At 46.8% G+C, this 42,197-nt stretch carries 41 protein-coding genes, 1 tRNA gene and 1 pseudogene (1 of these 43 only partly in view); 27 read left to right on the top strand and 16 right to left on the bottom strand.

From position 1 onward, the window contains the following. Positions 1-156: 156 nt before the first annotated feature. Positions 157-1,275 (bottom strand): site-specific integrase, encoded by a 1,119-nt coding sequence (locus M1B78_RS07945; RefSeq protein ID WP_257940360.1) that lies wholly within the window; start codon positions 1,273-1,275, stop codon positions 157-159. Between the two features lie 177 nt (positions 1,276-1,452). Beyond that, a tRNA-Gln gene (locus tag M1B78_RS07940) sits at positions 1,453-1,526 on the bottom strand. 217 nt (positions 1,527-1,743) lie between these two features. Here M1B78_RS07940 and rsfS point away from each other — a divergent pair. From rsfS to M1B78_RS07925, 3 genes are read left to right on the top strand one after another with little or no spacing between them, the layout of a single operon-like run. After that, positions 1,744-2,103 carry a ribosome silencing factor gene (gene rsfS, locus M1B78_RS07935; RefSeq protein WP_257940359.1) on the top strand — a complete coding sequence of 120 codons (360 nt, stop codon included), beginning with the start codon at positions 1,744-1,746 and terminating at the stop codon, positions 2,101-2,103. A 9-nt stretch (positions 2,104-2,112) separates the two neighbouring features. Continuing rightward, entirely contained in the window at positions 2,113-4,125 is a 2,013-nt protein-coding gene (gene ftsH, locus M1B78_RS07930) for an ATP-dependent zinc metalloprotease FtsH (RefSeq protein WP_257940358.1), read from the top strand. Further along, entirely contained in the window at positions 4,115-4,957 is an 843-nt protein-coding gene (locus M1B78_RS07925) for a phosphatidate cytidylyltransferase (protein WP_257932033.1), read from the top strand. The genes ftsH and M1B78_RS07925 overlap by 11 nt, the downstream gene beginning before the upstream one ends. 114 nt (positions 4,958-5,071) lie before the next feature. Here the strand turns inward: M1B78_RS07925 and M1B78_RS07920 are convergent, their stop codons facing one another. The 3 genes from M1B78_RS07920 to surE form a co-directional block, all read right to left on the bottom strand. Then, positions 5,072-5,821: a NigD-like protein gene (locus M1B78_RS07920; protein ID WP_257940357.1), complete on the bottom strand. Its 750-nt coding sequence runs from the start codon at positions 5,819-5,821 to the stop codon at positions 5,072-5,074. A gap of 104 nt (positions 5,822-5,925) precedes the next feature. Further along, positions 5,926-7,068, bottom strand: coding sequence for a lipid-A-disaccharide synthase (lpxB, locus tag M1B78_RS07915; protein WP_257940356.1), 1,143 nt, complete (start codon positions 7,066-7,068; stop codon positions 5,926-5,928). A 24-nt stretch (positions 7,069-7,092) separates the two neighbouring features. Next, positions 7,093-7,857, bottom strand: coding sequence for a 5'/3'-nucleotidase SurE (surE, locus tag M1B78_RS07910; RefSeq protein WP_257940355.1), 765 nt, complete (start codon positions 7,855-7,857; stop codon positions 7,093-7,095). Between the two features lie 156 nt (positions 7,858-8,013). On the opposite strand from surE, the gene M1B78_RS07905 reads away from it, so the two are divergent. Together M1B78_RS07905 and M1B78_RS07900 are read left to right on the top strand one after the other, a co-directional pair. After that, positions 8,014-9,450 carry a DUF1080 domain-containing protein gene (locus M1B78_RS07905; RefSeq protein ID WP_257940354.1) on the top strand — a complete coding sequence of 479 codons (1,437 nt, stop codon included), beginning with the start codon at positions 8,014-8,016 and terminating at the stop codon, positions 9,448-9,450. A 45-nt stretch (positions 9,451-9,495) separates the two neighbouring features. Continuing rightward, a complete protein-coding gene (locus M1B78_RS07900) occupies positions 9,496-9,969 on the top strand; it encodes a DUF456 domain-containing protein (RefSeq protein ID WP_257940353.1) in 474 nt (157 codons plus the stop codon). 25 nt (positions 9,970-9,994) lie between these two features. On the opposite strand, the gene M1B78_RS07895 is transcribed toward M1B78_RS07900, so the two are convergent. Both M1B78_RS07895 and M1B78_RS07890 read right to left on the bottom strand, forming a co-directional pair. Continuing rightward, positions 9,995-10,672 carry a hypothetical protein gene (locus M1B78_RS07895; protein WP_257940352.1) on the bottom strand — a complete coding sequence of 226 codons (678 nt, stop codon included), beginning with the start codon at positions 10,670-10,672 and terminating at the stop codon, positions 9,995-9,997. Next, complete coding sequence (locus M1B78_RS07890) at positions 10,669-11,196, bottom strand: hypothetical protein (RefSeq protein WP_257940351.1); 528 nt, start codon at positions 11,194-11,196, stop codon at positions 10,669-10,671. Before M1B78_RS07890 ends, M1B78_RS07895 begins: the two co-directional genes overlap by 4 nt. A gap of 250 nt (positions 11,197-11,446) precedes the next feature. Here M1B78_RS07890 and M1B78_RS07885 point away from each other — a divergent pair, with 250 nt between their 5' ends. The 10 genes from M1B78_RS07885 to M1B78_RS07845 all read left to right on the top strand — a co-directional run bounded on the left by M1B78_RS07885 (position 11,447) and on the right by M1B78_RS07845 (position 20,148). Then, on the top strand, positions 11,447-11,569 hold the full coding sequence (locus tag M1B78_RS07885; RefSeq protein WP_257940363.1) for a hypothetical protein: 123 nt from the start codon (positions 11,447-11,449) through the stop codon (positions 11,567-11,569). An 11-nt stretch (positions 11,570-11,580) separates the two neighbouring features. Continuing rightward, complete coding sequence (locus M1B78_RS07880) at positions 11,581-12,045, top strand: HU family DNA-binding protein (RefSeq protein ID WP_257932048.1); 465 nt, start codon at positions 11,581-11,583, stop codon at positions 12,043-12,045. A 335-nt stretch (positions 12,046-12,380) separates the two neighbouring features. After that, positions 12,381-13,154 (top strand): ParA family protein, encoded by a 774-nt coding sequence (locus M1B78_RS07875; RefSeq protein WP_136011387.1) that lies wholly within the window; start codon positions 12,381-12,383, stop codon positions 13,152-13,154. Positions 13,155-13,284: 130 nt separating this feature from the next. Next, positions 13,285-14,169 (top strand): ParB/RepB/Spo0J family partition protein, encoded by an 885-nt coding sequence (locus tag M1B78_RS07870; RefSeq protein WP_257940350.1) that lies wholly within the window; start codon positions 13,285-13,287, stop codon positions 14,167-14,169. Continuing rightward, entirely contained in the window at positions 14,170-15,006 is an 837-nt protein-coding gene (locus M1B78_RS07865) for a DUF5683 domain-containing protein (protein WP_136011389.1), read from the top strand. It abuts the gene before it with no gap. Positions 15,007-15,033: 27 nt separating this feature from the next. Next, positions 15,034-16,350 carry a lytic transglycosylase domain-containing protein gene (locus M1B78_RS07860; RefSeq protein ID WP_257940349.1) on the top strand — a complete coding sequence of 439 codons (1,317 nt, stop codon included), beginning with the start codon at positions 15,034-15,036 and terminating at the stop codon, positions 16,348-16,350. A 76-nt stretch (positions 16,351-16,426) separates the two neighbouring features. Then, positions 16,427-18,685: a RelA/SpoT family protein gene (locus tag M1B78_RS07855; RefSeq protein ID WP_257940348.1), complete on the top strand. Its 2,259-nt coding sequence runs from the start codon at positions 16,427-16,429 to the stop codon at positions 18,683-18,685. Positions 18,686-18,938: 253 nt separating this feature from the next. Further along, positions 18,939-19,217, top strand: coding sequence for a hypothetical protein (locus M1B78_RS07850; RefSeq protein WP_257940347.1), 279 nt, complete (start codon positions 18,939-18,941; stop codon positions 19,215-19,217). Next, on the top strand, positions 19,214-19,372 hold the full coding sequence (locus M1B78_RS18865) for a DUF1573 domain-containing protein (RefSeq protein ID WP_168354393.1): 159 nt from the start codon (positions 19,214-19,216) through the stop codon (positions 19,370-19,372). Before M1B78_RS07850 ends, M1B78_RS18865 begins: the two co-directional genes overlap by 4 nt. 71 nt (positions 19,373-19,443) lie before the next feature. Then, positions 19,444-20,148 carry a bacteriocin fulvocin C-related protein gene (locus tag M1B78_RS07845; protein ID WP_257940346.1) on the top strand — a complete coding sequence of 235 codons (705 nt, stop codon included), beginning with the start codon at positions 19,444-19,446 and terminating at the stop codon, positions 20,146-20,148. 413 nt (positions 20,149-20,561) lie between these two features. Here M1B78_RS07845 and M1B78_RS07840 read toward each other — a convergent pair whose 3' ends face one another. Beyond that, on the bottom strand, positions 20,562-20,951 hold the full coding sequence (locus tag M1B78_RS07840; protein ID WP_257940345.1) for a MerR family transcriptional regulator: 390 nt from the start codon (positions 20,949-20,951) through the stop codon (positions 20,562-20,564). Positions 20,952-21,121: 170 nt separating this feature from the next. On the opposite strand from M1B78_RS07840, the gene M1B78_RS07835 reads away from it, so the two are divergent. From M1B78_RS07835 to M1B78_RS07815, 5 genes are all read left to right on the top strand, one after another. After that, complete coding sequence (locus M1B78_RS07835) at positions 21,122-22,033, top strand: helix-turn-helix transcriptional regulator (protein ID WP_257940344.1); 912 nt, start codon at positions 21,122-21,124, stop codon at positions 22,031-22,033. Between the two features lie 145 nt (positions 22,034-22,178). After that, complete coding sequence (locus M1B78_RS07830; protein ID WP_257932045.1) at positions 22,179-22,481, top strand: hypothetical protein; 303 nt, start codon at positions 22,179-22,181, stop codon at positions 22,479-22,481. 356 nt (positions 22,482-22,837) lie between these two features. Further along, positions 22,838-24,265 carry a leucine-rich repeat protein gene (locus tag M1B78_RS07825; RefSeq protein WP_257940343.1) on the top strand — a complete coding sequence of 476 codons (1,428 nt, stop codon included), beginning with the start codon at positions 22,838-22,840 and terminating at the stop codon, positions 24,263-24,265. Between the two features lie 20 nt (positions 24,266-24,285). Further along, a complete protein-coding gene (locus M1B78_RS07820; RefSeq protein ID WP_136009582.1) occupies positions 24,286-24,774 on the top strand; it encodes a DNA-deoxyinosine glycosylase in 489 nt (162 codons plus the stop codon). A 16-nt stretch (positions 24,775-24,790) separates the two neighbouring features. Further along, entirely contained in the window at positions 24,791-25,021 is a 231-nt protein-coding gene (locus M1B78_RS07815) for a hypothetical protein (RefSeq protein ID WP_136009581.1), read from the top strand. A gap of 264 nt (positions 25,022-25,285) precedes the next feature. Here M1B78_RS07815 and M1B78_RS07810 read toward each other — a convergent pair whose 3' ends face one another. After that, the gene (locus M1B78_RS07810) at positions 25,286-25,495 is read right to left on the bottom strand and encodes a hypothetical protein (RefSeq protein WP_168354287.1); all 210 of its coding nucleotides are present in this window, start codon (positions 25,493-25,495) and stop codon (positions 25,286-25,288) included. A gap of 43 nt (positions 25,496-25,538) precedes the next feature. Between M1B78_RS07810 and M1B78_RS07805 the strand changes: the two are divergent. Further along, positions 25,539-26,495 (top strand): annotated as a pseudogene (locus M1B78_RS07805) (AAA family ATPase); the annotation flags it as partial. On the opposite strand, the gene M1B78_RS07800 reads toward M1B78_RS07805, so the two are convergent. Beyond that, entirely contained in the window at positions 26,492-27,460 is a 969-nt protein-coding gene (locus M1B78_RS07800; protein WP_176469607.1) for a M23 family metallopeptidase, read from the bottom strand. The pseudogene M1B78_RS07805 and the gene M1B78_RS07800 sit on opposite strands and share 4 nt — an antisense overlap. A 213-nt stretch (positions 27,461-27,673) precedes the next feature. Between M1B78_RS07800 and alaS the strand changes: the two genes are divergently transcribed. Beyond that, positions 27,674-30,292, top strand: a complete 2,619-nt coding sequence (gene alaS, locus M1B78_RS07795) for an alanine--tRNA ligase (protein ID WP_136009579.1) — start codon at positions 27,674-27,676, stop codon at positions 30,290-30,292. 452 nt (positions 30,293-30,744) lie between these two features. Here the strand turns inward: alaS and M1B78_RS07790 are convergent, their stop codons facing one another. After that, a complete protein-coding gene (locus M1B78_RS07790) occupies positions 30,745-31,554 on the bottom strand; it encodes a hypothetical protein (RefSeq protein WP_136009578.1) in 810 nt (269 codons plus the stop codon). Positions 31,555-31,634: 80 nt separating this feature from the next. After that, the gene (locus tag M1B78_RS07785; protein ID WP_257940342.1) at positions 31,635-33,053 is read right to left on the bottom strand and encodes an ATP-dependent DNA helicase; all 1,419 of its coding nucleotides are present in this window, start codon (positions 33,051-33,053) and stop codon (positions 31,635-31,637) included. 95 nt (positions 33,054-33,148) lie between these two features. Here M1B78_RS07785 and M1B78_RS07780 point away from each other — a divergent pair, with 95 nt between their 5' ends. Genes M1B78_RS07780 through rsmD form a run of 3 tightly spaced genes read left to right on the top strand, consistent with a single transcriptional unit; the run spans position 33,149 to position 35,157 of the window. Beyond that, the gene (locus M1B78_RS07780) at positions 33,149-33,835 is read left to right on the top strand and encodes a hypothetical protein (RefSeq protein WP_136009576.1); all 687 of its coding nucleotides are present in this window, start codon (positions 33,149-33,151) and stop codon (positions 33,833-33,835) included. An 18-nt stretch (positions 33,836-33,853) separates the two neighbouring features. Beyond that, complete coding sequence (locus M1B78_RS07775) at positions 33,854-34,633, top strand: DUF3822 family protein (protein ID WP_257931566.1); 780 nt, start codon at positions 33,854-33,856, stop codon at positions 34,631-34,633. After that, positions 34,624-35,157 carry a 16S rRNA (guanine(966)-N(2))-methyltransferase RsmD gene (gene rsmD, locus M1B78_RS07770; protein ID WP_176468804.1) on the top strand — a complete coding sequence of 178 codons (534 nt, stop codon included), beginning with the start codon at positions 34,624-34,626 and terminating at the stop codon, positions 35,155-35,157. Before M1B78_RS07775 ends, rsmD begins: the two co-directional genes overlap by 10 nt. Before the next feature lie 63 nt (positions 35,158-35,220). Here rsmD and cls read toward each other — a convergent pair whose 3' ends face one another. Further along, on the bottom strand, positions 35,221-36,660 hold the full coding sequence (gene cls / locus M1B78_RS07765; RefSeq protein ID WP_176468802.1) for a cardiolipin synthase: 1,440 nt from the start codon (positions 36,658-36,660) through the stop codon (positions 35,221-35,223). Positions 36,661-36,721: 61 nt separating this feature from the next. Here cls and M1B78_RS07760 point away from each other — a divergent pair, with 61 nt between their 5' ends. After that, positions 36,722-37,084 (top strand): hypothetical protein, encoded by a 363-nt coding sequence (locus M1B78_RS07760; protein WP_257940341.1) that lies wholly within the window; start codon positions 36,722-36,724, stop codon positions 37,082-37,084. A gap of 131 nt (positions 37,085-37,215) precedes the next feature. On the opposite strand, the gene M1B78_RS07755 is transcribed toward M1B78_RS07760, so the two are convergent. Together M1B78_RS07755 and M1B78_RS07750 are read right to left on the bottom strand one after the other, a co-directional pair. After that, the gene (locus tag M1B78_RS07755; protein WP_257940340.1) at positions 37,216-40,143 is read right to left on the bottom strand and encodes a TonB-dependent receptor; all 2,928 of its coding nucleotides are present in this window, start codon (positions 40,141-40,143) and stop codon (positions 37,216-37,218) included. Positions 40,144-40,252: 109 nt separating this feature from the next. Next, entirely contained in the window at positions 40,253-40,666 is a 414-nt protein-coding gene (locus M1B78_RS07750; RefSeq protein WP_136009571.1) for a hypothetical protein, read from the bottom strand. A gap of 199 nt (positions 40,667-40,865) precedes the next feature. On the opposite strand from M1B78_RS07750, the gene aroB reads away from it, so the two are divergent. Further along, positions 40,866-41,927: a 3-dehydroquinate synthase gene (aroB, locus tag M1B78_RS07745; protein WP_257940339.1), complete on the top strand. Its 1,062-nt coding sequence runs from the start codon at positions 40,866-40,868 to the stop codon at positions 41,925-41,927. Here aroB and M1B78_RS07740 read toward each other — a convergent pair. Next, positions 41,903-42,197, bottom strand: partial view of an MmcQ/YjbR family DNA-binding protein gene (locus M1B78_RS07740; protein WP_257940338.1) — the 3' portion only. 89 nt of this gene lie beyond the right edge of the window; the window shows 295 of its 384 coding nt (coding positions 90-384); the start codon falls outside the window, past its right edge; it ends in the stop codon at positions 41,903-41,905. The two genes, aroB and M1B78_RS07740, sit on opposite strands and share 25 nt — an antisense overlap.

Genomic DNA, 42,197 nt, shown 5'->3' with positions numbered 1-42,197 from the left:
ATGAAGCAGAGTTTCAGGGTTGGCCTCGGTTTTTATTGTGCCGGTGTAGAAAAACTCGATTTTTCTATATAATTTTGTAGTCAAGATAAGCGTTCTTGAGGATTATGCAGAATAAGACAAAATAGAGAACTTCGCTCGTTTCTAAATCGTTACCCATCAAGAAACGAATCTTTGCAAACTATTCAATTTCAGCGATAAAGACAATTCGTAATGTCTTGCAACGTGAAAAGTGATGTTCTTCTTCACGCCCGCCACCCTGGCAATATCTTTCAGGTAGCGGTTCGTGGCCTGGTTGGTAAGCATGGGGAATATTTTCCGGTTTTCCTCCCCTTCCGGTCTGTAGCATTCGAAGCCGTCCAGTATCTCCTCCGCCGGAGGCAGTAGGGGCAACGACACGCGCAGCCCGGTTTTCTGCCGGTTGAAGTGAATCCACCTCGTGCGGTCTATACCGATTGTGATGTTTTCCGGTGTCATGTTCACCATATCAACATAGGATATCCCCGTATAGACGGCAAACAGGAACATATCCCGCAGCACGGCATGCGAGGGCGGCAGCACGGCTTTCCTTATCTTCTCCACCTCTTCCTGCTCAAGGTAGCCCCGTTCCACCTTGTTGCGCTTCACGTGCAGCGTGCAGACCGGGTTTGATGCTATCCAGTCGTTCTGCAGGGCGAGGTTCATCACCCGCTTCAACCGCTGCATGTGCTTCATGGCACCGTTCACGGTGCACACACGGCCTTTCCCTTCCCTCCTGAAGCCTTGCAGGAAGGCATAGAACTCCATGACGAATGCCTTGTCGATGGCATCCACCATATAGTCCGACAGCCTGTAACGGGTTTTGACGAAGCGCAGCAGCAGGCGTTCGGTCACATCATAGAGCAGGTTTGTGGAAGGTTCAAGATTTTTTCCGTCTATAATCCGGTGATACTCAAAGAGAGCCGAGACGGTTGAATAGTCGTTCTTACCGTCTTCGAAGGCAAGCCTGAAGTTTTTCAGATTGATTTCCGCCTCCTTCTTGCGCAGTTTGTTCAGCGTATCTTCGATTTTGATACGCATGTCGTTCATGACGCGGTTCGCGTTCTTTTCCTCTGCGGAACGTCCCGTGAAACGTTGTGCCTTGGCATCCCACCCTTTGAGCGGTGCGCAGAAATTCGCATTAATTTCGTATCTTTGTCCGCAGATTGTAACCCTGCAAAATAAAGGTGATACGTTTCCTTGTGTTCTCGTGCGACGCATCCAAAACCTCACCGAGAACGTTTTCTTTTTCTCATTCATCGTCTTTAAGTTTATTTAACTGCAAGACAATTGAAAAAGGAGATTTTACAAGGGAACTTGCCACCGATTCGACCACCGAATACCTGCACTGAAAAAATCGTACATGGTCGAAAAGCAACAAAAAAACCTCCTAAAACTTGCGATTTTAGGAGGTTTTTGACTCAAATTGGCTGTTTGTGGTTGGGCTACCTGGATTCGAACCAGGAATGACAGGACCAGAATCTGTAGTGTTACCATTACACCATAGCCCAATGGTTGTTATTTCCGTTTTGCGGTTGCAAAGATACAAAGATTTCTATAAATCAAAACAAAAACGAGCATTTTTTTTGCAAAAAACTGATAAGATACCGTAACCCAAAGGATTATATAACTAAAAAAAAACAAAAATTGAAAGAGTTTTCCTCTTTTGCGTGTTTGATATGAGAAATCAACGTATATTTGTCAACTGTTTTAATATAATAATGTATAATGAACGAAACGAAGAAACTGATTCAACAGATAACAGAAGGTATTCAAGATAAAAAAGGAAAAAAAATCGTCATCGCAAATCTGACAAAAATCGACGATACAATATGCAATTATTTCGTCATCTGCCAAGGAAACTCTCCCAGCCAAGTGACAGCCATTGTAGAATCCATAAGGGACTTCACACGCAAGGGTGCCGATACCAAGCCCTTTGCCGTAGACGGGCTGCGCAATGCTGAATGGGTAGCTATGGACTACTCGGACATATTAGTGCATGTCTTCCTGCCTGAAACAAGGGAATTCTACAATCTGGAACACCTCTGGGCAGATGCCAAATTAACTCAAATTCCTGACCTCGATTAATCAAAACGTATGGATAATAATACCAACAAGAAACCCAATAAAGTAAATATGCCCAAGTTCAACCTGAACTGGCTGTATATGATTATAGCAATGATGCTGTTAGGGCTGTACCTGACCAACGAAAGCGGTACGGCAACCAAAAATATCTCTTATGATGAATTCCAGCAATATGTACGAAACGGTTATATAAGCAAAGTAATCGGTTACGATGACAACTCCGTCGAAGCTTACGTCAAACCGCAGCACATAGGGAACGTATTTCGTCAGGACTCCAGCCGAGTAGGCAAGAATCCGCTTATTACGACCGAGGCCCCTTCACGCGAGAGCTTGGGGAATTTCCTGCAAAAGGAAAGAGACGACGCCCACTTTGACGGCTCCATCAACTACGAAAAGAAGCGAAACTACTTCGGTGCCATTCTGTGGCAGATTCTCCCTTTTGCATTCCTTATCGGTTTCTGGATTTTCATGTCCCGACGCATGAACGGAGGTGGAGGCATGAGCGGAGGTGGAGGCATCTTCAGCGTAGGAAAGTCCAAGGCCCAATTATTTGAAAAAGGTTCCCCCATCAAGATTACATTCAAGGATGTGGCAGGACTTGCCGAAGCCAAGCAAGAGGTAGAAGAAATTGTCGAGTTCTTGAAAGAACCTCAAAAATATACCGATTTGGGAGGTAAGATACCCAAGGGTGCCTTGTTGGTAGGTCCTCCGGGAACCGGAAAGACCCTGCTTGCAAAGGCCGTGGCCGGAGAAGCCAACGTACCTTTCTTCTCTTTGGCAGGTTCCGACTTTGTGGAAATGTTTGTCGGCGTGGGAGCTTCCCGTGTTCGCGATTTGTTCCGCCAAGCAAAGGAAAAAGCACCTTGTATCGTGTTCATCGACGAGATTGACGCTGTAGGCCGTGCACGTGCCAAAGCAGCCGCCATGGGTGGCAACGACGAGCGCGAGAACACATTGAACCAGTTGCTGACTGAAATGGACGGCTTCGGCTCCAACAGCGGCGTTATCATCTTGGCCGCTACCAACCGTGTGGACGTCTTGGACAAAGCATTGCTGCGAGCCGGACGTTTTGACCGCCAGATACATGTAGACCTACCCGACCTTAATGAGCGTAAGGAAGTATTCGGCGTACACCTGCGCCCCATCAAGATAGACAATAGTGTGGATGTAGACCTTCTGGCACGCCAGACTCCCGGATTCTCGGGAGCGGACATAGCCAATGTATGTAACGAAGCAGCCCTGATAGCCGCCCGCCACGGCAAGAAGTTCGTCGGAAAGCAAGACTTCCTGGATGCCGTAGACCGTATTGTGGGTGGATTGGAAAAGAAAACCAAAATCACTACCGAGGCCGAACGCCGTTCCATTGCCATACACGAAGCCGGCCATGCCAGCATCTCTTGGTTGCTAGAATACGCCAATCCGCTGATTAAAGTAACTATTGTACCCCGCGGACGCGCTTTGGGCGCAGCCTGGTATCTGCCGGAGGAACGGCAAATCACCACCAAGGAACAGATGCTCGATGAGATGTGCGCCACCTTGGGAGGACGTGCCGCCGAGGACCTATTCTTGGGTAGAATATCCACCGGAGCCATGAATGACTTAGAACGTGTGACAAAGCAGGCATACGGTATGATTGCCTATTTGGGTATGAGCGAAAAACTCCCCAACCTCTGTTATTATAATAATGAGGAATATTCTTTCAACCGCCCGTATAGCGAAAAGACTGCGGAACTGATTGACGAAGAAGTGAAGCAGATGGTCAACGAACAGTACGAACGTGCCAAGAAAATACTATCCGAAAACCAAGAAGGACACAACCGGCTGGCACAACTGCTGATTGATCAGGAAGTAATCTTTGCCGAAGACGTTGAACACATCTTTGGAAAACGTCCATGGGCTTCCCGTTCGGAGGAAATCAGTGCAAACAAGACTGCTGCCGAGGTGAAAAAAGCAGAGCAAGAAGAACAACAAAAAGCCATAGAAGCAGAAAAGGAAGTCAAGAAAGAAGAAAAGCATGAAAAATAACTTTATCCAACGTGCCGTTACCGGTGTATTATTCGTCATAGTATTGGTGGGCTGTATTCTTTACAGCCCCCTTTCGTTCGGTATACTGTTCACCATTATCAGTGCACTGAGCGTACATGAGTTTGCCCAATTAGTCAACCGGAGCGGCGAAGTAAGCATAAACAAGACCATCACTGCATTGGGGGGAGCTTACCTTTTCCTTGCATTAATGAGTTTCTGTACCCAGCAGTCTGTAGGAGCACGGATATTCCTTCCTTATTTGGGACTGTTGCTCTACATGATGATTACGGAACTTTACCTCAAGAAAAAGAACCCGACGGGTAACTGGGCCTACTCCATGCTGAGCCAATTGTACGTGGCACTCCCCTTCGCCCTACTGAATGTACTTGCTTTTCAATATTCCACGGAAACGAGCAGTGTGACCTACAACCCCATCCTGCCGCTTTCCATCTTCGTATTCATCTGGTTGAGTGATACGGGTGCCTACTGTACTGGTTCATTGATAGGCAAACACCGTCTGTTTGAGCGCATTTCCCCAAAGAAATCTTGGGAAGGCAGTATCGGCGGCGGAATTTTCTCCATCGCTTCATCTTTTGTCTTTGCGTACTTTTTCTCTTTCATGCTGTGGTGGCAATGGGTAGGTCTGGCAATCGTCGTAGTCATTTTCGGTACATGGGGCGACTTGACCGAATCACTCATGAAACGCCAATTGGGAATTAAGGATTCGGGCAACATTCTGCCGGGCCATGGAGGGATGCTCGACCGTTTCGACAGTGCCCTGATGGCAATTCCCGCAGCAGTCGTTTATCTGTATGCATTGACGATGTTCTAACAACGGTTCACACGAACAAACCTGCATAAAACATATAAAAAGAGCACCCGGGCAGATGGATGACATCAAAATCCCGGGTGCTCTTTCTTACTATATACTATCACAACCCTTTTCTTACTTCAACTGCATATTGGACAGATCCACATTAGTAGTCAGCTTTTCATTACTTCCCACTGTTTTCAAATCAAAGGTTACTTCCACCTCTCCATTCTTTTCCGAATTGAGTTTCAGTTTGATGCCTTTGGTTTCTGAGGAAATCTCCAGGCTGTTCAGATTATAGGAGACAGCACCAAGACCGCGACGTCCCGACAGGTCATCATAATCATTATAACGGAGTTCCAAGTAGATATATCCGTCTTCGCCATACAAGGCATCATCCTTTTGCGGACGCACCAGGCTGATGCGGTGTTTTTGTTCTGTTGAGAATGGCAGGTTCTGCATGAAAAAGATGTTCATATAACCACCACTGATGCTGATGTCACCTTTATTTATAAACACGGGGTCGTTACCGAAATCTTCTTCAGTTTCGGGAGTCAGCGTTTCCACCTCTTTCGTCAGAATGTTTTGCAAGCGCAACAGTTTCACGGCATGGTCATATCCTGCATAGTTGTCCTGCAAAGGATTGAATACGGTTATCACCCGTTGTCCATCCACGGCATCATACCATCCTATGTCCGTATTCACCGGCCAAAGCGTCCCCCAGACATCGCAGTTCAAGTAAAAGGCATTCCCCGTAACACGCACAGTAGCCCACAAAGGCGGAGTAAAATCACCCAAAGAATATCCATCGCCATCATCACATGATTGCAAGACGGGCATCACTGCCAAACATATTGCCATAAATAACCCATACAGCTTTTTCATAATCAAAGTTCTTTTCATTTGTTTTTGTATAGAGAATACAAAAGCCGGGCATTTACTGCACCGGCTTCTTCCATTTTAACAATTTCTTAGAAACTATCCTGATTTTATTTCAGCTTCCTTAACAACGCCACCATCTTGCGGGCAGCATGTCCGGGTGCTCCGGCCTCTCCCAAGCGGGATGCCATGCACTCATATCCCTCGAGCATCCGGCAGCGATATTCCTTGTCGTACAAGATACGGTTCAGCTCCGAGCGTACCTGCTCTACTGTCATGGTATCGGCAACCAGCTCTTTCACCACCTCCCGGTTGGCAATGAGGTTGACCAAGGAAATGTACTTCACCTTCAGTATATGCCGTTTCAGGAAAGCGATAACCTTCCCTATCGGAGTATGGTAGCATACCGCTTGCGGCACACGGAACAGGGCCGCTTCCAGCGTTGCCGTCCCCGAAGTGACCAGTGCAGCCTCTGCCTGCCTCAACAAGGAGAATGTCTTGTTGAAGATAATCTTCACGTCCGCCCCGCCTACATAACATTTGTAATACTCGGGAGAAATGCCCGGAGCACCGGCCAGTACGAGCTGATAATCGGGAAAAGAAGCTGCCGCACGAAGCATGTCGGGCAGATTGTCCTTGATTTCCTGCTTGCGGCTACCGGCCAGCAAGACAATGATGGGTTTGGACGAAAGTCCGTTTGCCCGGACAAAGTCGTCAAATGTCTCTGAGCCGGAAGCAAGAAAAGCCGTCACCTCATCCACTGTCGGATTGCCGACGTAGTGTATCGGATAGTGATGTTTTTTTTCGAAGAACTCCACCTCGAACGGTAGGATGGAGAACAGTTCATCCACATCCCGTTTAATATTCTTGATGCGGTATTCCTTCCATGCCCAAATCTTGGGAGAGATATAGTAAAAGACAGGAATCCTTGTGTTGGCATGGACAAACTTGGCTATATCCAGATTAAAGCCCGGATAGTCCACCAAAATCAGCACATCCGGCTGCCATGCAACAATATCCTCCTTGCAGCGCTTCATATTGGCAAAGATGGTGCGCAGATGCAGCAATACGGGAATGAACCCCATATACGCCAGCTCTTTGTAGTGCTTCACCATCACACCGCCCACTGCAGCCATGAGGTCGCCTCCGAAGAAACGGAACTCCGCTTGCGAGTCCTCCTCCTTCAATGCAGCCATCAGATGGGAGGCATGCAGGTCGCCGGAAGCTTCACCGACAATCAAGTAATACTTCATATCAATTGATAATTGTCAATTAATTCAGAACCATGCTTTCAGTTCATCAATCAAGCCGTATGCCGTTGCATCCACCGTGGTCGGGGTGATTGCCACATAACCGTTATCAAGCGCCCAATGGTCATTCTTCTCATTTTCGGCATCGTTGTTCTCAAACTCGCCGGTCAGCCAATAGTAACGGGCATCCCCTCTATGAGCAAAGTTCTCCCATTCGTTCATCCATTGTCCCTTGGTCTGTTCGCAAATCTTCACGCCTTTCAGCTCTTTGGTATCGGGGAAGTTGACATTGAGGCACGTCAACGGAGGCAACCCCTTCTCCAATACCAGCCGGGCTATCTCGCGGATGTAAGGACCTGCCGGCTCAAAATCGGCGTTCGGCTCATGGTTGCAAAGAGAGAATCCGATGGAAGGCACTCCTTTGAGGCATCCTTCTATCACGACGCCCATCGTACCGGAATAGTGCAGGTTTACAGAAGAATTGTCGCCGTGGTTGATGCCGCCCACCACCAGGTCGGGCTTGCGGTCGAGCACCGTATGAAAGGCCAGCTTCACACAGTCGGTCGGCGTACCGGAACACTTGTATACCGTCAGCCCGACATCCTTACGGACCAGTTGGTAGCGGATAGGCTCTGTTACAGTCAGCGCACACGCACTTCCGGAACGGGGCGCATCCGGCGCCATTACCACAATCTCGCCCAGCGGACGAAGGAATTTGATTAACTCGCCAATACCTTTCGCAATGATACCGTCATCATTGGAAATCAATATCAAAGGTCTCTGATTTTTCATAATCTTCTTTTTATTGTCGCACAAAAGTAGCTAAAAAGGCTTTAAACTGCATGCTACAAGAATAATAATTCTTTTGTATCCGAAGATATTCTCAGAAAAGGCTAACTTTGCACCGCCAACAATTGAAATACAAACATTCATAAAATCCATTCCATAATGAACACTTTTTGCCATCCTACCATTGCCGTACGCATCGAGGCTGCAACCGCTGCAATCATTCTGTTTCTGGCAGTCCTGACAAGTTGCGGCAGAAACAATTCCCCCGAGCCACTTGACCAATGGGATGACGGGGCATCTACGCTTCGCACGGCAGACCCGGTCATTACAGAAGGCCGGAAACTCTTCAACGACAAAGAATATCAGAATTTCCGGCTCACCGGCGAAGCCTTCACAAAACCCGGTTCCGAAGCACGCCTCCTCTTTCATACGGACGGTGAGTCCGGTTATGAGGTGATATTCCGTAACGGAGACATCGACGGTACACGCAAGAGCGGCTCGCTCGCCTCCGTGCGCAACCTCTACCGCTCACTCGCAAAAGATGGAGAATGGTTTGACTTCGAGATAACCGTACGCGGACAAAACATCATGGTCTGCATTGGCGGAACCGAAGTCGTCTGCTATACCGAACCCGAACATCCATACCGTACAGAAGAGCACGCCCGGCAACTGCTAAGCCAAGGTTCCATTGCCTTGCAAGGCATACACGGCGAAGTGTCGTTCCGGAATCTCGCCATCGAACGACTTGCCAAGGAAGCACGCAACGAAGCCGACACGCTTGCTCCGGTAGACGAACGCACGGACGGAATAATCAGGCTACAGCAACGCGATTTTCCGGTCATAGACTACCACGTTCACCTGAAAGGAGGGCTGACGAAGGAAATGGCACACGCCATGTCCATGAATTACGGCATCAACTATGGTGTTGCCCCCAATGCCGGCGAGGGTGGTGTAGGACGTATGCTGGCCGATGACAAAGAAGTATACGACTATTTTAATGAAGTAAAAGGCTTGCCATTCCTATGCGGGGTGCAAGGTGAAGGGCGTAAGTGGACAACTACTTTCTCGCAGGAATCACTGGGGATTTTCGATTACCTGTTTACCGACGCCATGACCATCATAGACCACAAGGGACGCAATTCGCGTATCTACCGGGCCGAAGAAGCACTCTTCGACGACATTACGCTTGAGCAGTATATGAACCACCTTGTCGACCAAACAGTCCTGATTCTGACCAACGAGCCTGCCGACATTTATGCCAACCCTACCTTCCTGCCCGACACAATGGCGCATGATTACGACAAGTACTGGACTGACGAACGAATTGAACGCGTATTGGATGTATTGCAACAACATGGAATCGCTTTGGAAATCAATGCACGCTACCGGATTCCCAGTTTCGAGATTATCCGTCGCGCCAAGGCACGTGGGATCAAATTCACATTCGGCACAAACAATGTCGATGCCGACTTCGGACGACTGGAATATTGCGCCGAAGCCATCAAGCAATGCGGCCTCACAGCCGACGATATATGGTTCCCGTCGATGAGCACACGCCGCTCCCGCCCCATTGTCATATACAACCGATTCGAGTAGCAGGGAACCACCGCTGTCATCTTCACCAACAGAAACAATACACCTATGGACATTCTTCTCATCATCTTGGGCATCCTCTGCCTGATTGCCGGACTGGCAGGCTGCATCCTGCCTATGATTCCGGGACCGCCCGTAGCCTATACGGGCTTGTTGCTCCTACACCTCACGGACAAGGCGCAGTTTTCCACCATGCAGTTGCTTTTATGGCTGGCGGCAGTCGTCCTTGTACAGATACTGGATTATTTCGTCCCGATGCTGGGCAGCAAATACAGCGGAGGCAGCCGATGGGGCACACGCGGCTGTCTCATAGGCAGCATCATAGGGCTGTTCTTCATGCCTTGGGGCATCATCCTCGGCCCCTTTCTCGGAGCCTTCATCGGTGAGCTGATGGGAGGCAGCAACGCAAACCGGGCCTTGAAATCGGGACTGGGCTCGCTACTTGGATTCCTGCTGGGCACAGTAGCGAAATGCGTGATATGTGCTTACTTCTGCTGGAAGTTCGCAGAAACACTGTTATAAATTGCAGCGAAAGCACGTCCATCGTTTACAGATGACAAGACAGGCCTATCTGTGTGGTCAGCAAGAATAGGCCAAACTTTCCTCTCGGCTTGAAAGGAATCGGCTCCCTTCCGCCTTTCCCCAACTTGACAGGCGAGTAAAGCGCATCCACCTCCAAGCTAATGCCCCAATGGCGTGCAAAAGTATATTCAAAACCTATAAAGCCATTGACTCCCGCACTGGAAGCGGAAACCTTTATGTCATCAGGATGGCCCGAAAGAGCCGTCTTGCTCCGGTAGTGCAAATACCCCACTCCTCCTCCCATAGTGCCGAAACATGACGGGAACATGGTGGCACGTTTCAAGTAAGAGACCTGCGGTGCCACATAGATGAGATTCACCCGTTCTTTCACTCCTTCTGCCTGAAAACGTTGCGAATGCGTATTGCCATAGAGAAGCCCTCCATAGCCCACTTCAGAGGAAGAAGAGTAGCACATAGCTTTGAGCAGGTTGGCCACGCCTCCATCTTTGCCATCTACGTCCCAAGCCGAAATGCCATGAGACGAAGCATATCCCGTGATTCCCCAGCCATAGGTCAGCACAAATGTTTTTTCACCTGTTTCCGTGTCAGTGGCATATATTTTCTGGGCTTTAAGCGGAAACGAGCCAAAACCCAGCAGTGCGAACAGCACAACCACCATTCTTACAACAACCTGCCTGTTCATTTTTCTTCAATTATCCAAAGAGAATAACTATTTTCTGCTATCGCCATCATTGCTTTCAAGTCTAATGTTCTTTCCGAGCTAAGCCCTGCATTGTCAATATTCCTGCACATTTCATCCGTAAAAAGCCTAATTTGAGATTTATCTCCAATTTCCACAATATTAGATACATATTCTTTTAAGAAATCCAAATCATCACAATAATGCACATTAGGGAAAAGAGATTTTGCCTTTTCATTTGCAGCATCCAAATCTTGCACCAGACTCATCATTTGAGCGAAATCAAATTCTTGTTTTACAGCTATGGCATAATCCATACCTTCAGGATCAAATGAATCAAGTTCATTACTCCTTCTCTGGTTTACCGGAAAGACAAATGTGGCAAATGCGGCATTATTCAAATCCGTAACAAGTTCTTGAGAAGTTTCGAGGCTATCCGCATCTTCTTGAACAACAGTTTCTTCATGCCCACATGCACTTAACGCTATAGACGAAACAAAAATTAAAAAGATGAAATAATTCCTCATAGCCAACCCTATTTTTGATTAAAGATTCCGCGTTCGAATATACCAAAAAACATTTGCATTTCAAAACATTAGCAATAAAATATTTATCCCCTTCTACGAATCTTTCATTTTAACTCCCGATAACTCCATTAAATGAAAGAGTCATACTCTCACGGAAGACACCCTTGCCTTACTTCTTCGGAAAACACTTGCATATCTGCCGAAACACACTTACCTTTGCCGCACAAGATGCCAACTTGAACAACACAACATGCCGACTTACGACACACAAGATGCCATCTTGTGCATCATTTCCGGCAATGCGCTGCCTGCCGGAAAGAGATGGGGCATACGCCAGGCAGGCATGCGCAACCCAACGGATATACAACCATAACAAGAAAGGATATAGACATGATTTATCTGGTAAGAAAGAAACTCTTCCGCACCAAGGAAGGAATGAAGCAACTATACTATGCCGTGCAACGAACCTTGCAAATGCGCGGAGGAGTGACAACAGAGATATTGGCCCGCCGCATGGCCCGCCGCAAAGGCATGAGCGAGGGCGACGTGCAGAGTGTATTGGTGGACTTGCCCAAGTACATCGAAGAGGCACTCTGCGAAGGCGAGTCGGTCACCATCAAGGGTCTAGGGTCCTTCAACCTGTCCATCACGAGCGAGGGCTTTGAGCACCCCGACGATGTGACCCCAGGCAAAGTACGGGTGTCACGCATCTACTTCAAGCCCGACCGCACGCTTGTAAACAGGTTGCGGCAAAACATGAACTTCTACCGTTACCCGTTGAGCAAATATTTCCCTAAAGAAATGCTGCGGCCCGAGACACTGGAACGGGAAAGGGCTTCGATAGACTAATATGCCAATCGGCCTATTAATACACATTCTTTTTCAGTATAAAGAACAGTGAAAATAAGCTATTTACAAAACAAGCAAAAGACATGAAAGCATAAAACAAATCTTAATCTTCTGCAAGCGAGGCAAAAAAGCCTCCCTGTTTCAAGATAAATATGTATATTTGCCTGCTAATTAGAGGGAAATAACGACCGAACCGCCGAATACGGAGAGACACACCGCCTTGTGGAGTTATTAACAAAACAGGCGACTTATCAACCGTTTTGGCAATCTTCCTCTTTTTTAGTAGGCACTATCCGGAATTATCACTTATTTCGCTGCCAATAAATATTGAGATTATGGGAAAAATAATTGCTATGGCTAACCAAAAGGGTGGTGTAGGCAAGACTACGACGACAATCAACCTCGCAGCCTCGCTTGCCACGCTTGAAAAGAAAGTGCTTGTTGTAGATGCCGACCCGCAGGCCAACGCCTCCTCCGGATTGGGTGTGGACATCAAGCAGTCGGAATGTACTATCTACGAGTGCATTATCGACCGTGCAGACGTATGCGAGGCCCTTCATGACACGGAGATAGACACTCTGAAGGTCATCTCCTCCCACATCAATCTGGTAGGTGCCGAAATAGAAATGCTCAATCTGAAAAACCGCGAAAAGATACTGAAAGAAGTACTCGCTCCGCTGAAGAATGAGTTTGACTATATCTTGATAGACTGTTCCCCGTCTCTGGGTCTGATTACGGTCAACGCACTGACTGCCGCCGATTCGGTAATCATCCCCGTACAAGCGGAATATTTCGCACTGGAAGGCATCAGCAAACTACTGAACACCATTAAAATCATCAAGTCGAAGCTGAACCCCGCCCTCGAAATCGAAGGCTTCCTGCTGACAATGTACGACTCGCGTCTGCGCCAGGCCAACCAGATTTACGATGAAGTGAAACGCCACTTCCAGGAACTGGTATTCAACACCGTCATCCAGCGTAATGTAAAACTGAGCGAAGCTCCCAGCTACGGCCTGCCCACCATTCTCTATGACGCAGACTCAACCGGAGCCAAGAACCACATGGCACTTGCCAAGGAGCTGATAAGCAGAAACGCAAGAAGGGATTAGTGGTTAAGGATAAGCGGTTAGTGATTAATGATTAGGGGTTAGTGATAAATACCATATTTACAATACACAACAAAATCACCCCGCATGGCTAAATAGTAAATTGTAAATCGTCAATATAGTAAATAAACAGATGGCACAAAGAAATGCATTAGGACGCGGGCTGGACGCCCTGTTCTCCATAGATGAAGTGCAGACCGAAGGTTCCTCCTCCATCAATGAAATAGAGTTGTCGAAGATTACGGTCAATCCCAACCAGCCCCGTCATGAATTCGACCCGGTTGCGTTGCAGGAGTTAGCTGATTCCATCTCCGAAATCGGCATCATACAGCCCATCACCCTGCGCAAGCTTAGCGACGACGAATACCAGATTATCGCCGGCGAGCGTCGTTTCCGCGCTTCGCAGCTTGCCGGACTGACCAGCATCCCCGCCTATATCCGCACTGCAGATGACGAGAACGTCATGGAAATGGCGCTCATCGAAAACATACAGCGCGAAGACTTGAACTCCGTAGAAATAGCCCTCGCTTACCAGCATCTGTTGGAGCAATACGGGCTGACGCAAGAGCGCCTCAGCGAACGCGTAGGCAAGAAGCGTACCACCATTGCCAACTACCTGCGCCTGCTCAAACTGCCCGCTCCCGTCCAGATAGGACTGCAGAACAAGCAGATAGACATGGGACATGCCCGCGCGTTGGTGACGCTGGGCGACCCCAAACTGCAGGTGAAGATCTTCGAGGAAATCCTTGAGCATGGCTATTCCGTGCGCAAAGTGGAAGAAATAGTAAAGTCGCTGAGCGAAGGCGAAACCGTGAAGAGCGGCGGTCGCAAGATTGCCCCCAAACGCGCCAAACTGCCCGAAGAATTCAATATGCTGAAACAACAGCTCTCGAGCTTTTTCAGTACCAAAGTGCAGCTCACTTGCTCGGAGAAAGGAAAAGGCAAAATCAGTATCCCGTTCAATAACGAAGAAGAATTAGAACGTATCATCGGCATTCTTGATACGCTGAAGAAATAAATGAGGAAAAAAGGAAGAATACATCAGTTAGCCATTGCCCTGCTGCTCTGTTTTTTACAGATGGCAGGGATTGCTATGTATGGTCAGGACCGTCCGCGCGCCGCTTCAAAGCGTGCACAGCGGCATCAGACCGATACTCTCGACACCGTGCGCCCGCAAGCCGACAGTCTGAACCGGACGACAGACCGAATACGACGACGGCCCACCATGGGAAAAGACAGCCTTGCCGTGGCCGACAGTCTTGCAGCCGAAAACAAACGGAAGATGCTGGAAATGACCGCCAGCCCCGACCTGAAGGAACAGCCCGTGCCTACAGACAGCCTGCAAAAGGCCATCGACCCCAAAAGATGGGTGCCCAATCCTACGAAAGCCACCTGGCTTGCTCTCGTCATTCCCGGAGGCGGACAAATCTACAACCGCAAATATTGGAAACTGCCCATCTTCTACGGCGGATTTGCCGGTTGTGCCTACGCCCTCACGTGGAACGGCAAGATGTACAAGGACTATTCGGCAGCCTACAAGGATGCCGTAAACGAAAACTGGACTTCCAGCAGCATCACCGACCTGCTTCCGCCCAACCATAATTACAGCAACAGCCAGCTGACGGAAATACTGCGGAAGCGCAAGGACACTTTCCGGCGATACCGCGACTTGAGCATCTTCGCCTTTATCGGCGTATACCTGCTGTCTGTTGTCGACGCATACGTAGACGCAGAATTGTCCAACTTCGACATCACCCCCGACCTCAGTATGAAAGTGGAGCCTGCCATAATCAACAGCCAGATGACCGGCTCCTCTAAAAGAAACGTCGGCGTACAATGCAGTTTCCGATTCTAAAAACGAAAATTAAAGCATAATACCTATATGATACATAAGTCCATCCATACCAGAAGAATTATCCTCGGAGCCTCGATTCTGCTTTGCACCCTCTTCGCCGCTCCGGCCACGCATGCGCAGGAAAGCGTGGAAGTGCTTATCCGCGAAAACGGTACAGAACGCCAAGAATCCATCGAACTGCCCAAAAGCATGACCTATCCGCTGGACAGCCTGCTCAATGACTGGAAAGCCAAGAACTACATAGACTTGGGAAAAGACTGCAGCACCTCTACCGTGAACCCGATGTTCAGCGACTCCGTATACATAGACCGGTTGTCGCGCATGCCGACCGTCATGGAAATGCCCTACAACGAAATTGTACGCAAGTTCATCGACATGTATGCCGGACGCCTGCGCAATCAAGTTGCCTTCATGCTGAGCGCCTGCAATTTCTATATGCCCATCTTCGAAGAAGCACTGGATGCCTACGGCCTGCCGCTCGAACTGAAATACCTGCCCGTCATAGAGTCTGCCCTCAACCCTTCTGCCGTCTCCCGTGCGGGAGCCTGCGGACTATGGCAATTCATGCTCGCCACCGGAAAGATATACGGACTGGAAAGCAACAGCCTCGTAGACGAACGCCGCGACCCGATAAAAGCGACCTGGGCCGCAGCACACTATCTGAAGGACATGTACGACATCTACAAAGATTGGAACTTGGTGATTGCCGCCTACAACTGCGGTCCGGGCACCATCAACAAAGCCATCCGCCGCTCGGGAGGGAAAACGGATTATTGGGAAATCTACAACTACCTGCCCAAAGAAACACGCGGTTACGTACCGGCCTTCATTGCCGCCAACTACGTAATGACCTATTACTGCAAACACAACATCTGCCCCATGGAAACCGACATTCCGGAGGCAACAGATACGGTGCAGATAAGCCGTAACCTTCATTTCGAGCAGATTGCCGATATATGCGGCATCAGCCTGGACCAAATAAAGAGCCTGAACCCCCAGTTCAAGAAAAGCATCATCCCCGGAGAGAGCAAGCCGCAGACACTACGCCTCCCCATCAACCACATCAGTACCTTTATTGACAAACAAGATACCATCTATGCCCACCGCAGCAACGAGTTGTTCAAGAACCGCAGAGTAGTAGCCGTTTCCGATACACGCTCGACGGCACGCAACAGCAAAGGCAGTACCGCTACGGGGAATGTCACCTACCACAAGATACGCAGTGGCGAGAACCTTGGCAGCATTGCACGGAAATACGGCGTCACTGTCAATCAGTTAAAAAGTTGGAATGGATTGCGCAGTACCAGAATCTCCGCAGGAAAGCGCTTGAAGATTTATAAATAAAGACATAAACGCTTGTCCCGTGTTGAAAATTGCTTATTTTTGCAAAAAGTGAAGTGAAGAAAGGAGAAAGCAGTATATGGAAGAAAACATAAGTCAGAAGGAAAAGGAAAAAGCCGAAGAGGAAATGATCGAACAGGCATTCCAAGAACTGTTGAACGACTATCTGGGCACCAAGCACCGCAAGCGCGTCGAAATAATAACCAAAGCATTCAATTTTGCCAACCAGGCGCATAAGGGCATCAAGCGTCGTTCCGGCGAGCCCTACATCATGCACCCCATTGCCGTGGCAAAGATTATCTGTAATGAGATAGGACTGGGGTCTACTTCCATATGCTCGGCATTGCTGCACGATGTGGTGGAGGACACCGACTACACCGTAGAGGATATCGAAAACATCTTCGGCCCCAAAATCGCCCAGATTGTAGACGGGCTGACAAAGATTTCCGGCGGCATCTTCGGCGACCGTGCCTCGGCGCAGGCGGAGAACTTCAAGAAGCTGCTCCTCACCATGTCCGACGACATCCGTGTCATCCTTATCAAGATAGCCGATCGCCTGCACAACATGCGCACGCTTGGCTCCATGCTGCCCAACAAGCAGTTCAAGATAGCCGGTGAGACCCTTTACATCTATGCCCCGCTTGCCAACCGGCTGGGCTTATACAAGATAAAGACCGAGCTTGAGAACCTGAGTTTCAAATACGAACATCCCGAAGAATACCGCGAAATAGAAAAGAAGCTGGAAGCCACCTCCGTTGAGCGTGACAAGGTATTCAAAGACTTCACTACCCCTATACGTGCCCAATTGGATAAGATGGGCCTGAAATACCGTATCCTCGCCCGGGTAAAATCCATCTATTCCATCTGGAACAAGATGCAGACCAAGCATGTACCTTTCGAGGAAATCTATGACCTGCTTGCCGTACGCATCATCTTCGAACCGCGCAATATGGAAGAGGAACTGAACGACTGCTTCGACATCTATGTCTCCATCTCCAAGATATACAAGCCCCACCCCGACCGCCTGCGCGACTGGGTCAGCCATCCCAAAGCCAACGGCTACCAAGCCCTGCACGTCACCCTGATGGGCAACCACGGGCAGTGGATTGAGGTGCAAATCCGCAGTGAGCGTATGAATGACGTTGCCGAACAAGGCTTTGCCGCCCACTGGAAATACAAAGAAGGCGGAGGCAGCGAAGATGAAGGCGAACTGGAGAAATGGTTGCGTACCATCAAGGAAATTCTGGACGACCCGCAACCGGACGCCATCGATTTTCTCGATACCATCAAACTGAACCTGTTTGCATCAGAGATTTTCGTCTTCACCCCGAAAGGCGACCTCAAGACCATGCCGCAGAACTCCACAGCACTGGACTTTGCCTTCTCCCTGCACACCGACATAGGCAGCCACTGCATCGGTGCCAAAGTAAACCACAAACTAGTCCCCCTAAGCCACAAGCTGCAAAGCGGTGACCAGGTAGAGGTACTGACCTCCAAGTCGCAACGTGTGCAACCGGAATGGGAAGCATACGCCACCACCGCCCGCGCCCGTGCCAAAATAGCTTCTATCCTGCGTAAAGAAGCAAAGGCTTACCAAAAAGAGGGTGAAACCATAATCGCCGACTTCTTCAAAAATGAAGATATCCGCATTGATGACGCCGCATTGGACAAACTGACCAAACTGCATAAATTCCATACCCGGGACGAATTGCTCGTAGCCGTCGGTAGCAAGAAGATTGTATTGGGTGATGCAGATAAGAATGCATTCAAAGAAAGACAGAGCAGCAACTGGAAGAAATATCTCACCTTTTCGTTTGGAAACAAAGACAATAAAGAGAACAAGGAGCAGCCGGAAGAAAAAGCCCCTCAAGAAAAGATTAATACCAAACAGATTCTAAAACTGACCGAAGAGGCCATCTCCAAGAATTATATCATGGCAGACTGCTGCCACCCTATTCCGGGCGATGATGTCCTGGGATATATCGATGAAGAAAACCGCGTCATCATCCACAAGCGTCAGTGCCCCGTTGCCGCCCGCCTCAAAAGTAGCTACGGAAACCGCATCATCGCCACCGAGTGGGACACGCACAAGGATTTGTCGTTCCTCGTCACTATATATATAAAAGGTATAGACAGCATGGGACTGCTGAACGAAGTGACCCAGGTCATTTCCCGCCAGCTCAACGTGAACATCCGCAAACTGACCATCGAAACCAACGACGGCATCTTCGAAGGAAAGATACAGCTCTACGTACACGATGTGGAGGACGTGCGTACTATCTGTAATAATCTGAAGCAGATACAGAACATCAAGCAGGTGGTGAGAATAGAGGATTAAAGCAAAAGCATGGCAGAATTAACTTTCCTTATAAAAATAGATTAAGAAAAAGTATTCTCAACATAGTTAAAAGCCAATTAACCTCCAGCGAACCAACCGACATTCAACTGACAGTAAAGCAATATTCTGGTAGTGAATACACTGATAGTAATTTGAATATTTATATAAAGCAATTAAAAATAAATATGCATAATGGAATTAAATACCACCTTTATTGACACAATTAAAGTCGTTATAAATAACCATTATAATAATGAGAACACAACTAATTTTATGCCTTGGAATCTTCCTGGTTAGCTGTACAAATAAAGTTTCCAATACATTGGTTCTGAATACTGAAGATTTTAAAAATTTCCAATTAGATTCATTGGGTAAGAATAATGAAAGTCTTCTTCTATTTAAAGATAAAGTTATTGATTTTGGTTCCATAATGGAGAAACAAACATCTGAAATTTTAATCTATTTCCCTTACGCAAATATTGGGCAATCGAGATTAAGACAGATGTTTCATGCAATTGCCTCACAGCTGTGAATAAAAGCCCTCCTTTGTCCAGAGGAGAAGTCGGAAGTATAGAAGTCTTAGTTAATATAAGAAACAAAAAGGGAGTCTTTAATAAAGCAATCTTCATTAAATCAAATGCGACTAATGACATTGAAATTATTCGCGTTAAAGGTTTTATAAAATAGTCTTTAAGAGACCCATTGAAACTTTTCAACAAAATCATATTATATAATCACGTTTTATAAAAATAGTCTATATGCAAAAAGTCAAATATCTATTAGTTTTGGTTATGAGCATATTTTCTTTCTCTTGCCAGAAAAGTAATATGTATAGTTGCGATCCTGACATTGAAAGATGGGCAAATGAGAATGTTTTAGAAATAAGCAGGATGAGTAGAATGCAATTTCTGAATTTAAAAAAGGATTCATATAAAAGAGCTGCTTATCGAATCTTTGATACTGAAAAGAAACGAGAAATATGGAACGAAAAATACCAAGAGTTGGAAAAGCTAGACTGGTCTGAAGTCGAATGGAAGCATATAGAACTAATCTATTCATTGATATTAGATTATGAGAAGTCTATATTCACTTCTATCGATTTGAATAATAATGACGAGTTGCTGATTTTTATATATCGATGGCAAGAATATGCCAACAACACACTCGGATGGAATAAAAAGCAAATTCATGCAATTTGTTATAGCATAGAAAAAGTATTAAATAAGCAAGGTGACTTAGATAAAAATTTTGAAGATGAAATTATTGCGTTAACTCAAGGAGAAGGAGTTGGGTTTGAATGTTCGTGTAGCCAGAAAAGTAGTTATTGCGATATATTGAATCATGAAGGACCCGATTACACTACTTGTAGAACTCCAACAAGGGGCAGTTGTAAGCCAACTTCAGGATGTGGATTATTTTGGCTGTTTGAGTGTGATGGAATGTGTTTAGGATTAGGAATTTAACCGCATCATTATGAACAAAAAGAAATGTTTTATATCAATTTTCTTCATATCCTTCTTATTATTTATTCTTCTTAGCCCGATAAGAATAATAGGAGCGATACAAGCTACTATTACTTCGTGCGTGATATTTCAAGCATTTACGGTAATTATGCTTAGTCGATACTATAGAATTATTAAACCTTGGATTCTATTTGTTGCAATTTTATTTGGAAGTTCTATTATTGATATCCCAATAAGGATTCGTTATTTTGAATATACGACGTTGTCCTTTCCTGAATTTGTAGGTAGGATAGTATCTATAATAATAGGCTATCTCGTATTCAAATTAATTGCAAAATTTAGCTGCAAAATGAATAACAGTTCTGATATTGATTTTCCCAAATAGACACGCGCGGATTAGTCGAAGTAGATACTTACTTCATATTCTGAATATTTTCCTTCAGATTCTCCACATCGTCGTAGGTGAACGCGTCCAGCGCCAGCTTCATGCCCACCAGCTCTTCGCGGATAGCCTTCAGACGATCCACAATCTCGAAGTTACGGAGCGTGTTCTCTTTATTGTCCTTCATCCGCTGGCGGGCGCCGGGCAACGTCATGCCACGCTCCTTCACCAGATGGTAAATGAGCTTCACTGTCTCCACATCTTCCTTGCGGTATTGCCGCACGCCCCGTCCCGCCTTCTTCGGATTGAGTTGCGGAAACTCCTTTTCCCAGAAGCGGAGCAGCGATTCGTTGACGTCGAACATGGCAGCCACCTCACTGATGGAGTAATATAACTTCAAATTCTTATCTGTATTCAGCATAGAGTACTTTTTAAAAGCACAAAAATATACCTCTTTTTTCAAACCTCCGTTCTTTTCCGGATTAAAATCTCTAAACCGGCGGTTTTAACCGTCACTTTTTTCTGCAGGCGACACGTTTTGTCGTCCAACCCTGTCATCTTTGTTCGCAAGAACGAAACAAGAAAAGATATATGGGCAGAAAGTTAGAAGGATTGCAGCGGATGCTGATTATTATCAACAAGCTGAAAGGATTGCAGCACTATGTATCGCGGGAGGAATTGGAAAATTATGTCTCGCTCCGCATGGAGGAACGCGACGGCACTCCCGTAGATTTGCGAACGCTGCAACGTGACTTCAATGAAATAGAGAGCCTCTTCGGCATACGCATCTGTTTTGACAAGAAACGGAACGGCTATTACATCAATGAGGAAGATGACTTGAAAAAAGAACAATATGAGCGCCTGCTGCTGAACTTCGACTTGCTGAACGCTATCGACAGTACCTCCAACCTGCATACATACGTACTGGCGGAACACCACCGCCCGATGGATTGCGAGTGTCTTCCACTATTGATAAAAGCTATCAAATTCTCCCATCCGTTGACTTTCAACTACATCTATGTACGCGAAGGAGGAAAAATACGTGAAAAGAAAGTCCTTCCCCATTACCTGAAAGAAGACCAGCAAAGATGGTATCTCCTTGCCTACGACAAAGGAATGCTGAAAACCTTCAGTGTAGATTGCATCCGAAACCTGAGCATTCTTTACGAAGAGACTTTCAAACGCAACATGAATATCAACGTGGAAGAACTGTTCAAAGACAGCTACGGCATCTGGAACCAGACCGACATCCCTGTGGAAGAAATCGAACTAAGTTACGATGCACTGGACGGCAGTTTCCTGAAATCCGTACCGCTGCACCATTCACAAGAAGTGCTGGTTGACAATGAAGAGGAATTCCGCATCCGCTTGCACCTGCGCATCACCAACGATTTTGTAATGGCACTGCTGGCACGTAGCCGTTCGCTGACAGTTGTCAAGCCGATGCACCTGTGCGAACGGGTGCGGAAGGTGTATGAAGAGGCGCTGAAAAGGAATGGATAATAGTCTATTGTCTTTCCAACATAATAAACGTCTAAAACAGAAAATCATGAGCAACCAGTCTTACCAAAGCAGAAAGAATATCCTGAAAGGAATAGGCGTACTTTGTTTCCTTAGTATCTTTGGATATTATTCTTATCAAGACAGTATGAACAAAATAATGTTAGAAAAGAGCCTGAATGAAAACGCCGCGCGACAACGTGCCTTCAGAAACAAATTTCACGATCCACATTCTTCCCCCTCCGAAAACGGGAACATAACTTATAAAAAAATATCGGAAGAAACATATCGCCTATCCCCCGAAAAACAAAGCGAAAGCGACATCTTCAACGAAAATTTAGATGAATATCTTGCAAATCCGGAAGATGAACTTACCTATCCGCCCGAAATCTATGATGCACAGATAGATGACGAAGAAGATGATTTGATAAAAAATAGAGTTTATTACTAAAAAACAGATGACAATATCCCCTTCTTTGAGTTTGATAATCAATAAACTTTTTGTAGTTTTGCAAAGTCCAAACATAACTGGTTAGGACATACATAGTTTATTGATGAAAGTGTAGCTTTTACCCTTCGTTAGAAAGTCTGGTAAATTTTCAATGAATGTAAGGAATAGCAATCACGCTCATCACTTGTTTGTATATGCTTACCTAAGCGATATACATTACAAGTGTGGGGAATATTGTCTATTTACATTCGGGTTTACCAGAGCCTCTAACGAGATAGATGATGTGACTCCACACTTTCTTTTATAGTAATAAGGCTATGATTCGGAGTCCACTATAGCCATAAGTTATTCTAATCATGAAAAAAAACAATCTGCAAATTTCCTTATGGTTTATTGCCATTTCATGTGTGCTTATTGTTTCATGCAGCAAAGAAGACGAACCACAACTCATTCTTTCACCGGAAAGTGAAATGCTATTTACTAATGGCATAATTTTCCCTGCAGAAGGAGGCGAACAATCCATGTCTTTTACTATTATGAACCAAACATGGTGGCATAGCTGGATAACCCCCACCAATAAGTGGTGCACAGTAGAGTATAAATATAATTTTGAACAATCAAATGAAGTCACAGCCTACATTCATGTTGCAGAAAATGCAGAACACAATGAAAGGAATGCACAGTTTGTAATAAAGGTGGGAGACATACAAAAGGAACTGAATATCAAGCAAAAATCGGTAGATTTTATCCAGCTTCCAGAAAAAAGGCATGAAATTCGTCATGTTAGTACAACATTTCAAATAGAAGTTCTGTCAAATTGTAACTATGCAATTGAAATTGACCCAGAGGGCCAATCATGGATTTACAACAAAGAAGGCAATCTTCAATATCAGCCTGGAAAACAAATCATTACATTTATTTCATCAGAGAATGAAAAAACATCTCCTCGCGAATGTAAAATTACATTTAAAGGTGAAAGCAACTCGGAACAAATAGAAATATACCAAGCTGCAAAACCTGCATTAACATTATCAGAGAATGGAACTAAAGCACGGATAGATATTCAAGAGCCAGGCAAATTACCTGAAATATTATCTACAACAGACTTAACTAAAATAAAAGATTTGACTCTTATAGGCTATATAAATGGGACTGATTTTGTTATCATGGAGAAAATGACCAATCTTATTCATTTAGATTTATCACATGCAAATATTAGATCTGGAGGAGATTCATATCAACGCATAAACAATGACATGGACTATTTCACGAAAGACAATGAAATTACTGATTATCTATTTTTCAATTGGGAAAAATTGGAACATATACTTTTACCAGAACAAGCTAAATCCATTGGTGAATGCGCTTTTAATCATTGTAAAAATCTAAAAAACATAAACATTCCCAATAGAGTAAAAACCATAGGAGCTTATGCGTTCACCGGTTGTATCGCACTTGAAGATATTCATTTGCCTGAAACCTTAACAAAAATAGAGGATAGCACATTTGGACTTTGTAAAAATTTATCCATTATAACTATTCCTCAAAACGTAACATATATAGGACGTTGGGCATTTGGAAACTGTTCCAGATTACAAAACGTTATCATTAAAGGAAAAATAACGCCGACAATAACTCCAACTAGTTTTGTTGAAGAAACGGGAGCTTCTATAGAAGATATAGCTCCTTTACGCTTCGTTTTATATATTCCCAAAGGCTGTAAAGAAGATTATCAAAACAATTCTATATGGATGGCACATGCTATTGCAATTTTTGAAGAATAACATTAACATATCACAGAACGATGAAAAAAGATGAATTACTAAACAACAGGGTACAATCATTACCGCCTATTATTGATGAAAGTTCCGAAATCCTAATATTGGGAACCATGCCCGGTAAAGAATCACTGAGAAGCAAAGAATACTACGCTTCACCCAATAATAGTTTCTGGAAAATAATGAAGAGATTGTTCAATTCCAATATGGAATTCAAAGATTACGAGGAAAAAATTTCGTGTTTAAAGAAACACCACATTGCATTATGGGATACGTTACAGTCTTGTGAACGTGAAAGCAGCCTGGATAGCAATATAAAAGAAGAAGAATATAATGACATTGACGGCTTGCTGAATCGTTACCCAAAAATAAAAAAAGTTGTATTTAATGGAAAGAAAGCTGCCAACTATTACAAAACTCGATTGCCGTCCAGTATAGCTTATTCTACCAGTAATGCTTGTGCTAAAAAGATAGGAGAAAAGATAAAAAATTGGGAAAATGCCCTAACATACTAAACATCAAAGAATAATTATGAAAGGTAAGAAAATATTCACTTCAGAAGAAGTTTTCAAAATTAAAGAGTTAATCAGACTGAAACTGCAATCTTCCAATAATGAACAAAAAGGCATCAGAGCCAAGATCCGAAGAATTGGCTTCTATTGGGAAGATTTTCATCAAAAAACGGAGATACCTAAAGTGGAGTATAATATTGAAAACTTTGAAGAGTTGATAAGAAACAGAAATATCACCATTCAAAATTAATGTTTATTCAGTACAAATCTATAAACCTCTTATTACCCAATATTCTTTTATGATACTGGCATTAGCTGACGAACCGAATTAATTTTTCCACATGATTACTTGTATAGAGAATTCACACAGAAAGTCGATTTCTACGGATAACGGTTACCAGGGGGAGATAGAACTCATTTCTGAAAAAGAGGGTGATAAATTTTAGAAAAGCGGCGGCAGATTCTGAAAACTACGTGATGTTTTCAGAATCTGCCGCCGCTTTTTTATGACCTCTCAGAAAAAACATCCGTGAATAATGGTGCCGCAATACGTTGATGCCGTTTCATGAGCATAGTCCGATTGACAGTCTGCTTGTTCTGCGGCAAAGTCATCTGTATTGTCACTAGCTTCAAGTTTGGCGTAATTGATGGATACTTTAACGCCACCCTCCATTTTAAGGAGTTTATAAATGACCTGCAAAAGCAGAAAAAGTACTCTTCTCATTCCGAACTCTTTGCACTATATTTGTGCTGACAAAAGGAAAAGGATGGATGACCTGACAAGCGGCTTCAATATCGGAACCAATTACTCGCTGTCTGCCGAGTTCAATGAACTGACCGGATTTACGGAAGAGGATGTGCGCCAAATGTTAAACTATTATGCCACTACCTGCGAGTTCCACCATACTACGGATGAATTAGCAGTATTGATGAAACCATGATATGACAACTACTGCTTTTCAGAAGACAGCTATGGGCGCACCACGATGTACAACTCCAATATGGTGCTTTACTTTGTGGATAACTACGTACGCAATGGAGGCAAACCGCCGAAGAACATGGTGAAAGAAAATATCCGCGTGGACTACAACAAGCTACGCATGCTCATCCGCAAGGACAAGGAGTTTGCCCACGATGCATCAATCATACAGAAACTGGTGGAACAAGGATTCATGACCGGAGAATTGAAAGCAGGATTCCCTGCCGAAGAGATTACTCATCCCGACAATTTCATCAGTTTGTTGTTCTATTTCGGTATGCTCACCATTGGCGGCACGCACAAAGGTGCTACAAAGCTAACCATCCCCAACCAAGTAGTGCGTGAACAGCTGTACAACTGCCTGCACCGCTACTCCTCCCAGCGCGACAAGCAGAAGGGCGAAGCCTACGTGCACGGCTTCACTCTCGCCATGACGTCGCAGAACCGCTTCTACCATCCGGTTTCGGAACAGGACACACAGGCAGGCTATGCAGACATCTTCCTTCTTCCGCTGACCGAAATCTACAAGGACATGGAGCACAGCTACATCATCGAACTGAAATATGCCAAAGGAAAAGACAGCAACGAACGGGTGGAACAACTACGCTGTGAAGCCATTAAGCAAGACAATCGCTATGCTGCCAGCAAAACTGTCCGAAACAACATAGGTAATACTACGCTACACCGGATAGTAGTGGTATACCGAGGCACGGAAATGGCAGTCTGCGAAGAAGTGATAGATTAGTCAAGCACCTTCCCGTGATTCGCCGCAATCTGTATCATGCGGTCATAATCCTCGGCACTCAAATCCATGAAGTAGTAATTCACCGGATTCACGACTTTCCCTTTAACGTGCACCTCGTAGTGCAAATGCGGACCGGTGCTCTTGCCCGTACTGCCTACTCCGCCGATGACTTCACCACGCACCACCTTCTTACCCGGTTTTGTACGGAAATCGCGCAGGTGGGCATACCATGTCTGATAGCCGAAACCATGGTCGATAATGACCGTATTACCATACCCGGTTTCCCATCCCATCTTGATAACCGTGCCGTCTCCTGTGGCATAGACATCAGTACCCGGATTGGCAGAGAAGTCCATACCGGCATGGAATTTCGGAGTGCCATAGATGGGGTCTATACGCGTACCGTAGCCTGAAGCAGTCTTCTTGAGGTCTTTATTCGAAATCGGTTGGATGGCCGGAATGCAACGCAACATCTCGTCGTGGCTTTTGCACATATCCACCACGTCATCAAAAGAGTTCGACTGGATATAAAGCTGCTTACTGAGCATGTCCATCTTTTGAGTGGTATTGATAACCAAATCGGAGTTTGCCATATCCATCAGATGTTCATAGCGGTTGGTGCCGCCATATCCCGCCTGACGAATGGCAGTAGGAATAGGGTCGGCCATGAAAATCACCCGGTATAGGTTGTCGTCACGCTGCTGTATGTCCTGCAACACTCCCATCGCCTCGTCTAGTCGGCGAGAGAGTACGTTGTACTGCGCCTGGAGTTGGCTGTTTTCTTTCCGCAACTCTTTCTCTGACGGGGAGCCGAAGATTAACAGCAGCACGATGAAACTGCCCGCACCCAGCCCCATACCGATGAACAAACGGCGGAGAATACTCAGCGCCCGCTGCCTCACGGTAGGATAAATACGGTCGTACGTCTGCGTCTGTGGATTATAAATGTAGTAAACTTTGCGCATCTTAGGAAATATTTCGCTTGTCAATGCGGCAAAAGTAATAAAAACAAGCTATCTTTGCACAGTTTTTTCAAGAATTATAAGATTTATGATTTATAAGAGTGATAATAGTGGGGAATTACCTACAAGGCTGATAGCTTTTTCCTTTAAAATCATAAATTGTACAAGTCATGAGTCGCAAGCTATAAATAAAAATCATAAATCATAAATAGACGTATGTTGACTGCAAACGAAATCAGAGACTCTTTCAAGAGTTTCTTCGAAAGTAAAGGTCACCAGATAGTGCCTTCGGCTCCGATGGTGATTAAAGATGACCCCACGTTGATGTTCACCAACGCAGGAATGAACCAGTTCAAAGATATTATTCTGGGCAACCACCCGGCGAAATACAAAAGAGTTGCGGACTCACAGAAATGCCTTCGCGTAAGCGGAAAGCATAATGACTTGGAAGAAGTGGGGCACGATACCTACCACCACACCATGTTTGAGATGCTGGGCAACTGGTCATTCGGTGATTACTTCAAGAAAGAAGCTATCTCCTGGGCATGGGAGTATCTGGTGGATGTGCTGAAGATAGACCCGAAAGACCTCTATGCCACTGTGTTCGAAGGTAACGCCGAAGAAGGTTTGGAACGCGACAACGAAGCTGCCTCCTACTGGGAACAGTTCTTGCCGAAAGACCATATCCTGAACGGAAACAAGCACGACAACTTCTGGGAAATGGGTGATACGGGTCCCTGCGGTCCGTGTTCCGAAATACACATCGACTCACGTCCCGAAGAAGAAAAGGCACAGATTCCGGGCAGCCAACTGGTGAACAAAGACCATCCGCAGGTGATTGAAATCTGGAACCTCGTGTTCATGCAATTCAACCGCAAGGCAGACGGCAGTCTGGAGGGGCTTCCTGCCAAAGTTATCGATACCGGTATGGGCTTCGAGCGACTGGTGCGCACGCTGCAGGGAAAGACTTCCAACTACGATACGGACGTGTTCCAACCGATACTGAAAGCCATCGGCGACATGGCAGGCAAGAAGTACGGCGAAGATGAGAAATCGGACATCGCCATGCGCGTGATTGCCGACCATATCCGTACCATAGCTTTCTCCATCACCGACGGACAGCTACCGAGCAATGCCAAAGCAGGTTATGTCATCCGCCGTATCCTGCGACGTGCCGTACGCTACGGTTATACGTTCCTCGGACAGAAGCAGGCATTCATGTACAAGCTGCTTCCCGTGCTCATCGAGAATATGGGTGGCGCTTACCCCGAACTGAATGCACAGAAGGACTTGATTGCAAAAGTTATCAAAGAAGAAGAAGACTCTTTCCTCCGCACATTGGAGACGGGTATCCGCCTGCTGGAAAAGACCATGACAGACGCCAAAGCCGCGGGCAAGAACGAAATCAGCGGAAAGGATGCCTTCACCTTATATGATACTTTCGGTTTCCCGCTCGACCTGACGGAGCTGATTCTCCGCGAAAACGGCATGACTGCCGACATCAAGGAATTCGATGCCGAAATGCAACAGCAGAAACAGCGTGCCCGCAATGCCGCTGCCATAGAAACCGGTGACTGGATTACGCTAAAAGAAGGTACTACCGAATTCGTGGGATATGACTATACGGAATATGAAACATCCATTCTGCGCTACCGCCAAGTGAAGCAAAAGAACCAGACCTTGTATCAGATTGTGCTGGACAAGACTCCATTTTACGCTGAAAGCGGCGGTCAGGTAGGTGATACCGGTGTATTGGTGAACGAGTTCGAAACCATCGAAGTAATAGACACCAAGAAGGAAAACAACTTGCCCATCCACATCGCCAAGAAGCTGCCCCAACACCTGGAAGCTCCAATGATGGCATGCGTGGATACCGACAAGCGTGCCGCTTGTGCCGCCAACCACTCTGCCACCCACTTGCTGGATGCCGCACTGCGCGAAGTTCTTGGTGAGCATGTTGAGCAGAAGGGTTCTTTGGTTACACCGGACTCCCTGCGTTTCGACTTCTCACACTTCCAGAAGGTGACGGACGAGGAAATCCGCAAGGTAGAACACATCGTTAATGCAAAGATTCGGGCCAACATACCTTTGAAGGAATACCGCAACATTCCTATCGAAGAAGCTAAGGAGCTGGGGGCCATCGCTCTGTTCGGTGAGAAGTACGGCGACCATGTACGCGTCATTCAGTTCGGTTCTTCCGTAGAGTTCTGCGGCGGTACGCACGTAGCCGCTACCGGCAACATCGGTATGGTGAAGATTGTTTCCGAAAGCTCCGTAGCTGCCGGTGTACGCCGTATCGAAGCCTACACAGGTGCACGCGTAGAAGAAATGCTGAATACCATCGAGGACACGCTACGCGACTTGAAGGCGCTCTTCAACAATGCTCCCGACCTTGCCGGAACCATCCGTAAGTATATCGACGAGAATGCCGGACTGAAGAAACAGGTAGAAGACTTCATGAAGGAGAAGGAAGCACAGTTGAAAGAAAAGCTTTTGAAGAACGTGCAGGAAGTCAATGGCGTTAAAGTTATCAAGTTCTGTGCTCCGCTACCGGCGGAAACGGTGAAAAACATCGCCTTCCAGCTACGCGGCCAGATTACAGAGAACCTGTTCTTCGTGGCCGGAACTGAAGCCGAAGGCAAGCCGATGCTGACCGTCATGCTGAGCGACAACCTCGTGGCAGGCGGACTGAAAGCCGGAAACCTGGTGAAAGAAGCTGCCAAACTTATCCAAGGCGGTGGCGGTGGCCAGCCCCACTTTGCAACTGCCGGCGGTAAGAATGCTGACGGACTGAACGCTGCCATTGACAAAGTATTGGAATTGGCAGGATTATAATCGAAAATGATTGGCGAAACACTTGACATCGCCTCTGCGATGTTGTATATTTGTAACGTCATTTTTTAGATATTTCAAAATTAAACTACCGGGAAAGGAGGAGCATTGCTTCTCCTTTTCTTTTTACCTTCCACGGTATTCCATTTGAAATGCCACATGCCGGCTCCCAAAACTCTACACCTTACCATCCTAAATGCCACACCTTAGCAAGTAAAATGGCTGACATTTACCCTCCAAAGCCCTGGAGTTTCCGTGAAAAACCCTGAGGTTTGGGACAGTGAAGTGAAGGGACGGATGATTAGTCCAGAACAAACAGACAATACATTCGAAGCAAACGAATGATGCATACAGAACAGACAGATGATGCGCAACAGAAACAAAAACGGGAAGCCCAAGCCTCCCGTCTGTTAATCTTTCGTAAATCTGCTCTTGACAAGATTTCCACTAAAGCCTCATTCCATCCGAAGTAGAAACATTTCGCGATAAACCACCAGTGCACCTTCGGGCAACAAACCGAAAGGACAGAAAGGAGTTACATTTTCCGCAAGAACACATTTACCATTTCCCGAAACCGTCCGCGTAAAGAGCCTCTTCTCTCCATTATAAGTAAACTGCCACAGTGCATATGTATCCCCGCTCTCATCTTCCACTGGAACTGTCTCGTATATTCCCATTAGCGGTTCCTCCTCTTTCCCCGTTGGATAGATTTCCAATATACCTTTCCACATACTATTGGAGAAATCTTCGGGCACCAGCACATAATACCCACCATCCTTCACCCAAGGACGCTCGGCAAGTTCCTTAGAAACATCCCCCAGCAGTTCCGTCGGTGCACCACTACTGATACCATACTCGAAGCCCATCTTCGTCAACGTATATTGCCTACGACCTTTCACCGTGATGCGCAGTTGTGTTTCCTCACCGGAACCATCCATCACCTTCACAATCGTCTCCCCCTCTGCCAACGGATGAATCTTGATACGCTGATACCCGTTGACATCATCGGTAAAAGTCACGGAAGCCACTGATTCATGCTCGTTAATCACATTATAGGAACCGTCGCCACCGTCAATGCCCAGCACTGTATCTTCATTTGTTTCAGAAAGATAATAAGAAAGGTTAGACACCAGATTATTACATGTCCCAATCTGATAAATAGGCTCCACACCTTCGAAAAGCACCATGCTCCGATAATCGTCCTGGCAACCGGAAGCGATAAACAGCACCACTATGAAAGCAAAGAAAGAGTATAACTTCTTCATAATATTATTCAGTTATAGTTGTTCTATCTACAAAAATAAAAAAAATACCGGAATACTGCGTCAGTACCCCTCTCTATTTTTCAAACAATTTGTTCTATCGGATAGTTCACTAAATAAAGCGTTCCTGTGGCACGGGTAAAGGCCGTATAGAGCCAACGGAAATAATCGGGTGTCAGATACTCGTCCGTCATATAGCCCTGGTCAAGGAATACATTCTTCCACTGCCCTCCCTGCGCCTTGTGGCAAGTCACGGCGTAGGCATACTTCACCTGCAGAGCGTTATAGTACGGGTCTGCTTTCATCTTCTTCATCCGCTCGCGCTTCACGGTAATGTCGGCATAGTCCTCAAGGACGGAATAGAAAAGCCGGTCATGCTCCGCCTTTGGCAGTGCGGGAGAGTCGGTATGCAAGGTATCGAGCAGCATGTTCACCTCCAATTCGAAGTCGTCGTAATCGGGAAAAGACAGCGTCACGTCCGCAAAACGGAAGCCATACAGTTCACGCGTATGGCGCACGCGACGCACCACGGCAGTCTCACCGTTGGCAATGAAGTCCATCTCCTTCTCTTTTTCCGTCCAAAAGTAGTTATTTTTCGCCACCATCAACAAATCACCGGTGTTCAGCTCATCCTCACGCCAGAGAATCTGTGCACGGATGCCCTTGTTGTAGATGTTCGCCCGCTTGTTGGAACGGCACACCACGATGGTTTCATCCAGCCCGTCATGGTCGTAGCAAGAGCTCAACGTCTCTATCAGCTCATTGCCGGGCAGCACCTTGATGTCGGCAAATCCCGAGACTTTTATCTTGGGCAGACTATAGCAATCATCTTCCGCTATCAACCGCCGCAGGAGGGTAGCATTCCACAAAATACCCGACTGTTGTTCCTGGCGTACTACCTGCGTCAAATCCACTTCCAACACCTCCAGACCATAGCCTTTCAAAGCATCGGCAAAGAGAGCGGGACTCTGTTCCTCTCCCACCGGCGGAAGCTGCGCCGTATCGCCCATCAGCAACAAACGGCACCCCTGACCGGAATAGACAAACTGCACCAAGTCATCCAGCAGCCTGCCCGTACCAAACATGGAACCGGACAGTCCCTCATTGGAAATCATCGAAGCCTCATCCACTATATAGAGAGTGTGAGTTGTCAAATTATCGTTCACAGAGAAATTACTCAACTCATTAGAGAAAGATTGCTGTCTATAGATTTTTTTATGAATTGTAAATGCCGAATGTCCCGCATAGGCCGAAAAAACCTTTGCTGCCCGCCCGGTCGGTGCCAGCAATACCGACTTCTGTTTCAGCTTATCCAACGTCCTCACCAAAGCACCGACCAGCGAAGTTTTGCCCGTTCCAGCATAACCACGAAGCATAAAAACCACCTCGTTACGGGATGAGAGAAGGAACTCCGATAAATATTTCACAGCAATTTCTTGCTCTGAAGTTGGTTGATAAGGAAAATTTTCCTTAATTTGCCTTTCTAAATAGTTATTTATCATTTTTGTAACAGAAAAAAGTAAGGGGAACTATCGTTTTTAAATTAATTTCTTTTATTTTTGCGGTGCGAATATAACAACTAAAAAACATATTTATCATGAAAACAGTATTTAATGTCATTTTAGGCTTATGTGCTTTGGTGCTAATTTATATTTGTTATGCCAGCATTATGGGTCCTATCAACTTTGAAAAAGCAAAGAAGCACAGAGACGCAGCTGTCATCGCACGTCTGATTGACATCCGTAAAGCACAATTGGAATATCGTACTTTACACAACCAGCAATATACTGAAAGCTTCGACTCTCTGATTGACTTTGTCAAGCATCAGAAACTTCCGTTCATCTTCAAGCAAGGTGAATTGGATGACAAACAGTTGGAAGACGGTCTGACTGAAAAGAAAGCCATCAACATTATCAATAAAGCCAAGAAGACAGGCAACTATGCCGATGTCAAGAAATGGGGATTGGAAAACTTCAAGCGTGATACTCTGTGGGTAGCCGTATTGGACACTATCTTCCCGAAAGGTTTTAATGCTGACTCCATGAGATATGTTCCCTTCGGAAACGGCGCACAGTTCGAAATGGCTATCAAGAATGACACAGCTAAATCCGGTGCTCCTTTCTGTCTGCTCGAAGTGAAGACTCCGTACGAGGTTTATTTGAATGGTCTGGATCAGCAGGAAATTGCCAACATCAAGGACGTACAAACCAAACTTGGCAAGTACTGCGGTCTGATGATTGGTAGTCTGGAAACAGCCAACAACAATGCCGGTAACTGGGAATAATCTCATCCCGATAAACGTATGATAGAAACGACTGATTTTAATAAATCGGAACAATATACATTATCCATCCGTCTCAGTACGGATGGATTTTCTTTTTCTGTGTTCAACCCTCTGGCGAACGATGAATTTTCTTACTACAATAGGAAAGTGGACGAGTCCCTCTCCCTCACTGCCAATCTGAAACAGACCTTCCGCGAACTGGAATGGCTGGAGCTCCCCTTCCACCGTGTCAATGTACTCATGGCAGACAAGCGCTTCACGTTCATTCCCCTGGAGTTCTTCGAGGACGAACAAACGGAAATTATCTTCTATCACAACCACCCTAAACGGGAAAACGAAACCGTACTATACAACATACTGCATAAAAACAACACTGTCGTACTGTTTGGCATGGACAAAAGCGCCTACTCCTTTCTCCGCGAACGGCATCCCGATATAAAATTCTATTCCCAAGCCAGCCCTTTCATCGAGTTCTTCTCCTCGAAGAGCCGCCTGGGCAACAATCGGAAAATGTATGTATACTTGCAAAAAGATGCCGTAGACGTATACAGCTACGAACGCGGGCACCTGCTTCTTGCCAATTCCTTTAAATGCAAAAGTACACCCGACTGCGTCTATTACCTATTATATATATGGAAACAACTTGGCTTTGAGCAGGAGCGCGATGAGTTACACCTCACCGGTGACCTGAACGACAAAGAGCTATTGTTGTCCGAACTGCGAAAATTCATCCGGCAGGTGTTCATCATGAATCCCGCCACTAATCTTGACCTGCAAGCCATAACCCTATGCGAATAATCAGCGGAATATACAAAAGAAGACGTTTCGACGTCCCCCACTCATTCAAGGCACGCCCTACTACCGACTTTGCCAAAGAGAATCTATTCAATGTGCTTTCCAACTACATGGACTTTGAGGACGGTGTACGTGCCCTCGACCTTTTTGCCGGTACGGGCAGCATCAGCATCGAGCTGGTATCCAGAGGCTGCAACCAAGTAATCAGCGTGGAAAAAGACCGTGACCACTACGCCTTCATCTGCAAAATTCTGCAAGAACTAAAGACAGACAAGTGCCTGCCCATACGGGGTGACGTATTCAAATACATCAAGAGCGGACGCGAGCAGTTCGACTTTATCTTTGCCGATCCTCCCTACGAGCTTGCCGGGCTGGAAACCTTGCCCGACCTCATCTTCGAAAACAATCTGCTGAAAAAAGACGGCCTCTTTGTTCTGGAACACGGAAAGAAAAACAGTTTCGAGGGACATCCGCACTTTGTGGAGAGAAGGGTGTACGGTAGCGTGAACTTCACGTTCTTTAATTGAGAATAGATAATAGATAATTGACTGCATAACAAACACGGTCAATTATCCATTATCAATCATCAATTACAAAAGCGGTGCCATCAGCCTCACCACGCTCTCTGCCGCCTTACAATACCAAGGGCGCTTCACCCAGTTTTTCAGAAATACCTGTACGCAGTCACGCTGGTCTTGAAGGAAGATTTCGCGCATCTGAAGCGCTGTTTCCGTGTCATAGATAAAGGCATTCACCTCAAAGTTATGTTCAAAACTACGGAAATCCACATTCGTGGAGCCTACCGTAGACAGTTCATCATCCGAAACCATCAGTTTAGAGTGCAAGAATCCTTTCTTATAGAAATAGACCTTGACTCCCGAATAGAGCACATCTGCCAGATAAGAGCAGGAACCCAGATGCGTCAAGCGGTTATCAGCACGCATAGGCAACATCAGACGCACATCGACACCTGACAAGGCGGCGGTCTGCATGGCAACAAGTACGGCTTCCGTGGGCAGGAAGTAGGGAGTCTGGATATAGAAGTATTTCTTTGCGCTGGAAATGGACATGACGAGACCCTGCATAATGTCTTTCCACGGGCCTACAGGCTCACTCGTTACAATCTGCGCCAAGGAAGTGCCGCAATTTTCTATTCTTGGGAAATAGCGGGTAGAAGTAATCAGAGTGCGGTCCACAAAGTACCAATCGAGCAGGAAGGCGGTCTGCAGTCCGTGAACAGCCTTGCCCTCCAGCAGCAGATGTGTGTCTCGCCAGATGCCCCATGAGAATCCGCGCATATAGCGTTCGGCAAGATTCATGCCCCCCACAAAGCCGACACGTCCGTCAATGACAACTATTTTCCGATGATTACGATAGTTCACCTTACTGGTGAAAAGCGGAAAACGTACCTTCAGGAAACTGCGTACCTCAATACCGGCCTCACGCATCTCTTCAAAAAAACTATTGGGAACGTGCCAGCAACCCACATCATCATAAATCACACGTACCTCTACCCCGGCACGCGCCTTTTCCATCAAGACATCGCGCACCAAGCGTCCGATGGCATCATCCTCGAAGATATAGAATTCCATGTGGATATGCTTCGTTGCTTTCCCCAGTTCGCGCAGCAGGGATTGCAGCATGAAAAGCCCCAGGGTATAGGCTTCCACCCGGTTTCCATCGAAGGGAAAAGCCTGGTTGATATTGCGGAACAAGGATATGAGACGGCTGTAATTGATGGGAAGTACACATGAATTCTGGGCCAGATATTCCGCCATAGGTTTCTTTAACAAGCGGCTGTAACTCTTCTTCCCTATCATACGCACGCGGCGCTGACTACGCCCGAAGAAGAAGTAAAACACCAGTCCCACGATGGGAAGAAACATCAATATCAGTATCCATGCCATGGTTTTCACCGGATTGCGGTTGTCGAGGATAATAACGACAATCGTTCCGATGATGGCCCCGAAATAAACAACGTCGAAGGCAATCGCAGCAATCTGGCTGGCTATGAAGTTCCAATCAAGCATGTTCACAGACGATTAAGTGTGAAACAAATGTAGGAAAAAGAAATGAAGTACGAAAAATGAAATGAAAGAAAAAGAAAAACACAGAGACACAGAGGACACAACTCTTTCATTTAAAGCAGACAGAGGGAGTCGGAGGAGGTTAAGGGAAGGGGTAGAGAGGGCTAAAAGGAAGCCAGAGAGAGCAAAAGGAAGCCCAAAGAGGGCTGAAAGGAAGCCAAAGAAGACTAAAAGGAAGCCCAAAGAGAGGACTAAAAGGAAGCCAAAGAAGACTAAAAGGAAGCCCAAAGAGAGGGCCAAAAGGAAGCCAAAGAAGACTAAAAGGAAGCCCAAAGAGAGGGCCAAAAGGAAGCCAAAGAGGGCTGAAAGGAAGCCAAAGAGAGCTGAAAGGAAGCCAAAGAGAGCAAAAAAGCCAGAGGAGGGGTAAAGGAAGCTAAAGCCGACAGTATCGCTCTGCATCCACAAGGCTATCGGCTTTAACTCCTAAGCCCGAAGGGCGATAACTCCCTTCCCCCCCTCTGACTCCCTCCAATGAGAGAGCCGTGGCAGAGAGGTATTTTAGAACGGCCTGCGTCCTCCAAAACCGCCAGGACCACCCGGACCAAATCCCGGACCGCCGAAGCCGCGTCTGCCCTGCATTCTCTCGCGGGCAGCCTTGCTGCCGAAAATATTCAGACGATAGATGAAGTGAAGCATGCAGTAGCTGTTCACGCCATTATATTCGTACACCGAACGACCGCTTGCAGTCAGCGAACGGCTGATGTTACTCTGCTTCTTCAAAATGTCGTACATCTCGAAGCTGACAGTAGCATTCCCTTTCAAAAAAGTCTGCGACAACTGTGCATTCCAGATAAGCTCGTTACGGTTCATGCTGCTGTCCGTATATCCGCGGCGGCTCTGGTTGGCTATGTTGGTAGAGAGCGTCATGTTCCATGGCATGGAAATCTGCGTGTTGGCACCGTAGGAGAAGGTATAAGGCTCCTGGTTATTGTCAGGCGTCAGTTTATCTTTTTCTATTGAATAGGAGATGCTTCCGTTCAAGCCGAATTCAAACCAGTCGTTACGATAGGCGGCATTCAGACGTTCGCCCAGTGTCAGGTTGGTGGTCGTATTCTTCCGTTCCACGGCATCTGCTCCCTTACCGGACGTCAGATAAGCCACATAGTTCTGATAGTTGGCATTGGAGAAGGAATTGATGGTATACTTCTTATTGGGTAGTGCCGTATTGAAACCGAACATGCCGAACGCATTCCAATTACCGTTGATATTCTTCGGGGTCGTGGTCCATCCGCCGGTCTCCGAATTGTACACACGGCTGTTGCTGATGCTATTCTGCGTTGCCGAGAAATTGACGTGCGACATAATGCCGCGCTGCTTTTCGGCATTATACGTATTATAAAAGAATCGCATGTTGTGCGTGAAGGAAGGCTTCAAGCCCGGATTACCGATACGTACATTCTGCGGATTGGAGTTATCCACAATCGGCAACAGATTCTCCATGCTGGGCTGACTGCTGCGGCCGCGGTATGTCATACGCAGCTGGCTCACCTTGGAGAAACGGATGCGCAAGTCCAGATTCGGAGCGAAGTTGAACACATTGCGGGTGGTATCAATCATATAGTCGCCGCGCTTATAGGACAACACGGAATGCTGCGGCTGGAACGACATGCCTGCGCTCAGCTGATACTTCTCGCGGATGAAGCGCAAGGACACGGATGCATCATGGTTGTAGTAGCGGTATTCCGCATACTTGCCCAGACTGTCCACCACATGCTCTTCATATCCCGTGGGAAGCAGGGTTGACAATCCCCAATCCGGAAAGCCTTGCAAATCGTACGTCGTCTTGTCGCTCTCGCTATACTTGTACTGGAACTGATAACTGAATTGCAGGAAAGTGGCACGGGCTATCGGTTCGCTGTAAGTCAGCTGCGCACTATAATTGTAGTTCTTGGTCGGAGTGGCGATATATTGGTTACGAATCAGTACGGAGTCTCCCGTCTGCAAGTAGTAGTTCATCAATTTGAAGTAATGCGTTTCCGACTCCGTATACTGGTTGTTGTCATTATTGGTATAACCGAACCTTCCACGAAACGTGACATTGCGTCCTTTGTCATTCAGCTTTCTGTTCAACTGCAAGGTTGCATCTGTAGACACACTTTTGTTGTCGCTCAGCGAACCGCTGTTGGTGGCATTTATACGGACATTCCTCAACAGGTCATCGTCCGGATTGAGAATCTTCTCCAGATTCAGCCAGTTATTGGGGTCGGTCACCAGACTGTAAGGGTCGGCATTGAACGTGCCGCTCTCCGAACCGGAAAGATTGTCCGTCTTGCCATACGAGAAGTTGGGACGGAAAATGATGTTCGTCATCGAGTCCGGCTTCCACTCCAGACGGAAATCGGCATTGAAATTCTTGTTTTTGTTGCGTTGTCTGCTGTTCGAGTTGGAGTAAGAATTGCCGTCCGGCAGAAAGTCCTCGGTAGAACCTATACTTGCAATATCCCCATCCTGATAGTTGTAACGTGCACTACCGCCCAATTCCAGCTTGTCGGTCTGGGTAGCGAAGTTCACACCCAGCATTTTCGTTGCCGTAAGTCCGTTGTTCCTGCGCCAGCGCGGACCGCCGCCACCGCCCGAAAAGCCTTGGTCGTTCACGTTATTGGCAGAGCCCACTACCGACACCTGGGTTTTGTCCACGAAGCGGTTCAGCATGAAGCGGCCCATATAGCGGTCTTCCGTACCTCCGGCCACGTCGGCATTACCGAACCACCCCTGGTTCATGCCTTTCTTTACGGTCAGGTCGAGCACCGTCTCCTCCTCACCGTCGTCAATACCTGTTATACGCGCCAGGTCGGACTTCTTGTCATACGTCTTCAGCTTCTCTATCATATCTACCGGCAGGTTCTTCAAACCGGTCTTTACGTCTCCACCGAAGAATTCCTTTCCGTCGACCATAATCTTCGACAAGTCCTTACCGTTGATTTTCACATTACCCTCGTCGTCAATCTCCGCACCAGGCAGCTTCTTCACCAACTCCTCGAGCATGGCTCCCTCGGGGGTACGATAGGCGGATGAGTTGTAGACCAGCGTGTCTTCCACCACCTGCACCTGCGGCGCTTCGGCCGTGACCACAGCCTCGGCCAGCATCACGGCGTCCGTCTCCAGCGTCAGGGTACCCACGTTCTTGGCTGTCGTCGTGGCATAGAGATGCATGGGCAGGTACTGGTTCTTGAATCCGATATAGGAAACCTTCAGCACGTATTTGCCCGCACTGACTTTGGGGAGAGTGAAATAACCTTGTGCCGTAGTGGCCGTACCTGATGCCTGGGCACTATCCGGCAATGAAAGCAACTGCACGGTAGCTTGTATCGCAGGCTCCTTGGTGTCCTCCACGACACGGCCCGATACCGTAATGTTTTTGGTCTGTGAGAATGCAGACAGCGTTGTTACCAACAGCAACGCCATCCCCGTGATAATTTTCTTCATGTGTCTATTCTTTGTCTATTCTTTAAATGTACAATGCCTTTTATTCACTGTTCCATTTGACAGACTTCCGGGCAAAAGGTTTAATGCCCCACATGACGATTTGCTTCATTTATCGACCATTCCGCTTAAATAATCTATCAACCGTCGCTTTCTTTATACCAAATTCCAGGCAAAGTACGTCCAATATGAGAAATATGAGAAAAGAGGAAGAATCGACCGAAAGGAGGTCACCCTGCGCCACCCGGTAGAGCATACCGCCGAAGATAAAAAGAACGGTCAGAAAGATGGCATTGCGCGTGGCCTTGTTACGCACCTGCTCTATCTCCTTATTCTCGTTCTTCGACAAGGCAAAGATTATCATCAACGCTCCCATCATCATCAGGAGTTTGGAGCATTCCTTGTAAAACAACAGGTTGGCATCTGTCACTTTTCCCCACAATAGGAATATGAAAGGAAGGAACAACGCCAGAGCTATGATGAAATAGCCCAGCGGACGGCAATAAACGGGAAGTAATGCTCTCATTTCTATCAATCAATTACAAATTACTAATTACAAACAGCAGGAGGCAGATGGCGGAAACGCCTTGCTCCCATAGAATTTCACGGGACAAAGATAACGTTTTATTGCCAAAAGAGCTATCTTTGCACCATAATATAATGAAGAAGGCCCCCTTTCCTTCATAATCCGTAACATCAGTAATTGGTAATTTGTAATTAACAAGATGAGTAAACAAGAAGTAATCCTTTGCGAAGGACTGGCGAACAGCCTGACGCATGCCATAGAGAAGTGCCCCCACGACAAGCTTTTCATCCTTACCGACGAGCATACCCACTGCCTCTGTCGCCCACATCTGGACGGCATCCCCGCGCTGGAAGGAGCGGAAGAGATTGTTATCGGGGCGGAAGACGTGCACAAGAATCTGGAAACGCTGGCTGCCGTATGGCAAGCCTTGAGTGAGAAAGGGGCCAGCCGCCACTCCCTGCTCATCAACCTGGGCGGGGGCATGGTGACCGACCTCGGCGGTTTTGCCGCTTCCACCTTCAAGCGGGGAATCACCTACATCAACGTTCCCACTACGCTGCTCGCCATGGTCGACGCTTCCGTGGGAGGCAAGACGGGCATCAACTTCAACGGTCTGAAGAATGAAATCGGCGTCTTTGCTCCCGCCGCCTGCGTTCTGCTGGAAACCGAATTCCTGCGCAGCCTCGATGCCCATAACTTCTTCTCCGGCTATGCCGAGATGCTGAAGCACGGCCTCATCAGTACTCCGAAACATCTGGCGGAACTGCTGGCCTTTGATACGGAGAAGACAGACTACGCCCTGCTGAAATCCATGGTAGGACGTTCCGTGCAGGTAAAGGAACACATCGTAGAAGAAGACCCGCTGGAACACAGCATCCGCAAAGCCTTGAACCTGGGGCACACCGTGGGACACGCCTTCGAAAGCCTTGCCCTTGCCGAAAGCCGTCCGGTGCTGCACGGTTATGCAGTGGCATGGGGGCTGGTCTGCGAACTATACCTTTCTTATATAAAGACCGGATTCCCGAAGGACAAGATGCGCCAGACCATCCAGTTCGTCAAAGAGAATTATGGCAGCTTCGCCTTCAACTGCAAACAGTATGACCAGCTCTACGAACTGATGAAGCATGACAAGAAGAATGCCGCCGGAGTCATCAACTTCACCTTATTGAAAGAAGTGGGCGACATCTGCCTCAACCAGACGGCAGACAAGGAGACAATCTTCGAGATGTTCGACTTTTATAGAGAGTGTATGGGAGTATAGCGCTCCCTGTCTCTCTTCGGCAGGCTCTCCACAACCAGCCGATAGGAGCGTTCCACCAGTTCCCGGATAATGCCGTCCGGTACATCCTGATTAAAATACACACTGTTCCAATACTTCTTGTTCATGTGCCACCCCGGCTTCACCCCCTCGTACCTTGCCCGCAGCTCCGTTGATTCCTCCGGGCGGCACTTGATGCAGCAGAAGTCGAACACTTCGATATTGACAAAGCAGAACCACTTGTCGCCCACATAAAAGCAAAGCACATCGCGG

It is taken from the genome of Bacteroides muris (ex Fokt et al. 2023), assembly GCF_024704895.1.
Lineage (GTDB): Bacteria > Bacteroidota > Bacteroidia > Bacteroidales > Bacteroidaceae > Bacteroides > Bacteroides muris.
Note: the sequence above shows the minus strand (reverse complement) of the source record. Positions and strands in the feature narration are given on the sequence as shown.

What these genes read in the sequence shown, in the direction of transcription:
- M1B78_RS07845 (WP_257940346.1), top strand. Translation starts at nt 19,444, where the DNA reads ATGCAAAAAGTCAAATATCTATTAGTTTTGGTTATGAGCATATTTTCT.
- aroB (WP_257940339.1), top strand. Translation starts at nt 40,866, where the DNA reads ATGAGTAAACAAGAAGTAATCCTTTGCGAAGGACTGGCGAACAGCCTG.
- lpxB (WP_257940356.1), bottom strand. Translation starts at nt 7,068, where the DNA reads ATGAAGTATTACTTGATTGTCGGTGAAGCTTCCGGCGACCTGCATGCC.
- M1B78_RS07790 (WP_136009578.1), bottom strand. Translation starts at nt 31,554, where the DNA reads ATGAAGAAGTTATACTCTTTCTTTGCTTTCATAGTGGTGCTGTTTATC.
- M1B78_RS07875 (WP_136011387.1), top strand. Translation starts at nt 12,381, where the DNA reads ATGGGAAAAATAATTGCTATGGCTAACCAAAAGGGTGGTGTAGGCAAG.
- M1B78_RS07885 (WP_257940363.1), top strand. Translation starts at nt 11,447, where the DNA reads ATGCCGACTTACGACACACAAGATGCCATCTTGTGCATCATTTCCGGC.
- M1B78_RS07945 (WP_257940360.1), bottom strand. Translation starts at nt 1,275, where the DNA reads ATGAATGAGAAAAAGAAAACGTTCTCGGTGAGGTTTTGGATGCGTCGC.
- M1B78_RS07870 (WP_257940350.1), top strand. Translation starts at nt 13,285, where the DNA reads ATGGCACAAAGAAATGCATTAGGACGCGGGCTGGACGCCCTGTTCTCC.
- M1B78_RS07775 (WP_257931566.1), top strand. Translation starts at nt 33,854, where the DNA reads ATGATAGAAACGACTGATTTTAATAAATCGGAACAATATACATTATCC.
- alaS (WP_136009579.1), top strand. Translation starts at nt 27,674, where the DNA reads ATGTTGACTGCAAACGAAATCAGAGACTCTTTCAAGAGTTTCTTCGAA.
- M1B78_RS07895 (WP_257940352.1), bottom strand. Translation starts at nt 10,672, where the DNA reads ATGAACAGGCAGGTTGTTGTAAGAATGGTGGTTGTGCTGTTCGCACTG.
- M1B78_RS07840 (WP_257940345.1), bottom strand. Translation starts at nt 20,951, where the DNA reads ATGCTGAATACAGATAAGAATTTGAAGTTATATTACTCCATCAGTGAG.
- M1B78_RS07860 (WP_257940349.1), top strand. Translation starts at nt 15,034, where the DNA reads ATGATACATAAGTCCATCCATACCAGAAGAATTATCCTCGGAGCCTCG.
- M1B78_RS07755 (WP_257940340.1), bottom strand. Translation starts at nt 40,143, where the DNA reads ATGAAGAAAATTATCACGGGGATGGCGTTGCTGTTGGTAACAACGCTG.
- M1B78_RS07750 (WP_136009571.1), bottom strand. Translation starts at nt 40,666, where the DNA reads ATGAGAGCATTACTTCCCGTTTATTGCCGTCCGCTGGGCTATTTCATC.
- rsmD (WP_176468804.1), top strand. Translation starts at nt 34,624, where the DNA reads ATGCGAATAATCAGCGGAATATACAAAAGAAGACGTTTCGACGTCCCC.
- rsfS (WP_257940359.1), top strand. Translation starts at nt 1,744, where the DNA reads ATGAACGAAACGAAGAAACTGATTCAACAGATAACAGAAGGTATTCAA.
- M1B78_RS07900 (WP_257940353.1), top strand. Translation starts at nt 9,496, where the DNA reads ATGGACATTCTTCTCATCATCTTGGGCATCCTCTGCCTGATTGCCGGA.
- M1B78_RS07830 (WP_257932045.1), top strand. Translation starts at nt 22,179, where the DNA reads ATGAACAAAATAATGTTAGAAAAGAGCCTGAATGAAAACGCCGCGCGA.
- M1B78_RS07825 (WP_257940343.1), top strand. Translation starts at nt 22,838, where the DNA reads ATGAAAAAAAACAATCTGCAAATTTCCTTATGGTTTATTGCCATTTCA.
- M1B78_RS07890 (WP_257940351.1), bottom strand. Translation starts at nt 11,196, where the DNA reads ATGAGGAATTATTTCATCTTTTTAATTTTTGTTTCGTCTATAGCGTTA.
- M1B78_RS07905 (WP_257940354.1), top strand. Translation starts at nt 8,014, where the DNA reads ATGAACACTTTTTGCCATCCTACCATTGCCGTACGCATCGAGGCTGCA.
- M1B78_RS07925 (WP_257932033.1), top strand. Translation starts at nt 4,115, where the DNA reads ATGAAAAATAACTTTATCCAACGTGCCGTTACCGGTGTATTATTCGTC.
- M1B78_RS07820 (WP_136009582.1), top strand. Translation starts at nt 24,286, where the DNA reads ATGAAAAAAGATGAATTACTAAACAACAGGGTACAATCATTACCGCCT.
- M1B78_RS07855 (WP_257940348.1), top strand. Translation starts at nt 16,427, where the DNA reads ATGGAAGAAAACATAAGTCAGAAGGAAAAGGAAAAAGCCGAAGAGGAA.
- M1B78_RS07760 (WP_257940341.1), top strand. Translation starts at nt 36,722, where the DNA reads ATGAAAGAAAAAGAAAAACACAGAGACACAGAGGACACAACTCTTTCA.
- M1B78_RS07810 (WP_168354287.1), bottom strand. Translation starts at nt 25,495, where the DNA reads ATGAGAAGAGTACTTTTTCTGCTTTTGCAGGTCATTTATAAACTCCTT.
- M1B78_RS07850 (WP_257940347.1), top strand. Translation starts at nt 18,939, where the DNA reads ATGAGAACACAACTAATTTTATGCCTTGGAATCTTCCTGGTTAGCTGT.
- M1B78_RS07785 (WP_257940342.1), bottom strand. Translation starts at nt 33,053, where the DNA reads ATGATAAATAACTATTTAGAAAGGCAAATTAAGGAAAATTTTCCTTAT.
- M1B78_RS07815 (WP_136009581.1), top strand. Translation starts at nt 24,791, where the DNA reads ATGAAAGGTAAGAAAATATTCACTTCAGAAGAAGTTTTCAAAATTAAA.
- ftsH (WP_257940358.1), top strand. Translation starts at nt 2,113, where the DNA reads ATGGATAATAATACCAACAAGAAACCCAATAAAGTAAATATGCCCAAG.
- M1B78_RS07865 (WP_136011389.1), top strand. Translation starts at nt 14,170, where the DNA reads ATGAGGAAAAAAGGAAGAATACATCAGTTAGCCATTGCCCTGCTGCTC.
- cls (WP_176468802.1), bottom strand. Translation starts at nt 36,660, where the DNA reads ATGCTTGATTGGAACTTCATAGCCAGCCAGATTGCTGCGATTGCCTTC.
- M1B78_RS07800 (WP_176469607.1), bottom strand. Translation starts at nt 27,460, where the DNA reads ATGCGCAAAGTTTACTACATTTATAATCCACAGACGCAGACGTACGAC.
- M1B78_RS07780 (WP_136009576.1), top strand. Translation starts at nt 33,149, where the DNA reads ATGAAAACAGTATTTAATGTCATTTTAGGCTTATGTGCTTTGGTGCTA.
- surE (WP_257940355.1), bottom strand. Translation starts at nt 7,857, where the DNA reads ATGAAAAATCAGAGACCTTTGATATTGATTTCCAATGATGACGGTATC.
- M1B78_RS07920 (WP_257940357.1), bottom strand. Translation starts at nt 5,821, where the DNA reads ATGAAAAAGCTGTATGGGTTATTTATGGCAATATGTTTGGCAGTGATG.
- M1B78_RS07835 (WP_257940344.1), top strand. Translation starts at nt 21,122, where the DNA reads ATGGGCAGAAAGTTAGAAGGATTGCAGCGGATGCTGATTATTATCAAC.